At 43.3% G+C, this 57671-nt stretch carries 40 protein-coding genes and 5 pseudogenes (2 of these 45 cut by a window edge); 41 read left to right on the top strand and 4 right to left on the bottom strand.

Going from position 1 to position 57671, the window contains the following annotated elements:
* From FU659_RS06640 to FU659_RS06630, 3 genes are all read left to right on the top strand, one after another.
* Positions 1–1098, top strand: the 3' portion of a protein-coding gene (locus FU659_RS06640; protein ID WP_147946829.1) for an extracellular solute-binding protein. It extends 480 nt beyond the left edge of the window; the window shows 1098 of its 1578 coding nt (coding positions 481–1578); its start codon lies off the left edge, out of view; the stop codon is at positions 1096–1098.
* A gap of 165 nt (positions 1099–1263) precedes the next feature.
* Positions 1264–3135: a heparinase II/III domain-containing protein gene (locus FU659_RS06635; protein ID WP_187273954.1), complete on the top strand. Its 1872-nt coding sequence runs from the start codon at positions 1264–1266 to the stop codon at positions 3133–3135.
* Positions 3136–3137: 2 nt separating this feature from the next.
* Positions 3138–4487 (top strand): sulfatase-like hydrolase/transferase, encoded by a 1350-nt coding sequence (locus tag FU659_RS06630; protein ID WP_187273953.1) that lies wholly within the window; start codon positions 3138–3140, stop codon positions 4485–4487.
* On the opposite strand, the gene FU659_RS36255 is transcribed toward FU659_RS06630, so the two are convergent.
* Positions 4480–4641, bottom strand: a complete 162-nt coding sequence (locus tag FU659_RS36255) for a hypothetical protein (RefSeq protein ID WP_222708492.1) — start codon at positions 4639–4641, stop codon at positions 4480–4482. The two genes, FU659_RS06630 and FU659_RS36255, sit on opposite strands and share 8 nt — an antisense overlap.
* 299 nt (positions 4642–4940) lie before the next feature.
* On the opposite strand from FU659_RS36255, the gene FU659_RS06620 reads away from it, so the two are divergent.
* From FU659_RS06620 to FU659_RS06610, 3 genes are all read left to right on the top strand, one after another.
* Positions 4941–5708 carry a sugar phosphate isomerase/epimerase family protein gene (locus FU659_RS06620; RefSeq protein WP_147946826.1) on the top strand — a complete coding sequence of 256 codons (768 nt, stop codon included), beginning with the start codon at positions 4941–4943 and terminating at the stop codon, positions 5706–5708.
* An 824-nt stretch (positions 5709–6532) separates the two neighbouring features.
* Positions 6533–7672 carry a glycoside hydrolase family 88 protein gene (locus tag FU659_RS06615; RefSeq protein ID WP_147946825.1) on the top strand — a complete coding sequence of 380 codons (1140 nt, stop codon included), beginning with the start codon at positions 6533–6535 and terminating at the stop codon, positions 7670–7672.
* A gap of 83 nt (positions 7673–7755) precedes the next feature.
* Entirely contained in the window at positions 7756–9033 is a 1278-nt protein-coding gene (locus tag FU659_RS06610; protein WP_147946824.1) for a Gfo/Idh/MocA family protein, read from the top strand.
* 130 nt (positions 9034–9163) lie between these two features.
* On the opposite strand, the pseudogene FU659_RS06605 reads toward FU659_RS06610, so the two are convergent.
* Positions 9164–9640: pseudogene (locus tag FU659_RS06605) on the bottom strand (phytanoyl-CoA dioxygenase family protein); the annotation flags it as partial.
* Here FU659_RS06605 and FU659_RS35205 point away from each other — a divergent pair.
* The 30 genes and pseudogenes from FU659_RS35205 (at position 9536) to FU659_RS06465 (ending at position 52432) form a co-directional block, all read left to right on the top strand.
* Positions 9536–9787 carry a hypothetical protein gene (locus tag FU659_RS35205; protein WP_187273958.1) on the top strand — a complete coding sequence of 84 codons (252 nt, stop codon included), beginning with the start codon at positions 9536–9538 and terminating at the stop codon, positions 9785–9787. The pseudogene FU659_RS06605 and the gene FU659_RS35205 overlap by 105 nt on opposite strands.
* 777 nt (positions 9788–10564) lie before the next feature.
* On the top strand, positions 10565–10807 hold the full coding sequence (locus tag FU659_RS06600; protein WP_147946822.1) for a hypothetical protein: 243 nt from the start codon (positions 10565–10567) through the stop codon (positions 10805–10807).
* Positions 10808–10833: 26 nt separating this feature from the next.
* Complete coding sequence (locus tag FU659_RS35200; protein ID WP_187273952.1) at positions 10834–11031, top strand: hypothetical protein; 198 nt, start codon at positions 10834–10836, stop codon at positions 11029–11031.
* 298 nt (positions 11032–11329) lie between these two features.
* Positions 11330–13225 (top strand): exo-alpha-sialidase, encoded by a 1896-nt coding sequence (locus FU659_RS06595; protein ID WP_187273951.1) that lies wholly within the window; start codon positions 11330–11332, stop codon positions 13223–13225.
* Positions 13226–13261: 36 nt separating this feature from the next.
* Positions 13262–16042, top strand: coding sequence for an exo-alpha-sialidase (locus FU659_RS06590; RefSeq protein WP_187273950.1), 2781 nt, complete (start codon positions 13262–13264; stop codon positions 16040–16042).
* A gap of 387 nt (positions 16043–16429) precedes the next feature.
* The gene (locus FU659_RS06585) at positions 16430–18049 is read left to right on the top strand and encodes an extracellular solute-binding protein (protein ID WP_147946819.1); all 1620 of its coding nucleotides are present in this window, start codon (positions 16430–16432) and stop codon (positions 18047–18049) included.
* Between the two features lie 87 nt (positions 18050–18136).
* Positions 18137–19048, top strand: a complete 912-nt coding sequence (locus FU659_RS06580) for an ABC transporter permease (protein WP_261807653.1) — start codon at positions 18137–18139, stop codon at positions 19046–19048.
* A gap of 14 nt (positions 19049–19062) precedes the next feature.
* Entirely contained in the window at positions 19063–19938 is an 876-nt protein-coding gene (locus FU659_RS06575) for a carbohydrate ABC transporter permease (RefSeq protein ID WP_147946818.1), read from the top strand.
* A 37-nt stretch (positions 19939–19975) separates the two neighbouring features.
* A complete protein-coding gene (locus FU659_RS06570) occupies positions 19976–22507 on the top strand; it encodes an alpha-mannosidase (RefSeq protein WP_147946817.1) in 2532 nt (843 codons plus the stop codon).
* Positions 22497–23435, top strand: coding sequence for a dihydrodipicolinate synthase family protein (locus FU659_RS06565; protein ID WP_147946816.1), 939 nt, complete (start codon positions 22497–22499; stop codon positions 23433–23435). The genes FU659_RS06570 and FU659_RS06565 overlap by 11 nt, the downstream gene beginning before the upstream one ends.
* 488 nt (positions 23436–23923) lie before the next feature.
* Positions 23924–26182 carry a helix-turn-helix transcriptional regulator gene (locus FU659_RS06560; protein ID WP_222708491.1) on the top strand — a complete coding sequence of 753 codons (2259 nt, stop codon included), beginning with the start codon at positions 23924–23926 and terminating at the stop codon, positions 26180–26182.
* Between the two features lie 160 nt (positions 26183–26342).
* Complete coding sequence (locus FU659_RS06555) at positions 26343–27935, top strand: extracellular solute-binding protein (protein WP_147946814.1); 1593 nt, start codon at positions 26343–26345, stop codon at positions 27933–27935.
* Positions 27936–28201: 266 nt separating this feature from the next.
* Positions 28202–28837: a D-sedoheptulose-7-phosphate isomerase gene (locus FU659_RS06550; protein ID WP_147946813.1), complete on the top strand. Its 636-nt coding sequence runs from the start codon at positions 28202–28204 to the stop codon at positions 28835–28837.
* Positions 28834–29817: an ROK family protein gene (locus FU659_RS06545; RefSeq protein WP_147946812.1), complete on the top strand. Its 984-nt coding sequence runs from the start codon at positions 28834–28836 to the stop codon at positions 29815–29817. The genes FU659_RS06550 and FU659_RS06545 overlap by 4 nt, the downstream gene beginning before the upstream one ends.
* A 90-nt stretch (positions 29818–29907) precedes the next feature.
* The gene (locus FU659_RS35195) at positions 29908–30090 is read left to right on the top strand and encodes a hypothetical protein (protein WP_187273948.1); all 183 of its coding nucleotides are present in this window, start codon (positions 29908–29910) and stop codon (positions 30088–30090) included.
* A gap of 532 nt (positions 30091–30622) precedes the next feature.
* Positions 30623–36178 (top strand): GH116 family glycosyl-hydrolase, encoded by a 5556-nt coding sequence (locus tag FU659_RS06540; RefSeq protein WP_187273947.1) that lies wholly within the window; start codon positions 30623–30625, stop codon positions 36176–36178.
* Between the two features lie 206 nt (positions 36179–36384).
* Positions 36385–37908: a sugar ABC transporter ATP-binding protein gene (locus FU659_RS06535; RefSeq protein WP_147946810.1), complete on the top strand. Its 1524-nt coding sequence runs from the start codon at positions 36385–36387 to the stop codon at positions 37906–37908.
* Positions 37908–38936: an ABC transporter permease gene (locus FU659_RS06530; protein ID WP_261807652.1), complete on the top strand. Its 1029-nt coding sequence runs from the start codon at positions 37908–37910 to the stop codon at positions 38934–38936. Before FU659_RS06535 ends, FU659_RS06530 begins: the two co-directional genes overlap by 1 nt.
* Positions 38937–38959: 23 nt before the next feature.
* Complete coding sequence (locus FU659_RS06525; RefSeq protein WP_147946809.1) at positions 38960–40009, top strand: substrate-binding domain-containing protein; 1050 nt, start codon at positions 38960–38962, stop codon at positions 40007–40009.
* A gap of 82 nt (positions 40010–40091) precedes the next feature.
* Positions 40092–41870 (top strand): sensor histidine kinase, encoded by a 1779-nt coding sequence (locus FU659_RS06520; RefSeq protein ID WP_147946808.1) that lies wholly within the window; start codon positions 40092–40094, stop codon positions 41868–41870.
* 67 nt (positions 41871–41937) lie between these two features.
* On the top strand, positions 41938–43089 hold the full coding sequence (locus tag FU659_RS06515; protein WP_261807651.1) for a response regulator transcription factor: 1152 nt from the start codon (positions 41938–41940) through the stop codon (positions 43087–43089).
* Positions 43090–43111: 22 nt separating this feature from the next.
* On the top strand, positions 43112–44071 hold the full coding sequence (locus FU659_RS06510) for a substrate-binding domain-containing protein (RefSeq protein WP_261807650.1): 960 nt from the start codon (positions 43112–43114) through the stop codon (positions 44069–44071).
* A 320-nt stretch (positions 44072–44391) separates the two neighbouring features.
* Positions 44392–44806: pseudogene (locus FU659_RS06505) on the top strand (DDE-type integrase/transposase/recombinase).
* Between the two features lie 19 nt (positions 44807–44825).
* Complete coding sequence (locus tag FU659_RS06500; protein WP_147946806.1) at positions 44826–46589, top strand: sensor histidine kinase; 1764 nt, start codon at positions 44826–44828, stop codon at positions 46587–46589.
* On the top strand, positions 46586–48163 hold the full coding sequence (locus tag FU659_RS06495) for a response regulator transcription factor (RefSeq protein ID WP_147946805.1): 1578 nt from the start codon (positions 46586–46588) through the stop codon (positions 48161–48163). Before FU659_RS06500 ends, FU659_RS06495 begins: the two co-directional genes overlap by 4 nt.
* A gap of 103 nt (positions 48164–48266) precedes the next feature.
* The gene (locus FU659_RS06490) at positions 48267–49556 is read left to right on the top strand and encodes an ABC transporter substrate-binding protein (protein ID WP_147946804.1); all 1290 of its coding nucleotides are present in this window, start codon (positions 48267–48269) and stop codon (positions 49554–49556) included.
* Between the two features lie 117 nt (positions 49557–49673).
* Positions 49674–50516 (top strand): carbohydrate ABC transporter permease, encoded by an 843-nt coding sequence (locus FU659_RS06485; protein ID WP_261807657.1) that lies wholly within the window; start codon positions 49674–49676, stop codon positions 50514–50516.
* Complete coding sequence (locus FU659_RS06480; protein WP_147946802.1) at positions 50516–51346, top strand: carbohydrate ABC transporter permease; 831 nt, start codon at positions 50516–50518, stop codon at positions 51344–51346. Before FU659_RS06485 ends, FU659_RS06480 begins: the two co-directional genes overlap by 1 nt.
* Before the next feature lie 402 nt (positions 51347–51748).
* On the top strand, positions 51749–52099 hold the full coding sequence (locus FU659_RS06470) for a hypothetical protein (RefSeq protein WP_147946801.1): 351 nt from the start codon (positions 51749–51751) through the stop codon (positions 52097–52099).
* Between the two features lie 153 nt (positions 52100–52252).
* On the top strand, positions 52253–52432 hold the full coding sequence (locus tag FU659_RS06465; protein ID WP_147946800.1) for a hypothetical protein: 180 nt from the start codon (positions 52253–52255) through the stop codon (positions 52430–52432).
* Positions 52433–52760: 328 nt separating this feature from the next.
* On the opposite strand, the gene FU659_RS06460 is transcribed toward FU659_RS06465, so the two are convergent.
* Positions 52761–53120: a transposase gene (locus FU659_RS06460; protein WP_187273946.1), complete on the bottom strand. Its 360-nt coding sequence runs from the start codon at positions 53118–53120 to the stop codon at positions 52761–52763.
* Positions 53121–53374: 254 nt separating this feature from the next.
* Here FU659_RS06460 and FU659_RS06455 point away from each other — a divergent pair.
* The 4 genes and pseudogenes from FU659_RS06455 to FU659_RS35190 all read left to right on the top strand — a co-directional run.
* Positions 53375–54068: pseudogene (locus FU659_RS06455) on the top strand (phosphotransferase); the annotation flags it as partial.
* A gap of 40 nt (positions 54069–54108) precedes the next feature.
* The gene (locus tag FU659_RS06450; protein ID WP_147946798.1) at positions 54109–54564 is read left to right on the top strand and encodes a putative iron-sulfur cluster-binding metallochaperone; all 456 of its coding nucleotides are present in this window, start codon (positions 54109–54111) and stop codon (positions 54562–54564) included.
* A 281-nt stretch (positions 54565–54845) separates the two neighbouring features.
* The gene (locus FU659_RS06445) at positions 54846–55055 is read left to right on the top strand and encodes an alpha/beta-type small acid-soluble spore protein (RefSeq protein WP_147946845.1); all 210 of its coding nucleotides are present in this window, start codon (positions 54846–54848) and stop codon (positions 55053–55055) included.
* A gap of 114 nt (positions 55056–55169) precedes the next feature.
* Entirely contained in the window at positions 55170–55346 is a 177-nt protein-coding gene (locus FU659_RS35190; RefSeq protein ID WP_187273945.1) for a hypothetical protein, read from the top strand.
* A 507-nt stretch (positions 55347–55853) separates the two neighbouring features.
* Here FU659_RS35190 and FU659_RS39305 read toward each other — a convergent pair.
* Positions 55854–56127, bottom strand: a pseudogene (locus FU659_RS39305) (hypothetical protein); the annotation flags it as partial.
* Between the two features lie 383 nt (positions 56128–56510).
* On the opposite strand from FU659_RS39305, the pseudogene nirB reads away from it, so the two are divergent.
* Positions 56511–57671 (top strand): annotated as a pseudogene (gene nirB, locus FU659_RS06435) (nitrite reductase large subunit NirB); it runs 1280 nt beyond the window's last position.

Below are 57671 nucleotides of genomic sequence, written 5' to 3'. Positions count from 1 at the left end.
CGGGTTAGACCGCAGGATGGCCATGAATCGCTTATTATTCGCAAAGACTGGTTGGATAAACTGGGCTTACAGCCGCCGAAGACGACTGACGAATTGTATAAAGTTATGGAGGCTTTTACGAAAAACGATCCGGACGGAAACGGAAAGGCTGATACTTACGGATTTGCATCATTTGCTACGCCGTCGCCTCAAACATACCTTTTCTCAATGTTCGGCTCATCTTCTTCACAAAATGGAGCTCTTATGCAAGGCTGGGCAAAAGACAGCTCTGGTCAATTAACCCCGGCATTTGCTTCTCCGCAGATGAAGGCTGCGCTCACTTACTGGAGCAAAGCGTTCAAGGATGGCTTAGTCGTGCCAGATTATCCGGTTATGAAGGCCCAGCAGCTGAAAGATATGTTCATTCAAGGGAAAATCGGGATGTATGTCGGTAATATTGTAGACATTTACAATTCTCCGAATGTGATCAAAGAACTTCAAAAGGTGAATCCGAAAGCGGATGCAGTTGCTTATGAGCTGCCTGCAGCTCCGGACGGCAAGCGTTACTATGAAAAAAGTACAGGCTCTTTCGGTCAACTGATGATCAGCAAGAAAGTTTCGGAAGATAAAATGAAGAAGATTTTGGAAGTCATGGATTATGGCAATTCACTTGAGGGCTGGAAGCAGATCCAATATGGTGTGAAGGATAAAGACTATACGGATACCAGCATTCCGACAATCGTGGTACAGACAGATGCCGGCAAGGCGAATCAGTATACGAACCCCGGTCAATGGATACCTGGCTACTTTAACAAATATTCAAGAGCCGAACACGGAGACATGCCACAAGAAGTCATCAAGTATGACCACGATCTTGTTGATGCGATCAGCAAGAACTCCATATTGGATCCGTCCGCAGGTATCAATACATCAACGAATGGAGAAAAGGGCGCTGATTTCCTTAAGAAAATTAATGACAATGAAATCAATACCCTTGTAGGTAAAAACAGTGTAGACGATTGGGATAAGTTCGTTAAATCTATGATGGATGACGCCTCCTTCCAGAAGCTAGCTAAAGAAGTGAACGATGCCTATAAAGCTAAGACTGGCGGTAAATAACCAATTTCATCGAAACCGGCGAACCCGCAATCGACCATAGGTAAAATTGAGCTTGATACTTGATAGTAACAACTCAATAAGAGATCTAAGATATGTAGCGGCAGGTACGGCGATGTCCGTACCCGTCGTTTTTTTATTCATACATAAGTAGGAGAAGTGATGGACATGCTGATGGATCGCTATTTAAATGATATTTCTGGACTCATAACTCCGTATGAAAGCTATTATCCGTACCCAAATGTTGAAGAAAGGGCAACATGGGAATCCATTCCGGATACGATTCGAACATACTGGATTTCCAAGGGAGAAGGTTACCTTGGCTTTTCATGGCCGGCAATTACGGCTGTAGATTACATACAATATTCAAGAAATGGAAATGTTGTCCGATATCAGAACAAATACGAGGAACGCAGGAGTGTATTGGCTTCCTTAGTCCTTGCTGAATGTATGGAGGGAGATGGCCGCTTTATCGACCAGATTATGAATGGGATCTGGACTATTTGTGAAGAAACCTCCTGGGTGATTCCACCTCATATGGTCATTTCCAAAATAAGCTCCAATGACTGTATACCTAATATTTCCGACCAATACATTGATTTGTGTGCCGGGGAGACGGCAAGCTTAATGGCCACAACACATTACCTTTTGCAAAAACCGCTGGATGCAGTCAGTCCCAACATATGTGGTCGAATTCGTATGGAAATGAAGCGCCGGATTTTCGACCCGTATCTGGAACGTAACGATTTATGGTGGATGGGGCTGGAAACGAACCGTAAAATGAATAACTGGAATCCGTGGATCAACTCCAACTGTCTTTCTGCTTTCCTTTTGCTGGAGAGAAGCGATGAGCGTCGTTACCGAGGAATTGAAAAGGTCATGCGAACTCTGGACCGGTATATCAGCGATTGCAGTACGGACGGCGGATGCGATGAAGGTCCGGTTTACTGGGATCGTGCCGGCGGAGCATTGTTTGACTGTCTGGAACTGCTTTATGAAGCTTCACAAGGCAAGATGAACTTGTATAATGAGCCATTGATTAAAGAAATCGGACGCTTCTTATACAGAGTTCACATTGACGGTACCAACTTTGTCAACTTTGCTGATAGCAGCGCACAATTTGAAATAGCAGCTGATATCGTATACCGATACGGATCCCGGATTGGGGATCGGCAATTAGTGAGATTAGCGTCATCTGCGTACCAAACAAACAAACCGCCGCTCTCTAGATGGCTGACGCTGCATCGCATGATACCTTCCTTTTTTGTTGATGAAAAGATGAAGGAAATGGGAGAAACGCCCCCATTTGTTCGCGATGTATGGATGAACAGTATCGAAGTTATGACAGCAAGGGAACAAGAAGGCTCCAGCCGTGGTATGTATTTGGCCGTTAAAGGGGGCCATAACGATGAGAGCCATAATCATAATGATATCGGTCATTTCCTCGTATATTCGGACGGGAGCCCTTTTCTTATTGATATCGGTGTCGAAACGTATACCGCCAAGACGTTCAGTCCAGAGCGGTACGATATTTGGACGATGCAGTCAACGTACCATAATGTGCCTATGGTTAATGGAGTTCAACAGAAGGCCGGCATTGCGTATAAGGCAAGCGAGGTCAAGTATCAGGTCCATCATGAACAAGCGCAAATATCGATGAATCTCGCTTGCGCCTATCCGGAGGCAGCAGGTATCGTTTCGTGGAAACGAACTTATAGCCTTTATAGAAACAAAGAAGCTTTTATCGAGATCGTGGACGATTTTAAATTTCTTCAAGCGACTGACGATATTAAAATCCACATGATGACTCCTTGTATGCCTCAGATTGAGAGCAATGGAAGCATATTGCTGCAGAATGCCAGTGGCGAGAAGGTGAATATTCACTATGACGGAAGCACGCTTCTTGCGTTAAGCGAGGCAATCAAGCTAACGGATGAAAGACTGCGGGCAGTTTGGGGCGATTATTTGTATAGAATCACTTTAAAGGCTAAGCACGCTGTCTCCGCTTCTGTATGGACAATGCGTATTGGGAACGGATAAAAATGAACAAAAAACCGAATATTTTATTTCTTATGAGTGACGAACATCGCGCGGATACCACCGCCTTTGCAGGAAACCCCGTTATCCGTACTCCTAATCTGGATCGGCTCGCCGAAACCGGTGTCGTATTCACGAACGCCTACACCCCTTCGCCGATCTGTATCCCGGCTCGGCAAAGCATCATGTCCGGTCAACTGCCAGAGACGACGGGTTGCAAATCATACGGGCAAGATCTGGAGCCAGGCCATATGACCTTTGCCCGCCGTTTCGCACAATATGGTTACGCGACAGTTGCTTGCGGCAAGCTGCATCATATGGGGACCGACCAAATGCAAGGTTGGATGCAGCGGATCGGGAGCGAGATGCAGGTTGATCTTCCATTTCTCGAAGGCCGTGACGAAATAGCGTGCGGCAAGGCTGTAAAACCGGTTGGAGTAATGAAATGGGACCAGCCCAAGGAAGTGAAGCGTGCGGGAATCGGAAGGGCGCCACATACGGTTATGGATGCATACACGGTTCTCGGAGCGACTAATTTCATTGATGATTATTTTCTTAACCCTTATTATGATCGAGAATCGCCGGATCGTCCCCTGCTGCTGAAGGTAAGCCTTCTCCAGCCACACTATCCGTACATCGCGGACGGTGATAAATTTCGTTATTATTTGAACCGGGTGAAGCCCTTCGAGGATCAGGAAGTGTTCGACCATCCGTTTCTCAGCAGGCTTCAAGTACGGCCGGGCGTTGATGCATCGGAGCGGGAACTTCGGCGGGCGGTTGCCGCATACTACGCCATGATCGAAACGGTCGATGATCATTTTGGCACCATCCTGAAGGCTCTGGAGGCTGCCGGACAAAATCTGGACGATTGGATCATTATTTATACGAGCGATCATGGGGAAATGCTAGGTGAGCACGGTGTCTGGGAGAAGCAAAAATTTTTTGAGGGCAGCGTACGGGTACCGCTCATCTTTCGTTGGCCCAAAGGTTTTGATGGAGGCCGCATAGTTGCGGAGAATGTGAACCTGTGTGATCTGTTTGCAACGATGTGCGAGCTTAGTGATATCCCTGTCCCTCCAAGACTTGACAGCCGCAGCATGGTGCCGCTGCTTACGGGCAGCCAGCACGCATGGGACAATAGAACAATCTCCCAGTTCGGCCCGCATCACATTATGATTAAACAAGATCATTTGAAGTATCAATATTATGGTCCCGACATCCCGGAGGTTCTGTTCGATCTTAGCCGCAATCCGGAAGAAACGACGAACTTCAGCAGTGATCCCGACTATATGAGGGAGATGGAATCTTTTCGTAAGCAGCGGCGGGAATTTCGGCCAGAGGGAGCTATCAGCTGAATCTTTCCGGAATTAGATTGTCGGAGAACTGAGACTTGCGGAACATAGCAGGCGGAACGCCAATTTTATTGGTAAACACGCGTGTAAAATAATGAACGGAGTCGAAGCCTGTAACTTTTGCAATTTCTTTAATGGCAATTTCACTGTTTACCAATAAATTTGCGGACTTTTGAACTCTTCTTCCTGAATGTATTGGATGAAGGTTTGATCTAGATGACTTAAGAATAATCTGGACAAATGCCTCTCAGAGATATGTCTGGGAAGTGCCACAGGTAACGAATCATTAGTAGCGCCTACTAATTTTTTACTTCCAGTTTGAATAAAGGTTATTCTGCACACATTGGACAGAATCATTCTTAGCGCAATGGTAAGGGATTCCGTTATAGTATTGATGATTGAAGGGAATTTCTCATATTTATGTAGTTTTAATATTCTCGGAAAGCGAGTGATGAAATGAAAATAGCAGCACAGCTCTATACAATAAGGGATTTTTTAAAAACTCCCGAGGATGTCTCAATCAGTCTAAGAAAGGTTAAACAAATCGGTTATAATGCCATTCAAGTTTCAGGAATAGGTCCTATCAGTAATAATGAATTGAAAGAAATCGCAGATCGCGAGCAACTGACAATCTGTGCGACTCACATTCCATACTCGGAATTAACCAATAATCTGGATGCAGTTATTGAAAAGCATAAGATTTGGGATTGCAAATATGTGGGGTTAGGAGGTATGCCAGCGGAAAATCGCAGCAGCAAAGAAGGATATGTGACTTTCGCCAAAGAAGCATCGGAAATTGGAAAGAAATTAAAACAGGCAGGACTACAATTCTTTTATCATAACCATTCATTTGAGTTCGTAAAATTCGATGGGAAAACTGGATTGGATATTCTCATGGAGGAGACAGACCCAGAAGCCTTCGAATTCTTACTTGATCTCTACTGGGTTCAATCTGGAGGAGCAGATCCGATAGAATGGATAAATAAATTGAAAGGAAGAATGAAGCTTGTTCATTTGAAAGATTTTGCCGTGATGAGTGATATGGAACAGCGATTTGCCGAGATTGGTGAAGGTAATATGAATTACTCCCGAATTTTGGAGGCATGTCAAAGTGTTGGGGTAGAATGGGCTCCAGTTGAACAAGACGAATGTTATGGTCGAGATCCATTTGAGTGCTTGGCGACCAGCTTCAGTAACTTGAAGAACCTTGGTGTGGATGTTTAATTGATATCAACAAGGAGAAGAGATGGATATGCCGATGGATCGCTATTTGAATGATATTTCCAGACTAATAACTCTGTATGAAAACTATAATCCGTATCAAAGGTAGAAGAAAGGACAACATGGAACTTTTGCAATTTCTTTAATGGCCATTTCACTGTTTACCAGCAAATCTACGGACATTTGAACTCTTCTTTCCTGAGCTGCGGCTGACGATCTATTAAGAGCCTTGATTTCGCATTGGAGCCGGTATTGTAAATCTCATTCATGCCTATGACGCCGATATCGTCATCTTAAGCGGGGGCCTAATGAAATCAAAGAAAGACATTGTACCGCTGCTTCAGGAACACGTTCATCGTCACGCTTATACGCCATGGGGGAAGGTGCGGTTTGCTGTTGCGGAAGGTCCGGACACCTCGGTGCTCTTGGGGAGATTTTGTGCGGCAATCTTGTTGCTGCAAGGAAATGACCCCTGCGCAACAATTGCGTCTTGTAGGCTACAAGGCCTGAATCGTATATTGTAAGCATGAAATTTGCACTTGCAGCTACGAGTGGTGTGAACTATGACAGCAACTGAAGCGAAGCGCCAAACATTTTGGCGCTCGATTAAGAGGCTATACGTAATGAGGTATTCGGGAAAGCGGAAAAGCTGCTGGCTTTAAGCTCATAACAGATGGGAATGGCCTTATTTGTCCAAAAGCACAAAACGAAAAATAATGGATTTTCCCGGTGCTGCTTTATAATCCGTTATTGCGAGTAAAGTTTCGCCATTTCGTAAAATAGGGCCTTATACAATTTGCAGAATAAGACGTGAAGGAGCAATCAATATGAACCAATGGAGAGAGGCAATCGAGGACGCCTTGCAAAAAACGAAGCGAAATATCGTGAAATTCGGCGATTTGTTCCCACATGTCAGCACCGACGGTGACGGTGGCAAAACGTACACGCTGAATCCGAATGATGATTGGACCGACGGTTTCTGGTCGGGAATTCTTTGGCTTTGCTTTGAATACAGCAAAGATGAAACGTTTAAACTTGCGGCTGAACAAACAGTGGAAAGCTTCCGCAAACGGCTAGCGGATAACAGCGCCCTTGAACATCACGACATCGGCTTCCTGTACTCGCTCTCAGCAAAAGCGCAGTGGATAATCGAGAAGGATGTGAGGGCCAGACAACTCACTTTGCTGGCAGCCGATAAGCTGATGACTCGTTGGCGCGAGAAGGGGGAGTACATTCAGGCTTGGGGACCGATTGGCGACGAACATAATGGCGGCCGTATCATCATCGACTGCCTTATGAACCTGCCTCTGCTGTTCTGGGCTTACGAACAATCTGGCGATGAGCGCTATCGCGACGCAGCGGTCGCTCATGCCGACAAGAGCCGCCGTTACCTCGTTCGCGGCGACGATTCTTCGTACCATACGTTCCATTTTGACCAGGAGACGGCCGAGCCGATCGGTGGCACGACGCATCAAGGCTTCACTAACGGCTCGACGTGGACACGCGGACAGGCTTGGGGCATTTACGGCTTTGCTCTGTCGTATCGTTATACGAAAAATCCGCTCTACTTAGAAACTTCGCGGCGCCTTGCGCGTTTCTTCTTGCGGAATTTGCCAGAAGATCATGTGGCTTACTGGGATTTCAATGTACCAATCAACGAGAATACGTACCGTGATAGCTCCGCTTCAGCAATCGTGGCAGCGGGACTGCAAGAACTTATTTCCCAGCTGGACGCGGATGACGTGGAACGCGCTTACTTTGAAGACGGGTTACACCGTTCACTGAAGTCGCTTGTTGAAAACTATTCGACGATCAATGAGCCTAACGCTGAGGGTCTCATCAAGCGCGGCTCCTACCACGTGAGAGGTAATTCGTCGCCGGATGACTTTATGATTTGGGGCGATTATTACTATCTGGAAGCGCTCATGCGCCTGGAAAAAGGGATTAAAGGATACTGGTATGAATAACGCCCATATATTTAAGAGGTAAACAATGCGGATGGACTTTGAATATCAATTGCTTGAAGAGAAATAGGAGGATGGATTGGAAAATGAACCAACTAACCGCAGTATTGATCGGTGCTGGAGCCAGAGGAGCACATAGTTACGCGCCATACGCACTGGATAATCCGCATGAACTGAAATTTGTCGCCGTTGCCGAAGCAGATGATACCCGAAGAGAGAATTTCGCTAAGTTGCACAATATATCTTCCGATTGTTGCTTCGAGTCGTGGGAACAGTTGCTGGAGCGGCAGAAAATGGCCGATATTGCTGTTATCTGCACTCAAGACCATATGCATTTCGAGCCGACCATGCAAGCACTGGCGAAGAAGTATCATGTGCTGCTGGAAAAGCCGATGTCGCCAACTCCGAAGGAATGTATCGAGATGGAACGTACGGCAAAAGAAAACGACCGTCTCTTAACGATTTGCCACGTGCTTCGTTACACGCCGTTGTGGTCCGCAATAAAGCGAGTCATCTCTGAAGGGAAAATTGGTCAAGTCGTGTCGATTCAATTAAATGAAAATGTAGGATATTGGCATATCGCCCACAGCTTCGTACGTGGCAATTGGAACAACTCGGAGACGTCAAGCCCGATGATATTGGCCAAATCGTGTCACGATATGGACGCTTTATCCTGGCTGATGGAACAGCCTTGTGTACGCATCAGCTCATACGGATCGCTTATGCATTTCCACTCTGAGAACGCTCCAGAAGGTTCTGCCGATTACTGTATAAACGGATGCGCCGTCGAGTCTGCCTGTGTATATTCTGCACCTCGCTTTTATCTCGGAGAGGGTAAAAGCTGGGCGCGGCATTTTGTGGATGAGCTGACTAAGGAAAACATCGTGAGAGGTCTTCAAGATACAAACTATGGGCGTTGCGTCTATAAAAGCGATAATAATGTGGTTGATCATCAGGTGGTCAATATGGAGTTCGCGAATGGCGCTACTGCCATGTTCAGCATGTGCGGCTTCACGAGGCACCAGGAGCGGAGGATTCAAATCATGGGAACCAAAGGCGAAATTCGGGCTGAGGAAAGCAAAATCGTTGTGTACGATTTCTTGACCCATGAGGAAACCGTCATTGAAATTCCGAAGCAAACTAGCGGTCACGGCGGGGGAGACAGCAACATTATACGCAGCTTCCTTAAGGAGGTCCGCAGCTACACGGGCGAAGAAAGCCTCACCTCGGCTTCAGCTTCCGTAAGAAGCCATATGATGGCCTTTGCTGCAGAGTATTCGAGACTTCATAAAGGTAAGTCGATTGAGCTGAATGAATTTTACAACAGCATAAAGAATGCATCGGAATCGACTTCTAAAGGTTAAGTCTGAATTGAGGTTTGAGCTTGAAAAAGGACCTCTTGGTATGATCGGTTTGAATTAGAAGGTCGAAGTCCTTTGTTCAATTGCTTCAAATTTGCTGGGGGCGTAAGCCCGCAATGCCGACTGCCGCGCTTTACATGTGATCCCTGGGTCTCAGGCTATATTCATACTGCTGTCCGAAACGGAAGTACCCCGGGTTTTCTCCGCAAACCATAAGACCCATCCCCCAATCAAAATGGGTATCCGCCATAGGAAGGTCCATTGCATCCCTGTACTGGAACAGGACGTTGCGACGCGGTCTTCCGCTTCGGTTGACATTCGAACCGTGAATGGTCAGGTAGCTAAAGAACAGCACATCTCCTATTTTCGCCGGACACGGTGTACCCATGGAGATTGGAAATTCCCTGTGGTCCAGATAATACTTGCCCACATGCGGGAGCACCCCTGCTTTATGAGAGCCTGGGATGACCCGGAGGCAGCCGTTTTCGTCGTCCGCATCGTCCAAATGGACACTGGCCGCCAGCATCGTATGATGGCTGTGGGGAAAGTACGGCGCATCCTGGTGCATAGGGAAAGCGGCGCCTCTCTCCGGCGGCTTGACCAGCATTTTGTGTTGCAGAGCAGGCGAAGCAAATTATCAAGTTTAGAGATGGTAGATTGGTTTATTGAAATGAATAATTTTAGTAACAAAGATCGGCCTTACGAGATAAATCGTAGGGCTTTTACTTTCTTTGCGATGAAAAAGAAGCAACAATAATTCTATTAGACAATGGAAGTAATAATTTTTAGATACTTCACTGACAAATAGAATATTTTAGAAGAAACGAATTATTTGTTATCTCAGGGATGGAAGTAGTTAGTAAAAAATTCTTTGGGACGAGCGTTCAAGACTTGTGCGAATTTTGGCTTGCACGAAACCCGTGAATAAACGGGATCCATCCACCTCATTAAATACCATTACTAAAATAACTGTATTTCATTAGTGGCTCATTTCGGGAGCATTTGGGCAATTGATAAGGAGAGCCAATGTAAATCGTGGTTCTCCTTTTCTCTTACCAAATCATAGGAGATATATGAAACATCGATGCGGTTAAATGAAACAAGAATAAATATGAATCATTCTAACCGGTAATGTATCACGATTTATTTCGCTTCGTAATAAGTTAAGAGACCGGGGGTAGCGGTTATTTGATTTTTACGAGCCAGCCGGACAACCTTTCGTGTTTAAAAAACACGAGGGTGTCTCGCCTATGGATTACGAAAATGCACATGCTTCCTCTTTACACCGCAGTGTGGAAGAAAAATGAAACATACGCGGAAAAATGGAACATACCCTGGAGGAGCTAAAATGGTTCATGATATGGCAATTTGGTGATGTTCATCCCTTTCGCGAGGCGCTTATACTGAGGTTGCGCCGTCGAAACAATCCTTGAACAGGGAGGCGTACTTATATGATATCAATAAGGAGGCATGACCGCATGTTCCGTGCTTGTGCTAAGAAGAAAGCGGTATATTTTTCGAACTGACGTCTTATTTGGATAACATCGGGAATAATTTCCGCAGCTATAAAATCGAGGTGTTTCCTGCAGGTGTAAAGTACAGTCATGTCATGGAAGCGACGGGCGGCGGCCTGCATGTTGCCGGAGGATGGGCCGTGACACAGTTTCTTGAGGGCTTGGATTGTGGGATTCATGCCTTTATGCTAACTGGTATGCATGAAGTGTATACCCGCGATATACAGATTGTACACGGAGGGGGGAGAGAGCGGAGGCTGTAAGGTTATTTTATCGGCTACTGCCTGTTTTGGCGTTTGCGAACCAGCATCTGGACGTGTCGATCCACTTTTTCAAACGACTCTTATACAGGCAAGGGACTTACGATACCCCACGCGTGAGAGAGCCGATCTTAACATTTGACCAATGCCATGAGCGGATTGCGGATGAATTAATTGCCTATGTCTCTCAGTTGACAGCAGAGCTTGAAGAGGGAACAAAACCATGAGGAGGAACGGCTATTGAAGGCGGGAGCCGATCATATTGCAGGTGATTATTTAGATCTAAGTCAATGGTCGATATGGCTGAGATGGTGATCGAATCGGGATTAGAAGCAAACGGGTTGTAACCCCTTAAGCGAAAGGCGTGGAAATGACATTTTCTATTGTGGAGTCACGGCAATGTTTTGAAAGGGGTGATACAGAAGAGGTATTTGATGCTGCTCGATAGTTTGACCTTTGTTAAATAGAGTACAGCAACGGCGATTAACTTAATAAGTAAATTATCTCGGGAGGATGTGCAGCAAGTTGAAACAATTACAACGCTTCAACCTCATGTTATCTTTGATTTTAATGTTCAGCTTACTAGGTACTGCAACGGCAGGCGCAACGTCAAATGGTGACATTGGTGGGATCATTAGAACAGACATTTCACCTGATGACACTGTGAATCATAATCATGGTTCATCCATGGTCGAGCTTCATGATGGTACTTTGCTTGCGGTTTGGTTTAGCGGGGATGGCGAACGAGACGGCAACGTGACAAAGCTTGTAGGAGCACGCTCGAAGGACGGTGGTAATACTTGGACTCCGCCATTTACCGTTTACGATACATTGGATTTCCCCGATAATAATCCGGTCATTTATGTGGATAGTCAATACCGGCTGTGGCTGTTCTATAACGTGATTTACAATGGCCAATGGGTATCTGCACAACCTAAATTTATGTATGCCGATCTTGGAACCTATGAATACGATGCTAGAAGCGGAGGCAATCCGAAGTGGCATTTCCCACAGCCTATTTTTATGAATGTCGGGGACGGAATGGTAGGTAAAGGTACTTACTCTGGCGGGATATGGAAGTACGGTGTTAAGGGAGCCGAAATTAAGTACGTGACGCCATCGAGTGTTACTGCTAGCACCTACCTCGATTCTTCAAAATACGTAGAAGTAACGTCATGGTTTAACCCAACAGACAAACGTTATGTGACCGACAGTTTTGTTGTGAGCATGAAACGCAAATATGAGCAGTTTATTCAATATTTGGAGACAGACAAGCCTTATGACGATGTGTATAACGGAAGAACGCAAACCATTATTGATTCGCTGCAAAACGGTATTTATACTGTAACCGGTGCTACCTATTCGAAGTATGAGCCGCCAATTATTAAAAATTCTATTGAACGCGCTTCCGGTGCTGACAATGACTCGAATACATGGAATCCGATGTACCGGAGGCTTGGCTGGCAAACGAAAAACAAACCTATAGAGATTCAATACAACAACAAGACGAGATTGATTCTGCCTTTGTATTCCGATTCTCTGGCGGCTTCCATCTGCGTATACACGGATGATCATGGGGCTACCTGGAAAATGAGTGACCCGATCGTCGGTGCGGGCACGATTCAAGGCTCATTAATCCAGTTGACGAATGGTAACATTCGCGCATATTTCAGAAGCGGCAAATTGGATGGGAAAAATGGACGACTCGCATGGCATACAACGTACTCGGAATCTTCGGACGGCGGGCAAACTTGGAGTGTAAACAAGGTTGATCCGTATTTGAAAAATGATGGCGGTTTTGAGATATCCAAGCTTCCGAATGGCGATTGGCTTGCTGCGACCAACCAAGAAACAAAGCGTGGTGTAATAGATTCGCTACAAAGTGGTCATAGAAGGTCGTTTAGCTTGCTTCTGTCTAAAGACGAAGGGCTGACTTGGAAGTCGTTTATGATTATGAATGATCCTACATTTGCCAAAGAAACCTATGAATATCCGTCGGTTATTGTTGATCGGAATGGCAATGCTTTGATGAACTATTCGCATTTTATTGCAAGTGGCAGTTCGACAAACAAAAAAATGGGCTTTGTAAAAGTCGGTTCGTCTGACATTCAGCCTCTTTTTGACTCGGTCATTTCAGCTACTTACGGCAGTAATATGCCTGTGCCTGTAATCAATAATATGCCTGGGCTTTCCTTGTCGAAGAGTGATACGACACAATTGAGCTTTACTTTAAAAGTGGCCGGAAATACTCAAACGGATGGCAACCTCTATTGGAGCTCCGATAATGCCTCGGTTGCTACAATCGACAACACCACGGGGGTTATTTCTGCGATTAAAGCGGGTACAGCTCTGATTACGGTTGTAAGTCAGAAATACGGAACGATTTACAAATGTTTGGTCACTGTTACAGATGGCGTTTAACCATTACAAACAAGCGATTGCAAAGGAGTAATGAAGATGAAGAAAAGAAATAAGCTCTTGCTGACGCTAGCTGTGTGTTGTTCACTAACGATTTCGAGTATTCCGGCTTATGCGGCCAATTCAGGGATATTAAATGTCTCGGATACGGTTACGAGCATTTTCGATCCGGTTAAGGATAATGGAGATACTGGCGATCATACGCATGGCTCCAGCATTGTGGAATTACCCAACGGAGAGTTGATGTGCGTCTGGTTCCAAGGAAACGGAGAGCGTGACGGCACGACCACTCGAATTATGGGTGCAAGGTCAACGGATGGAGGTAAAACGTGGAAGACACCATTTGTCCTGGAAGATTCCCCGGATATAGCCGACATTAATCCGGTCGTCTATGTGGATTCCGGCGATAGACTTTGGTTATTCTGGTACCCTGTGTTGGCCGGCAGATGGTCTACTTCACAGCCTAGATATGCTTACGCCGAAAAGGGAAGTTATGAGTACGATCGAATCGGGAACAATAATCCGAACTGGACGTTTTCCGAGAACATCGGCATAAAGATTGGTAAAAATATTGGTGGTGTAGTCGATCCTGACAGCAAAGACGATTACATCAGCCAAGATTTTAATAACCCAGCACGTGCACCGCTGAACAGTGAAGGCTTTGTAAATACATTGAAAGCCAAGCTTGCGGAACAAAAAGTATATGCTTTCAAACCGATTGATCAAGGCGGAGCAGGCGTCAGCAGTAAAATTCACGGCGCTGAATTCGACGGATTGGTCAGCCAGGTCATGCAATTGTCAGGTGGTGACCCGACTAAATATCTTTTTACTCCGACAGTGGCCGATTCAATTTTTAATGCTCGATCAGGCTATCCCTTAGCGCGTCGTCTCGGCTGGCAAACAAAAGATAAGCCGTTTGCGGTTCAGCTCGGCGGAGGCAAGGTGCGATTGCTGCTGCCACTGTATTCCGACACGCTGGAAACCAGTATCATGGCTTTCACGGAGTACGATCCATCCAAGCGGCTTGAAGACAATTCCATCCGTTGGGAAATGAGCGAGCCGTTAGTCGGGATTGCGAACGTTCAACCATCGATGGCGCAAAGAAAAGACGGAACCATCGTAGCCTATATGCGCGACAATGGCAGCAGACCTTATCGCGTCTTATCTTCTGAGTCCAAAGACGGCGGACTCACTTGGAGCATTGCCAAAGACGTTCCCGAATTGCAAGATCCGGGAGTAGGACATGACCTGCTTCAGCTTAAGAATGGCGATTGGGCGTTTGCGCATGTAGACACGGAATCCAATCGGAACACCTTGGCAGTGGCTATTTCTGATAATGAAGGAAAAACACGGAAGTACAGAAGGCATCTTGTCGTAGATACAAGAGCCAACGTGGGCAGTTATCACTATCCAGCCATTTCAGAAGCAAAGAATGGCGATATTCTAGTCAGCTTCAGCCGGTTCTATTCAGCAGACGACAAGAATGCTTCGAACCAGTCGATGGCCAACTACAAGCATATTGTGTTTTCGAGGCTGACGGAGGATTGGGTCAAGCAAGGTGATTCGACTAAAGTGGTACGCGAATATGAAGTCATTGACCGTGAAATTGCTGTCCCTGCGTCGTTCAATATCGCTACAGCATCTGATAGTGCGATCAAAGCTCTGTTTCCGTCTACTATTAAGGCATATTTGACTTATCAGCAAGGCGCAAACAACGCGACGCTGCCTTCTGTTGACTTGCCTGTAAATTGGGATGTATCAACAATTAAATCCAATTTTCAGCTTAATACTCTTCTTATCAACAAGATCAGAGGCAGCATTGATGAGACCAGACTTCCAGCTGACATAACAACTGCCATGCTTCCTGCTTTTAATCCGCCCCTGCTCGTGTATCTTTATAATGATCCAGCAGCGATTGCCGCCACTAAAGTAGAGCTAGATTCAAAAAGTTTGACTTTAGCACCAGGCCAGTCTTCCTTGTTAAAGGCTACCGTATCACCAAGCAACACTAGCAATAAAACGGTGATCTGGAGTACAAGTAACGAGAGTATTGCAAAAGTAAATAACGGTCAAGTAACCGGCGTTAGTACAGGAAGTGCGATCATCACTGCAACAACACTTGATGGCGGCTTTGTGGCGACAGCTTCAGTAGAAGTCAAATCCTCCGGAAGCAGCGAGACTTCTACGATTGTAATTCCGGATAATAACCCGGCTGGGACGACTAAGCCTGATCAGCAACCTGCAACGACACCGAAGCAAGGAGAAAACCCAGTCTTTGTGGACGTAACCGACAATTATTTATGGGCTCGGAATGCTATCAATAAGCTTGCAGGCATGGGGGTTATACAAGGAACTTCCGATCATACTTTCTCACCTGAGAAAAATATTTCACGAGCCGATATTATGACGATGATCGTTCGAGCACTGAATCTGAAATCAACCTTTGACTCCAACTTTGAGGATGTTACTAAGGACGACTACTACTATGAGACGATTGGGGTCGCCAAGGCGCTAGGGATCGTAAACGGCATGGATGGAAACAAGTTTAGTCCGACTGAGGAGATCAGCAGACAAGATTTGATGGTACTTGTTTACAGAGCATTAAAATCGCAGGGTAAATTACAAGCTGTAGGAACGGTAGACGATTTGAAATCATTCGAAGATATGTCGAATATCTCCGACTATGCTGTCGACAGCGTAGCAGCGCTTGTTAAAGCAGGAATCATTGAGGGTAGTGATAATATGATCAATCCGAAGGGAAAAGCAACAAGAGCGGAAGTTGCAATGATCGTGTACCGTATTTTGAACCAACTGAAATAGGCACGAACGTAGCTACTAAGTAAGATGAGTTAGATGCACCCCCACCACCTGTAAAGCTTCGGCTGGGTTGGTGGAGGTTTGCTTTTCCGTCTCCTATAAGTCCTTCTAGGGACATTTACGAATTAATTGCTACCTAAAGCCGCAATGGCTTTGGGTTTTTCTTGATTTGTCCATAGAAGGGGTCACAGTTCATTATCTACTTTTGGGACAGCCACTTTAATTTTCTTATCGTCAGTATGACTTTTTGCATCATAGCGGAGAAATGAATCAAGGCCCCAATTGCGGAAAAACGGTTCTTTAAACGCCAATTTGGATATTCAAATGCTCAAAAATGGTGTGCTATGATCCTCGTGTAAGGCAATCCAATTACATGGGAGGATTTATTCGATGAAATCAAAAAAGGGGATTATGGCAGTAACTGGTTCATTACTAGTGCTATCAAGTGTGCTTAGCGGTTGTGGAAGCAGTTCAACGACTTCAACGAATAATTCGGCGACTCCGGCAACGACTGCTGGTGCGGCAAGCACGCCGGTGTCGGCCCAACCACTATCGCTGACTTGGATGAGGTACGAACACGCTTCGCAGGCTATCGTGGCAAATTCAAAAGCCGTCCAGGAAATTTCAAAGCGTAAAAATGTAAAACTAAATCTTCAAAGTGTCCCTCAAAGCAACTACGATGATAAAAAGAAAACGTTGATCGCAACGAATACCCTTCCTGATGTCATGCTTGTCAAACAGGATGATATTCAGAACTTTGCCGACACGGGAGCATTCCTTGATTTGACTCCCTATTTGGACAAAATGCCAAATCTGAAGAAAGTCATTTCCCAGCAGCCAGAGATAAACAAAAACAAAATTGACGGTAAGCTTTATGGCTTCCCTCTTGTAGCAAATTGGCAGGGTGTTGGCGGCCAACTTTCGATGATACGTATGGATGTGCTTGATAAGCTAGGTTTGAAAAAGCCGACTACTTATGATGAATTGTATCAAGTGATGAAGAAAATGAAAGAAGCGAATCCAGATTCATATCCTTTTACTGCTCGTGCTGCAAATGGACTTACAGGAACAGAAAATCTAATCAATCCAATTTCATTCGCATTTGGAAGCGGCTACACGACATTTAACGGAACGAAAGTATACTACGAACCGAAAGATAAACAATACAAATTCGGTCCGGCTATGCCAGAGTTTAAAACTGCTATCACATGGTTGAATAAACTCTACAAAGAAAAGCTTCTTGATCCGGATTATGCTACGGCTACATCGCAAATTTGGCAAGAAAAGCTAAACTCAGGTAAATCCTTCTATTTCCAAGATAATAATGGTTTCGCTAGCACGTTTAATATTAATCTACAGAAGAAGGATCCCAATGCTAAGTTTGATATGTTGGATACAATGACATCGCCGAGCGGTGCAAAGCGTAACCTTATCTATGCACTTGGCCACTTGTCGGAATCGTACGTAATCAATGCGAAAGTAAAGAGTCCTGAACAAGTTGTTCAATTCATGGACTGGTTCTACTCCCAAGAAGGAATTGAGGTTACAAACTTCGGTAATAAAAGCGAAGATTTCACTGGAGAAAATGGTGATTACAAATTGACTGAGGCTGTTGTCAATAAGTATAAGGACAGACAGCCAAGCGCAGTTTATGCGCTGCAATCTGAGTATGGCACGGGCTACCTGGGACTTGCTCTGGATAATGACGATCATGCTGGATTACCTTTTAACTCCAAGGAATGGGTAGAATGGAACACGAAAGCATCTAAAGCTTTGGCTGCAGGCGAAAATGTTCAATTCGTTAACGACCCTCCATTTACAAAAGAAGAGCGTGAGAAGCTGAAACAAATCCGTACACAGCTTGACGCTTACCTGACTCAAAACATGGATAAATTTATTGTGACAGACGGTGCACTGGGTGATTGGGATAACTTCGTTAAACAACTCAAAGCAAAAGGTTCAGATGATATCGTCAAAATCTACAACGATGCCTTAGCCCGCGTGAAGTAAAGGTCAAGGTTCATGCAGTGAGAGGGCAGGTTGCTAAGTCATACCGGGCAGCCTGTCCCTTTATTTTCAGGAAAGGAGTGGAGATATTTGACATCAGTTGTTGAGATTAAAAAAAATATCCGCAAGAGCATGCCACTGTATCTAATGTTTCTATTACCGTTTGCCTATTTTGTTATTTTTCACTATGCACCTATGGTTGGGAATTTGATGGCATTTGAAGATTATTCGATCGTCAAGGGTTTCTTCTATAGCCCGTGGGCAGGGACGAAGTATTTTCGCCAATTTCTGACGGATCCGTATTTTTGGCAAGTGGTTCGCAATACAGTGCTCATTAACCTGTATTCACTCATTTTTTATTTTCCATCTTCTCTCGTGTTCGCTTTATTGCTAAACGAGCTGCAATTAAAAATTTTTAAAAAGTTTATTCAAAGCGTCACGTATGTTCCGCACTTTCTGTCTACCGTTGTAGTCGTAGGTATGCTGGTTAACTTTCTCTCCATCGATGGTCTCATTAATGAAGTGATTAAGCTTTTTGGCGGAGAAACGAAAACATTCATGTCCATGCCGCAGTGGTTCCGAACCATTTATGTCGGCTCTGAAATCTGGCAAGGTATTGGTTGGAACTCCATTATTTATTTGGCGGCATTGACCTCAATCGACCCACAACTGTATGAGGCGGCGACGATGGATGGGGCAAATCGATGGCGCAAATTGCTTCATATTACACTGCCTGGGATTTCAACCGTCGTCACGATCATGCTGCTTTTGACTGTAGGTAAAATGCTTTCGGTCGGATTTGAGAAAATTTTATTATTGTACAGTGGTCCTACTTATGAAACCGCAGATGTTATCCAAACATTTGTTTATCGTCGAGGGTTGATTGACAGCGACTTTAGCTTCGCTGCGGCTGTAGGTATTTTCCAATCTTTACTGGCCTTTGCGCTCGTTATATCAGCGAATCAAATTGCCAAAAAAATAAATGGATCAAGATTGTTCTAGCGGAGGGGATTGAGATGCGAGGTCGTAACTTTTCTTATTTCGATACGATTAACATAATTTTTATGCTGGCTATGATCTTTATTACCCTGTATCCGCTTTATTATATGGGAATCATATCGATTAGCTCCGGGTCATCGGTTAGCAGCGGTGAAGTGTTTTGGCGACCTATAGATATTAATTTTAAAGCATATAGTGTTATTTTTAATGATCCTGCCATTGTGCGCTCCTACGGAAACACCTTTTTTTATACGGCCGCCGGTGTGCTGATTAATCTGGCGATGACAGCTCTTTGCGCATATCCTTTGTCTCGTAAGCATATGTATGGGCGCTCATTTTTTGCTTTGTTTGTTGTGTTCACCATGTTCTTCGACGGTGGTCTCATCCCGCGTTATATGGTGGTTCATGCGTTAGGAATGGTCAATACGATTTGGGCAATATTAATTCCGACTGCGATCAATGTTTTCAATATGATCCTTATGAGAACATTTTTTGAAGATATTCCTGAAGCACTTCACGAGTCTGCGATCATGGACGGCGCAGGAGAATTTCGAGTTTTCACAAAAATTGTACTGCCACTTTCATTGCCTGTCATGGCCACAATGTTTCTCTTTTACGCGGTGGCTCATTGGAACAGCTTCTTTCCTGCACTCATTTACTTAAATGAGAAGAATTTGTACCCGATGCAAATCATTTTGCGTAATATCGTCATTTCGGGAGATATGGCTACACAATCCGCACAGCTTGGCGCAGCAGAAGCGGGGCTGGCCGTCATGACGGAAAATATTAAATATGCATGTGTCTTCGTTGCCATCTTGCCCGTGCTTGTCATTTACCCGTTTGTACAAAAATATTTTGTGCAAGGAGCCATGTTGGGATCTGTAAAAGGTTAGAGGTTTCAAATTATCATAATGAGTGAAGGGGGATAACATGACTGTTGAAACGAAGCTTCATTTAATCGGAAATGCTCATTTGGATCCGGTTTGGTTATGGCGCTGGCAGGAGGGGTATGCGGAGATCAAAGCGACTTTTCGTTCTGCTTTGGATCGATTGAATGAGTTCCCTGACTTTGTATTTACATGTGCTTGCGCGGCTTATTACAAATGGGTTGAAGAGAATGCTCCCGAGATGTTTGCAGAAATTAAGCAGCGTGTTGCCGAGGGACGCTGGGTCATTACAGGCGGTTGGTGGATACAACCGGATTGCAATTTGCCCTCAGGCGAATCATTTGCTAGGCATAGCTTATATGGACAACGGTATTTTATGGAGAAATTCGGTGTAATGGCGCAGGTGGGCTACAATGTAGATTCTTTCGGTCACCACGGCATGATGCCACAGTTGTTGAAGCAAAGCGGAATGGACTACTACGTATTCATGCGCCCTGGGGCACATGAGAAAACATTGCCACACGATTTGTTCTGGTGGGAATCAGAAGATGGCAGCCGTGTTATGACATTTAGGCTTGCCGGCAGTTATGGCAATTGGGCCAGCATTGGAATGGAAGACAAGATAATAAGCCATAGAAATATGGCAGTTGCAAGCAGTCATGCCTTCATGTCTTTTTATGGCGTCGGTAATCATGGGGGGGGGCCGACAATTGAGAACCTCAAGCTTATCCATGAGATCCAACAGCGACCTGGACTGGACGACATTCAGTTGAGCTCTCCTAATCAATATTTTTCAGAAATGATGAAGATCGTTCCGGATATTCCTGTCATCAAGGATGAAATGCAGATGCATGCAGTCGGTTGTTACTCAACGCACTCGGAATCAAAGGCCACTAACCGCCGAGTGGAGCACCGGATGCTGACTGCCGAGAAATTTTCTACGCTTGCCAATTTGACGCTTAATTTGCCATATCCGTCAGAAGCACTTTATCGAGCTTGGGAAAATGTCATGTTCAATCATTTTCACGATATTATGGGCGGCTGCAGTATAAAAGAAGCCTACGCTGATGTTCAAGAATTTTACGGTGAAGCGTTAAGCATAGGAGCAAAAGCGATAAACGCTGCTCTTCAAAAGATTTCATGGTCGATTAATACGATGAAACCAGGTGTAAAATCATTAAACAAGGAAATGGACTGGCAGCTTTGGGAGCAAGATAATCTCGGTTCACCTCTTGTCGTCTTTAACCCGTTATCATGGGAAGTGGAGGCGCCTATTGGAATTAACAAGCAGCTTGCAGGAGTGGCCGATGCAGCAGGGAGGGCCCTACCGATTCAAACCATCAGGGCATCCCGGACAAATACCAGTGATAAATGGGATACTTTAATCACAGGTCGAATTCCGGCTTTTGGCTATCAGGTGTATTGGGTATACCGCGATAAACCATGCGATCCGATGGAGCCGAAAGGGGCCGCTCAGGCTGAGGGTTGCTTGTTAGAGAATAATAAGCTATTCGTTGAGCTCGATCCGGATACAGGATATATCAGACATGTCATTGACAAGCTTAATGGCTTTAGAGAAGTACTGGCCGGAGACGGAGCGGTGCCAATCGTCTTGGATGAGAGCCACAGCGATACATGGGGACACGGTCTGACACAGTATCGCGATGAATGGGGATGCTTTTGTAACGCAGAGTTGAAAGTGCTTGAAACAGGGCCTCTGCGAGCGACGATTAGGGTAATTAGTCATTTCGGAAATTCTGTCCTTCGTCAGGATATAAGCTTATTACATGACAGTTCCGACTTGCATGTAAAGGTAAGGCTTGATTGGAGAGAACAGCATAAGATGCTTAAGCTTGCCTTTCCTGTAAATGTCGAGCAGCCTCGTGCAGTGTTTGAAATTCCGTACGGCTTCATTGAACGTCCGGCCAATGGAAACGAAGTGCCTGGACAAATGTGGGTGAATGTATCGGGTAATGAACCTGGTACTACAGCTGAGGGAATTGAACCGTCAGTAGTGTTCGGACTTTCTCTGATCAACGATACAAAATACGCTTACGATGTTCTAGACAATGAATTAAGGATGACCGTAGTGCGAAGTCCGATTTATGCTGATCATTTTGGCGAACGTGATGAACAATCGGAATATATGGATCAGGGCGTACAGGAGTTTGTTTACATACTCTCTCCTCATGCAGGATCGTGGCAGGATAGCGGAGTTGTACATAAGGCATATGAATTGCAAACTCCGCTGCAGCAGGTATGGGAAACTTACCACGAAGGCAATTTACCGCAAGTTTCCGAGGGAATTGTGATTTCTTCCGAAAATGTTGTAGCTGTGGCATTTAAACCAGCTGAAGACGGGAACGGCTGGATTCTACGCTGTAATGAGACTTACGGAAGAGAAGTGGAGACAGATCTATTCATTCCAGTTTTAAAACGCAGTTGGCGAAGTACCTTTGGCAAGTGTGAAATTAAAACTTTTTTTATTCCTGCAATACAGCATGAGCCCATCAAGGAAGTGAATTTTTTGGAAATGATAAAAATCAAAGAGAGAGAGATGCCAAATGAAGATTAATAACCCTAACGGCGTATGGCCAACCATGATTACCTTATACAAGGAGTCTGGAGAAATTGATTTTGATGCGATGGGACGTATGGTTGAATGGTTTATTCAAAACAAGGTTGACGGATTATTTGCTGTATGCCAGTCTAGTGAAATGTTCTTCTTGAGCTTGGGAGAGCGTGTGAAGCTTGCAGCTTTTGTCGTGGAGAAGGCATCGGGAAGGGTTCCCGTCATAGCATCGGGGCACATTTCAGACTCGCTTGAAGACCAGGCTCAAGAATTGACTGCGATGTCAGAAACAGGAGTTGAAGCAGTTATCTTGATTTCGAACCGATTGGCAGGAGTGAATGAGTCCGATGACGTGTGGAAGGCTAACGCTCAGAAGCTAATGGAACAGTTGCCGGATCATATTGCGTTTGGTATCTATGAATGTCCATTTCCATATAAGCGTCTATTAACACCATCGGTATTGAAATGGTGTGCGGATACCGGAAGATTTTTCTTCTTAAAGGATACCTCTTGCGATGTGGAGATGATCAAAGAAAAGCTGGAAGCGATTAAAGGAACTTCATTAAAGCTTTATAATGCCAATACAGCTACCCTTTTGGAAACATTGAAGCTGGGAGTTGACGGTTACAGTGGAGTTATGGCCAACTTTCATCCAGACCTATATGCATGGCTTCTGCATAATTGGGAGAAGCAGCCTGAAGAAGCGCAGCGTTTGAGTGATTTACTGAGTGTAGCTTCATTTATTGAGAGGCAGTTGTATCCGATAAACGCTAAATATTATCAGATGAAGGAAGGAATCAGTTCGAATTATCGCTCGCGTGCGAGAAATCATGACGAGTTTACAGCCACGAATAAAATGGAAGTCGATCAGCTATACCGTCTTTCCAAGGAGTTATCCAAACAATTCCCAGTTGCTGCGACTATGAATTAACAGAGGAATGAGGAATATCCATGCTCCGTATGAGCTGAAAACGTTCCACATTCTTTTGGCCTAGTATATCAATTCAGTAAAAATCGAAAGAACTTGGCTATTCCTATAAACTGCTTGCTTCTAAAAAACTAAGGCCACATAGAATCGCTCTACGTAGTAGGCGATTTTATGTGGCCTTAGTTCGTGCTTGTCGGTTAACTGATCCATTGCAGTGATGCTTTAACAATGTTATAGAAAACATTAATTTATAGTGGGAGGATTTCATATAGAATGATTCGAATAATACATAGATAAATTAATGTTACAAAGTTCCTCATCCAATAAATTATTTGGTATTTATGGTGAATAGAGGTTATAAATTAATTTGAAGGTAAAGTTGTTACATCGTATCATAAATGGGGGGAGTAAACTTGAATTGGAAGCATCTGAAGCAATCGTTGAATAAAAACAGGCTATTCTTTAAGATTATGCTTTATTTCATATCCTTGTTGATTCCAATTGTCATTATAGGAATTATCGTTTATTTTAACGCAGATCAGTTAATTAAGAAGGATGCCTCTGAGAAGCTCACTGATAATCTGATTGCATCTTCCAAAACAATTGATATTTATTTAGGTATGGCACAGGCAACCAATAACAGCTTGCTCCTTAGTGAAACAATTCAACAATATTTAAGACCATATCCGTTACTTACGGATGAAGAGAAAATTAAAATGCCATCGATTGTGAAATCAATTGCGGGTAATCGCAATCCAATCAGCCATTTTGTAGATAATATCTTTATGTTTGTGGATGACCAACGCGTTTATTTAAGTGATGGTATCGTTGACTTTGACATTTTCTTTGACAAATTCTATAAAATTGATGGCTATAATAAAGATTTCTGGCGTCAACGATTACACCAAAGCAGCTTATTCGAATTACTGAACCCTACAAGAGTGGTCAACGCTAATATGAATTCTTACCGAGAGGTTATCCCGAGTATTACGACACAATATTTGAACGGGCATTTGGCAACTATGGTGACAACAATATCCATCCCTACGATCGTGGCTACGTTGCAAAATAACTCGATCTTCTCGGCTACCAAATATGTTGTGCTGGATAAAAATAATCAGATCATTTTACAAAGCAGCGGGTTAGATGAGAAAGCGAAGGAGGAAATCGTTGCTGGATTTTCTTTGGAGAAGCGAAGTAACGGGGCGATTGAGATTGGTCAAGAGCAGAACTGGATAGTTCAAACCACTTCCGAATATGGGTGGAAGTATTTTTCTATTACACCTGTGAACTCCTTTAATCAGGAGTCTTTAAGTATTTTTAATTTGATTATCTGGATATGCATCAGCTTAATCATCATTGGCGTAGCATTTTCTTTCATTTTTAGTTTTCGATTATATAATCCGATCAAAAATATAAGAGATATTTTACAAAACACTGAAAAAGTGGATGAATGGAACAATGATACAAACCACAGCGGAGAACTTCAAAGGATCGGAAATAGCGTCAATCAATTGATACAGCAGCATAGGGATGACAATATTAAAATCAACACATTTTCTGACGAAATTCTCGAGCAGTTTTTCACGAATTTAATTAAAGGATATCGAGGGGCACAGCCTTATGCCGTTAACCAAATACTAAATGAAATTGATTTTCACACAGGTAGCTATTTATGCTGCTGCTTCATGTTTCAGTTTAGGGATAGATTTTATCATGACATTTTGGAAGCAGACCGATTATTGATTTTTGAAAAGATGAAGAAAGTACTTTGGGGAATTATGAAGAAGTATGTGAATTGTTATTTGACGGAATATGAGCCTTATTTATATGTTTGCATGGTAAATTTAAAAAGTGAGGAAGACCGAGGGCAATTAGACCAGGCTTTAGAAATGATTAAACTGACCTTTGCCTATGACATGATTTATTGCGAATTAATTATTGGTTTAGGAAAAAAATACGATAAAATTGATGAATATTCGAAATCTTATAGTGATGCTATTACTGCCATAGATAAGCGGACGGACTCATCCAAGATGGTTATTTTAGATGCGACTCATTTTGTTATCGATCAGAATTACTATTATTCATTTCTAGATGAGAACAAAATAGTAAATGCTTTGAAATCAGGTGACATGGGTGGGTTGAAGGTAGAGCTTGAAGGAATCATTGGCTTGAATAAAGCAAGGGGGGTCTCTTATCACTTTCTCGGGGCTTTGCTTGTGGAGTTCTTTAATACGGGTAATCGCTATATTACGGAAAAGCGACTTAGTGTTTATGATTTTCTTGATGCTAGTGAACATGCTTTTTTGAGTCAAAAGGAGCTCTTACCAAGTGAGTTTGATGGAAGGTTGAAACTGATCTTTGAATTTTACGATAAAATTATCACAAAGACGTTATATAAGCCTGAAAGCAAATCGGGTGCGGTTGTATCATTCATAACCGATTATATTGAGAAACATTATGAAAAGGATTTATATCTCGAGGTGATTGCAAACGAAATAGGACTGTCCGCCAAGTATGTGTCAAGAATGTTTAAAGAGTCGACCGGGACGAATATTTCGGACTATATCAGTCTTATTCGGATTGCAAAAGCGAGAGAATTGTTAGCGCATACAGATTTGAAAATTAGTGAAATCGCAGATCAGATTGGCATATTCAGCCGTACAACCTTTCTACGTCTGTTCAAAAAGTATGAAGGCATTTCGCCGAATGAATATCGTAGTAGCCATGGAATTAAGCAGAAATAGGCTGTAAGTAGACTATTGAAACAAGAAGGAATACTGACTCATCCCGATTAATGTGGAATAACGGTTCATCGAATGCTGTTTTGGTTCTTTCAAAGAGAGCCTGTTAGCCTATAAAATAAAATTGCCAGAAATAAATCCCGATTTGTTAAGGAGGAACAACATGGTTATTAAAAAAAAAGATATGTTAACCGTCTGCTGTTCACTCGCCTTATTGGGAAGTTTATTGGCAGGTTGTAGTAGCCTAGTCAAGCCAAATGTTACAGCAAGTACATCAGTAGTTTCTGCCAAACTGATAACGCTTTCATGGATGAGATATGAGCATTCTTCGCAAGCGTTAGATGTAAATTCGATAATAGTTCAAGAAATTCAAAAAAGAAAAAATGTGAAGCTTGAATTACGAAGTGTTCCACAAAGTAATTATGAGGATAAGAAGAAAACCCTAATTGCTACAAACTCTATACCCGATGTGATTATGGTTAATCAAAATGATCTTTCGAACTACGCTGATTCGAGTATTTTCCTAGACCTCACACCCTATCTGGATAAAATGCCGAATTTCCAAAAACTTATTGGGCAGAAGCCTGAAATCAATAAGACAAAAGTCGATGGCAAGTTATATGGCTTTCCTCTCGTAACCAAATGGAGCACGCAGTCTGGTCAACTTCCGATGATTCGTACAGATCTGTTGACAAAGCTTAACTTAAAAACCCCAACGACCTATGATGAACTATATCAGGTACTCAAGAAACTTAAAGATGCTTATCCAGCCTCTTATCCTTTTACTAGCCGTGCAGCGAATGGTAAAACGGGAACAGAAAATTTGATCAATCCAATTGCTTTTGGTTTTGGTAGTGGATATACCAATATTACAGGTACTAAGATTTATTTTGAGCAAGCTACAAAGCAATATAAATTTGGTCCTTACTCACCTGAATTTAAAGATGCTATTACCTATCTTCATAAGCTCTATAAAGAAAAACTTCTTGATCCTGATTATTCCGTAGCAACTTCACAAACATGGGTGGAAAAATTAAGTACGGGAAAATCTTTCTTTTACCAAGATAACAATGGTTTCGGTGTAAACTTTAATAAAGCACTTCAGGCTAAAGAGCCAGATGCCAAGTTCGAATTATTACCTGTAATGGCCAGTGAAAAGGGGGTTAAACGCAACAACGTATATCAACTTGATCATCTTGGTGAAATGTACGTAATAAGCTCCAAGGTGAAGTATCCTGAAGAGGTTATCAAGATTATAGACTGGATGTATGGAGACGAGGGGACAAATCTGACAAGCTTTGGTATAGAGAACGTTGATTATACACTTGCTGGTGGCGAATATAAGATTTCTGAAGCGACGCAAGCGAAGTTTAAGGATAAACAAGATCCTTTCCGTGCGATGCAATCTGCGCTTGGAACCGGTTATCTTGGCTTAGCACTTTATTCTGACGACCATCCTCTTATTCCTTCTTCCGCACCGGAACTAATAAAGTGGTCTGAAAAGGCAATCAAGGATCTTGCTGATGGTATTAATTTCAGAGAAGTCAACGATCCTCCATTTAATAAAGAAGAACGAGAAAAGCTTAAACAGCTCCGCACACAATTAGATGCGTATTTAACTTTGAATATGGATAGATTCATTATCAATGATGGGGCATTGAATGATTGGGATAGTTTTATAAAACAATGTAAAGAAAAGGGCGCAACTGAAATTGAAACGATTTATAATACGGCACTCGCGAGAGTAAATAAATAGGACAGTTGCTGCAGGTACTGAACGTGGCGGTTATGCGAGTATTGTGGAAGCGGCTTCTCGTATGACCCGTGTTCGTCAAGAAAGCTATAGGCCAATCAATGAACATAGCCATGTTTATGATGAGTTATACCTTGAATATAACCGTCTACATGAGCTATTCGGCCGGGGTGGCTGTGATGTAATGAAGGGATTGAAGCGGGTTCAGTTAAGGCAAGACGTATAAACAAGGGCAGAGGTTATCTTTGTAAAAAAGGAGGCACTGTTGAATGAATGCTATTTTGCGTGTAATGACAACTCGCTATCCAGAGTTAAGAGATTGTTTGCCAGATATTGAATTGGGATATGAACTTTTATACAATTCCTTTAATCAAAATGGCAAGCTACTATTATGTGGGAATGGTGGAAGTGCGGCAGATTGCGAGCATGTTGTTGGAGAATTGATGAAGGGATTTATGTCCAATCGGCCACTGTCCGCATTGATCAAATCTCAATTTGAGAGTGAATTCCCGGGAGAGGGCATTGGTCTTGCGGAAAGGCTCCAAGGTGCGCTGCCGGCGATTTCACTCATTAGTCATACAGCTTTGATTAGCGCTTATGCAAATGACGTTGCTCCGGAAATGATTTTTGCTCAGCAAGTGTATGGTTATGGACGTCCAGGCGATGTATTAATTGCTTTTAGTACGTCGGGTAACTCTATTAATGTACTCCGGGCCTTGCAAGTTGCCAGGGTGCAAGGTATGAAAACCATTGGTTTCACTGGTTGTAGTGGAGTTAAAATGAAGTCGCTTTGCGATGTGGCCATATGTGTGCCTTGGGAAAAAACATCGGATATCCAAGAGAGGCATCTGCCGATCTATCATGCGTTATGCAGTATGCTTGAGGAGGCGTTTTTTCCTACATGACAATGTTGGCAGCGATCGATATTGGTGGAACAAAATGTGCAGTGAGTTTGGGTGCTATGGAACAAGATCGAGTAGTTATTTTGGAAAAAATATGCTTCACGACTCCATCTAAGCCGAAAGTGGCAATGGATGACATCACAGTAGCCCTGGAGACTGTAATATCTAGGCATTCTGAGCAGACACCTGCGGCGCTAGGCATCAGTTGCGGCGGTCCATTAAACAGCCAGGCTGGACTCATTCTCTCGCCTCCGAATCTTCCAGGCTGGGATAATATTGACGTGATCACTCCTTTTCGCGCGCGTTACGGTATTCCGGTCGGCTTACAGAATGATGCGAATGCTTGTGCATTAGCCGAGTGGCGTTTTGGTGCAGGGAAAGGCTGTAGAAACATGATTTTTCTTACTTTCGGTACGGGTATGGGGGCAGGGCTTATTCTTAACGGGCAGCTTTATAGGGGAACGAATGACATGGCCGGTGAAGTAGGGCATGTTCGTTTAGAAGCTGAAGGGCCATTAGGATATGGAAAGGAGGGTTCATTTGAAGGTTTCTGTAGCGGCGGAGGTATCGCGAAGCTCGCGCAAACTATGGTGATAAAAGCTATTCTAGAAGGTAAGGCTCCTTCCTTTTGTAATAATATGAACGATTTGGACGGTTTGTCTGCTGAAACGGTAGGAAAGGCTGCGCAAGAAGGGGATCCTTTAGCACGGCATGTTTTTAATCTGGTAGGTCGCCGGTTAGGACAGGGACTTGCTATGTTGGTAGATATACTCAATCCGGAAAGAATCGTTATTGGTAGTATCTATGGGCGGCAGCAAGAGCTACTTGAGCCAATTATCATGACCACATTGAGACAGGAAGCCTTATCTTTGTCCCTGGATGTATGTGAGATTGTGCCTGCTGGGTTGGGTGAGCAAGTTGGAGATTATGCAGGATTATCTGTTGCCATGGATATGTTTGAAAAAAGGGCAGGCGAAGGATGACAGACGGCCTTTCAGTTCGAAAAGTTGGATTTAGAGGCTTTTTTTGAAAAACAAACATAACCAAAATAATCGAATAAGTCTTGCAAAGGGATGAACTTCTATTTCAAAATCAACGTAGATTCACTGCCCCTTGTGGGTTCTCGTGGTGGTTTGGCAACGAGTATGAAAAAGGCTGTGGTCCATTTCACCGTGGGTGCAGCCTTTATTATCACTCGTTTTTTCTTTGTTCATCTTGTCCAAGTCGTCTCCAGAAAATGGGGTCATTCGGTTTAATCCACCGAGATTTCAGTTCGCGGAGTACGGAACCATAATCTGTTAAGGATGGTGTTGAAAATGAAATAGGTCTATATAGGTGAAGATTTGGAGAATCTCATATCGATTGATTAATTTTATTTCGATACTAAATGTATCTTGTCAAATGCTAAATGTGATTAGTTTGATAGTTAAGGAAAGCGTCCATGCAGTACTGGGAGAACAGGAATTAGATGACTGATTTAAGCGGGCTAGTGTGGAATATTGTAAATGAAGTACGTGTTTTTGTAAATACAAAAGACAAACGAAGCAATTACAATGTAATTGAGTTCTTAAATGAGAAAAGGGGGGAAGCCTCAATAAAACGATACTTTTTATAAGTCGTGATACAATATGTTTTGAAATTATGCGACAAATTAGTTAGCCGGATGTGAGATGTACATAGGAGATAAACCTTGGTTTCTAATAACGTCACGACAGAAAATGAAATCGCTTACAAAATTAGGGTATATTAGTTATGAAATGGAATTTTGAATCATTAGGAGGAGTTTCAGTGAAGATCAGTAGTAAGAATCTGGTTAGCTTATGTTTGTCTTGCTCCGTTTTATTTTCGATGATGAATGCAGTCGTCCTCCCCATAGGGGCCGTGCAAGTCGCATCTGCGGCAACTGCTTCCAGCCCAATTTTTAGCGATGACTTTAATACGGGAACGCTGACGAATTGGAATAGTGTCAGCGGGTCATGGACGAATACGGGTACTGCCGCACAGGGGGTTTCTACTGCTGATGGACTATTAGTAAGACAGAGTGCTGTAAGTAGTGACTTCACCTACGAAGCGGATATCAAACTGTTAACAGCTAAAGCAGCAGGGCATCTGTATTTTAGAAGTAGCAGTGATGGAAAGGATGCGTACGCAGTTACACTCGATTCAGGGGCCTCCACAAATGTCGTAAAATTATTTAAATTTACTAATAATGAGTATGCGCCAATAAAGACTGTAAATCAAACCCTTACGACGGATCAAACGTATCATCTGAAGGTCGTCACATCCGGAAGCAGCATTAAAATATATTTGGACGGGGCAACCACACCGATTATCGATGCAACCGATACCTCATTCGCATCCGGTCAATTCGGGCTGGGTTCTTATGGGGGGACAGTTCAATATGATAATGTAGTGGCCACGGATAATTCGGCGCCTGCAGCTGCGAGCGCGAATTTCAGTTTGAATGGAAATGATGCTCCGGTGAAAAGTGTTTCAACTGTCGTAACGGCGAGACTTGCCGATACTTCGACCTTGAAATATCAATGGACGAAAAACAGCACTTCACCAGACGGGGCTTGGACGTCCTTTGCAAATGGAGATATGCTCACTCAATCCGGCGTGGTTGGAGACTGGTACTTGTACGTCTCGCTTACAGATACTTCAGGCGCAGTAAAAACGTTTAAATCGAATGTCTTCCATTTGGACAACACATTAATCACGGCAGGGGCCCAGGCAGGGCTAAATGGCAGCCATTGGGGGTTTGAGAGCGGGACGCTTGAAGGCTGGAATGTGGTATCCAACCCATCGAATATACCGATTCTCGCAAGCAATGCCTTTTTTCATAATAATGCGACTACTCCGTATAACAAGGAAGGCAAGTATTTCTTGTCGACACTGGAGGGTGGAGGTACGACCTATGCCGATACCTATAATGCGGTGGTTGTTTCCCCGCAGGTCACGCTTACGCGTCCAACGGTCTCGATGCTAGTAGGCGGTGGGAACGGGACCAACACATACGTAGCGGCTTGTACGGTAGACACGTCGCAAGCTAACAGCTGCCGTGAAGTTGGCAAGATGCAAGGCGCTAACGCTGAGACTATGCAACTTCGCTCGCTGGATTTGTCGGCGTATCTCGGTCAAAAGATTTTCTTCAAGATGTTTGACAATTCCAACAGCAGTTGGGGTCACGTGACGTTAGACGACATATGGGTGAATATTCCGGCTATGCCAAAAGCTTTGAATATCACTGTTGGCGACACTTCAAATGATCTCACATGGCAGCCAGTCATAGAGTCACAGGTTGCTGGATACAACGTGTATAGATCAACCGATTCACAAAATGGTTTTATCAAACTGAATGACAACGTTTTAACGGCAACTTCTTATCATGACAGTACCGGTCAGGCTAACACAGCCTATTACTACCGAATAACGACCGTAGGAACCGACGGATCGGAATCTACACCAGCTTCGAATATCGCCTTCCATCGTCCGGCTCAAGATCTTTACGGACGAGGTTCTACAATCACGTACTCAGGAACGCAGTTGACCGCTATTCAATTCCCGGTTGGGCCGATTGGTGCTGGCGGCATCCGACACTTCGGTACGGGGGAGCGCAGCGAGGCGTGGATTTTCAACAGCGATGATACATTCCGCAATCGTACGACAGGCATCGTGCCGAACAGTTTCTTCGCAGTACGTGCTCAGTCGAAGGGAGGTCAACCTGTTGTAAAGGCACTCCAAACAACAGCCGTAGGGACATTTAATCCGATGAAATCGTTGACTTTCCAAGGTGAATATCCGTTAGGAAAGTACAATTTCCAAGATGATCAATTGCCTGTTCAAGTTAGCCAGGAAGTTTTCAATCCAATGATTCCTGGGAATATGAAGGATTCGGGAATCCCGACAGCGATCTATACAATGACTTTTACGAATCTATCAACAAGCACAGTGGACGTGTCACTGCTTGCATCGCAGCAAAATGCGGTTGGATTCAATGGAATCAGCTCGATCAGCGGGACGAACAAGCGCGACTTCAGCGGTTATGGCAGCAATAGCAATACGCTGCAAATCGGCAGCAATGCTTCGCATCTGCAGATGACTGGCACCAAAGGCAGCATGACATTGTCAGTCTTAGGACCACAAACAGCTGGAACAGCCTCATGGAATACACTGGACGCGCTGCAAACGGCATTTGCAAGCGGCAGTGTGACAGGGGCGAATAGTGCCTCCAGCCCGCAGACTGGAACTACAGTTGATGGCGCATTGACGTCCAGCCTAACGCTTGCGCCTGGCGAAACCAAGCAAGTGAAAGTCCTTCTGAGCTGGTACTTCCCAACGAACCCTGACAGAAACTTCGGCGGAGAGGGAATGCAGTACACGAATTGGTGGAATAACGCATCTGAAGTTGATCAGTATGTGACAAGCAACTTAACCAGCCTACAGGCTCAAACTGAGCTCTATCACAATACGCTGTACAGCTCGAATATACCGCAATATGTACTAGACCGACTTACTTCCGCTACGGCGTTGCTTCACACGCCTACAGTGTTCTGGGCGAAGAATGGTTTCTTCGGCGGATGGGAAGGTTACGGATGCTGTGTCAATATGCCAAACCACGTATGGCACTATGCTCAGGCTCATTCTCGTCTGTGGCCTCAACTCGGTCAGATGTTTGACCAACAATGGTTAAACGCTGAAACAGCGTCTGGGCTGCTGCCATTTCGTTACAATGAAAACACCTTCGCTTTCGATGGTCAGACCGGAGTCGTGCTTTCTGCTTATCGTGACTACCTTCAGTCATCAGATCCAAGCTGGTTGAACACGTATTGGACCAAGATTAAGGGTGCTATGGATTACGTCATCATCCATCATGATCCTAACGGAAACGGTATCCTGCAAGGTGGAGCTTTAACTACTCTCGATGCGGGCTCGCCAACAATGAATTCATGGCTCGGTTCCATGTATCTGGCTGCGGTAAACGCGTCTGCACATTTGGCTAAAGCAGCCGGTGACACAGTAGCTGAGGCCAAATACAACAGTATTTACAGCTTAGGAAGAACGAACCAGGAAACTATGCTGTGGAACGGCCAGTACTATGATGAAAAGTCACAAGGCGGAAGCGGCGCCACGAATTTTATCGGGAATGGCTCTGAAATCGACATGCTGCTTGGCCAGTGGTGGTCCACACAATTAGGTTTGGGCGACATTTATGATCCGGCGCATATGACTTTAGCGCTCAAAAACCTCTACAAGAATAACTTCTATGATAATTTCATCAATTATACGCACCAATATCGCACTTACGTCGAGCCTAATGACGCTGGACTGGTGATGGCAACATGGCCGGGCAACGATAGACCGTCCAACAGCATTATGTATTTCGACGAGGTTATGTCGGGCTTCGAGTATTCGGCTGCTGCAACAATGATTCAGCGCGGGCTGCTTGACGAGGGTCTTAATGTAGTGAATGCTGCGTCAAACCGTTACGACGGCCGACTCAGAAACCAACCTTACATGAGTTTCGGCGAATGTGGAATTGGCGACGGCACCGGAAACCCATTTGGCGATGACGAATGTGGACAATGGTACGGGCGTACGTTGTCGTCATGGTCACTGCTGCTTGCTCTGCAGGGCTTTAACTATGATGCTCCGCATCAAGCTATAGGCTTCGCACCGACTTGGCAGCCTAATGATCACAAATCGTTCTTTACAGCTGCGAACGGATACGGCACATTCAACCAGAAGAGGGATAACAATGGACAGAGTGACAGCATTAACGTCGCGTCTGGAACACTTGATCTGAAAACCTTCTCGGTTTCCGTACCTGCCGATACGTCTAACACAGGTTGGTCGGTAAGTGTAAACGGTCGAAACGTTGAAGGATCAGCAGTAGCGTTGGATGGAACGACACTCACTGCAACACTGCCGCAAACCGTGACCTTGTCTGCCGGCGATCAGATCACGCTGCAGTCGGGTATAGCTGCAACCAGGGTAACCGTGACTGGGGCGAACGGCATAACATCGATTACTCAAAAAGGAGGCACTTTGAAAATGTCAGCAGCGGTTGAACCTGCAAAAGCAACCGACAAGTCGGTAACTTGGGCAGTTTACGATGCCGATAACAAACAGACGGACTTGGCTACAATTAGTGCTGATGGTTTGTTGACGGCACAAAAAGACGGTACTGTCAAAGTTGTGGCAACGGCAAATGGCGCTAGCGGCGTTCAGGGAGAAGTTCAAATTACAATCAGTGGACAAACGGAGATTCCTACGGGCCCGGCGGCGGTATTAACTGGCACGAGTTCTGTACTGGCAGGACAATCATTTACCGATACCTATGGGTTAAGTGGCTTGACGCAGAGTGTATTTGCTCAGGATCTGACACTTACTTATGATCCAGATAAGCTGGAATATATCTCGGCCCATTCTGCGAAGGACGGTTTCCAGATTTTGAAAGAGTCTGATAAGCCGGGCCAAATCCGATTCATTGCGGCAATTACAGGAGCAAACGCTGCGAATCCTAACGGGGATTTGTTGACACTGCACTGGAAAGCTAAATCGGTGACTGCGTCAGCAACCACGGCGATTGTGTTGTCAAATGTTACTGTTGCAAATGGCGATGGTGTGGAGACACACTTATCCGGTAATTCCCACAATGTACTGATTAGTCTAATCCCTGTGGATAAAACGGCACTCGCAGGTAAAATTACTGACGCCCAAACGACGCTTGATGCGGCCGAGGAAGGCAACCAAGTCGGTCAGTATCCGGCAGGATCGAAAGCTACACTGCAAGCAGCTATCGATCAAGCTGCAGTTGTTGCGAATCATACAGCATCTACTCAACAGCAAGTGGATCAAGCAGCGGCTGATTTGACCGCAGCATTGCAAGTGTTCACAGCATCTGTGAATACCCAAGCTCCTGTTGTTAAAACGGCATTGAACACGTTGATTGCTGACGCTCAAACGAAGCATAATACGGCAACGGAAGGTACGCAAATCGGTCAATATCCTGTAGGCTCCAAAGCGACACTGCAAGCAGTTATTGACAGAGCTAGAGCGGTAGCGAACGATTCTGCAGCAACACAGCAGCAAGTGGATCAAGCTTTTGCTGAGTTGAATGCTGCTCTGCATGACTTTACGGTATCCGTCATTATCCCAATGTCTGGGGACATAAACGGTGACGGCAAAATTAGTATTGGCGATTTGGCTATGGTAGCTGCTAATTACGGTAAAACGAAAGACAGTGAGGATTGGGATTTAATCAAGTCAGCGGACGTAAATGGCGACTTCATCATTGATTTGGCTGACCTGGTGATGATTGCTTTGCAAATTTTACAGTAAACTGATGACGGGCAGGGGGCAGAGAGATGCTGATTCCTCTGCCCTGATTTTAATAACGAAAATTCACGTGGGGTTCGATATGAAGTGGATAAATTCTAGCGTTTTTCTTTTTAAGAAAAGTATAAATTTTAGCGGTTTTTTCTAAATACACCAATAATAGGAGATGGTATATTTTTATTAGAGAAAAGTTTAGAGGTGAGAACAGGATGCAGAGAGAAACCATTTTGCAAATGAATCAAATCAGCAAATCATTTGGAACGGTACATGCTTTAAGTAAGGTGGACGTAGAACTCTATCAAGGTGAAATCATGGCTCTTTTGGGGGAAAATGGTGCCGGTAAATCTACATTAATGGACATTTTAAGCGGGGCGATCCCTTCTTATGATGGAGAAATCAGGATTAAGAATCAATATGTTAACATTCACACACCTAATGACGCACGGAAGCAGGGCGTCGTGAAAATTCATCAGGAGCTTCAGCTTATTCCTGAATTGACTGTGGCGGAGAACATTTTTCTAGGCAGGGAGAAGCGAACGAGTCTCGGCTTCATTGATTACAAATTAATGAATGCGCGCGCAACGCAATATTTGAACATTTTAGGTGTTCACGTGGAGCCTAATCAGCTAGTAAAGCAATTGCGGATCGGCGAACAGCAGTTGGTGGAAATAGCTAAGGCACTTTCGCTGGATGCAAAAATATTAATTATGGACGAACCAACAACAGCCTTAAGCAAGAATGAAACCGAGAAGCTATTTCAGGTGGTTCAACAGTTGTCCATGGAAGGTGTCTCGATTATTTACATCACACACAGGATGGAAGAGATCTTCAAGCTTTCGAAGAGAGTCGTAGTACTGAGAGACGGCATGCTGGTTGGTTCGGTGAAAACCTCAGAAACTAGCCACGATGAACTAGTCAAAATGATGGTGGGCAGAACGTTCAACGAGCTTTTCCCTTACCGGGATAAACAGACGAGTAAGGAGGTGCTTCGCGTAGAAAATCTGTGGTACGCCCCTTCTGAGACCCTCGGCAAAAGAAAGCTGAAGGAGGTGTCGTTTTCCCTTCATGAAGGAGAGATATTAGGCATTTCAGGGCTCTTGGGATCAGGGAGATCGGAACTCCTTGAGTGTCTCTATGGGGTTCACCAAGGGAATCACACTGGCCATATTTATATACGAAATCAACTTGTGGAGATCCATCATCCCAAAGAAGCGATCGAATGTGGCATTGGTTTCGTGACTGAGGATCGTAAAGCACAGGGCCTCGTTCTTACGAGATCAATCGGTGAGAATATGTCACTACCTCTGCTTAACAAATTCAGCACATTATTCTTTATGCGAAAGAAGGTTGAGAAGAGACATTGGAATGAGCAAATTCAGACCTTGAAAATAAAAGCCCCCAGTTATGCAACGCTCACACAGAATTTAAGTGGCGGGAATCAGCAAAAAGTCATTATTGGGAAATGGCTGCTTTCCAATCCTGCAATCTTATTACTGGATGAACCGACCCGTGGCATTGATGTCAATGCAAAAGCGGAAATCTATCAGGTGATTCATCAATTGGCCATGAGTGGATTAGGGATTCTCCTAGTCTCATCCGATATGCCCGAAATACTGGGTTTGTCCGATCGTATTTTAACGATTTGTGAAGGTCGGATCACGGGTGAATTTTTGAAACACGAAGCGACAGAAGAGAAGTTGCTGAAAGCGGCAACAGATAGTGAGGCGGAATAATGATGGCAGTATTGAAATCACTTTCAAAAATAGATGTAGGAAAGTCAAAACAACGGTTGAAGAAAATACGAATTCTTAGCACTATTATTCGATTTCAAAGCTTATTTGGTCTTGCTCTGGTCTTTGCTGTAGCGTCTATCATTTGTACACGCGACGGTGAAAATTTGTTTCTAGCGCCGACGAATCTTGCAAATGTTGTTCGATCCATATCCGAAAATGGCATCATGGCCATTGGTATGACGTTGGTTATTTTGATTGGCGGTATCGATTTATCTGTTGGAGCGATTCTCGGTTTAACCGCAACAGCGGCAGCGGATTTGATGATGAATCATTCGATGGGGATGTTGGAGACGATCATGATTGTACTTGCGCTGGGGGCGGCATTCGGTGCTTTTAATGGGATCGTGAGTACAAAGCTAGGTATTCAAGCATTTATTGTTACACTAGCATCCATGAGTATCGCTCGCGGACTTGCCCGGTTTTGGTCAGGGGGCATCGGAATTCCGATTGCTTATGGCACAGGAGAAGGTTCTGCACCGAATTCCTTTAGCATATTCGGGGAACGTGTTGGCGGTATTCCGGTTCCAGCTCTATGTTTTCTTATCTTGGGTGTCATTTTTATCATTATGCTGAAGTTTACCAAATTCGGTCGGCATGTGTATGCAATAGGCGGTAATGCAACTGCAGCGCATCTTTCCGGCATTAATATCAATCGTATCAAGATTATGATATATGTGATTGCAGGTGTTCTATCTGCCATTGCGGGTACTGTTCATGCCGCACAGGTGAGCCAAGGGAGTCCGAACGATGGGATCGGGTATGAGTTAAATGCAATCGCAGCTGTAGCCATTGGCGGCACAAGTCTTGCAGGTGGCAAAGGAACAGTCATAGGCACTATTATCGGCGCATTAATCCTTGGCGTCCTTGATAATATGCTAGGTCTCAAGAACGTGAATACGAATCTCCAATTAGTCGTTAAAGGGCTTATCATCATTATTGCAATGGTTTTACAGAAACAAAAATCATAAAATTAAACAAAGAGGGAAGGTAAATGAAAATGAAAAAATTTCAAACTTTGGTACTAACTACATTTCTATTGGTTCCAACTCTATTAACAGCTTGCAGCAGTTCTACTACGACTACTTCAAAGGATGGGGCAGTATCTGTCGCTCCAGCTGCGACTGCGAAGGTGGAAGCAACTGCCACTAATGCACCGAAACCGAAGAAGAGCAGCTTTCTGATTGGTATGTCACAGGCGAACCTTGGAGAGCCTTGGCGTGTGACGATGAATGCGCAAATCGCAGAAGCTGCCAAGAAATATCCGGATTTTAAAGTCGTTTTTGCCGATGCGGCACAAGATAATAGTAAGCAAATCGCAGACGTTGAAAACTTTATTCAACAGAAAGTGGATTTATTAATTATTTCTCCGAACGAAGCTAAGCCTTTAACAGCTGTGGTGAAAAAAGCCTACGACTCTGGAATTCCTGTTATCACATTGGACCGCCGTGTTGAAGGAGATGCTTTTACTCAACATATTGGCGCTGACAATGTGGTGATTGGTAAAGGGATTGGGACATGGGTGGCGAAAACATTAGGAGATAAAGGCGGTAACGTTGTCGAGATCAAGGGGTTGGAAGGTACATCGGGGCAAAAAGAAAGACATGATGGGTTCATGGAAGGCATCAAAAGCAACCCGAATATCAAGGTTATCGCCGCACAAAATGCCGACTGGTTAAGAGACAAGGCCATTAGTGTGATGGAGGGTATTTTGCAGGCAAATAAGAAGATTGATATCGTTTTTGGACACAACGATCCTATGGCTGAAGGCGCTTACACAGCTGTTAAGAATGCAGGCCGAGATAAAGAGATGTTATTCATTGGCGCCGATGGGCTTCCAACGCCCGATGGCAGCATTAAAAGTATTATCGCAGGCAGGCTGAATGCTACGTACGTGTATCCTACTGGCGGTCAAGAGGCGATTGACAACGCACACAAGCTGCTCGTGGATGGAGTTAAATTAGAGAAGCAAATCGTACTGGGGACAGAAGAAATCAACAAAGATAATGCTGAGGCTATGTTGAAAAAGTATGGCGGCCAATAAACAATTGCATAATTTTTAGACACATAATCCTAACGGTAATCTTGCCGTTGGGATCATGTGCTTTTGAAAGCAGGTGCTTGGATTGGTTTCGTGGCTTAGTGCTTTCCAACGCAAGGGTATTCGCTTCAAATTATTGATCTATTTTCTATCGCTTATTTTACTGCCTTTTCTGACTATTGGCTTACTGAGCGATTTTATCTACACCGGTTCTATCGAACGGGAAACCAATCTTCATGCTCAAGAAATCATTGAGCAAATTCAGAAAAATGTAGAGTTCTATATGAGCGATATGGATCACATCACACATTATATTTCCGAAGATCCAAGTATTCATCAATTTTTTCAAATTCGAACTACGCTTGACTCCAATCGCGTCAGCACTGAAACGGATGTAAGAAGATTGCTAAGAACGTACACGGACGTTCATCCGGAAATAGCGGGCATTCTCGTTGTAAATAAGAATGATCTGTATATTAGCAACGAGCAATACAGGATCTCTCGTGATCCGTTGACTCAAGAAGAATGGTATAAGCGAGCTGTTTCTCACGACGGTAACTTGCTTCTCATCAGCAGGCCAATTGGTAGAAATATTTCCTCAGGTCATGATGTCAGCGCAGATGAAGTATTATCTGTACTTAAAGCAATAAAGGATACGAAAACCAATGAACTCTTGGGTGTCATTGCAATTGATTTCAAACTGGATACGATCGAAAAAATGATTCAAAAAATAACACTAGGTAAAACAGGCTTTATCGCGATCATGGACGAAGCTGGCGAAATTGTGTATTCGCCGGATAATCCTGTTGTATACCGAATCAACGCGAAATGGTTGGAAGACAGTTTAAACACTCAAATGGTCCAGCGGATTAATAACAATCTCTATCAAATTATGTATACGAAATCAGACTTTACAAAGTGGAAAGTTATTGGGGTGTTTTCGGTCAATGAGATTTTTAAGGAAGCAACGAGCATACGTATTTACACATTATTAATTGCGTGTGTGACCATGATAATTGCTGTGATCGTGGCTATCTTCTATACCTCATCCATTGCCAGTCCAATGAATAAATTAAAAAATATAATGAAAAAAGTGGAAAGTGGAGATTTGAATGTCCATTTTGATCATACATATTATGATGAAATCGGCCAAGTTGGAAATGGCTTCAATAATATGCTGAAAGAAATTCGAAACTTGATCGAATTGGTATATAAAGAACAACAAGGGAAAAGAGAAGCGGAAATCAAGATTTTGCAAGCCCAGATTAAGCCTCATTTTTTATATAATACATTGGATGCCATACAATGGATGGCGCATGAACGCGGTGCTAAGGATTTAGTTGAGATGATCGATGCTTTAACGAATTTCTTTCGAATCGGTCTTAGTAAAGGGAAAGAAACACTTTCGGTTCGTGACGAAATTGAGCATGTGAGAAGTTATTTAATTATCCAGAAGATTCGGTACGAAGATAAGTTAGAGTTTGAAATTGATTGTGACGAAGGTTTAGATCAATACTTGGTGCTGAAATTAACCCTGCAGCCATTAGTTGAAAATGCCATTTATCATGGTATTAAAGCAAGACGAGGTGTCGGAAAGGTGACCGTTCGTGCTAAAAAAATTAACGATATGTTGGTATTTAGCGTTGCAGACAATGGCATTGGGCTGTTATCCGAGAAGCTGCAGGAACTTAGCGGAATGTTGGGAAATACCGAAAAAGGCTCAAATGAGTTAAAAGGTTTTGGCCTTTATAATGTGAATGAAAGAATTAAGCTGAATTATGGAAGCGGTTACGGTCTTGCAATTCAAAGCGAATATCAGATAGGAACTATAGTCGAGGTAAGGCATCCACTTTTGGAAAAGTAGGTGGTCTGGGAATGATTAAGATTTTAATAGTTGACGATGAACCCAAAATTCGCGGAAAATCCGCCATTTGCTCGATTGGGAAGCGCTACATATGGAGATTGTAGGTGAAGCAGAGGACGGGGAAATGGCTCTCGAATTGGTACAAGAGCTTCTACCCGATCTTCTTTTCATCGATATATGTATTCCAATCATGACGGGTTTAGAAGTTGCTGAGAAAGTAAGCAGGATGTATCCCAATTGCATCATGATTCTCATTACGGGTCACGATGAGTTTACTTTTGCGCAGCAAGCCTTGAAACTAAATGTTTTCGATTATCTGTTAAAACCGGTCAACCAGGAAGACTTAGGTGCGGTTGTGAGGCGGGCTAAAAAGCAATTGGATCAATTCAGTTTACAAAGTAAATATATGAATTGGGCGAATAACCATCTAAAGAAAAACTTCACTTCTATTCGAGATCGATTCCTGAACGAATGGATAAACGGACAGCTTTCTGAAATCGAAGTGGAGGAACAGCTAAATTTTTTTGAAATAGATTTGTCAAATCAGGTCGGCATTTTGATGATAAAAGTTACCGATCGATTATCGATTGCTCAAGGATATAGAGAATGGAACCGTCAATTACTGTTGTTTGCCGTGCAAAATGTAACGGAAGAGAGTGTGCAAGCTGGCAATCAAGCCTTCTTATTTCGAGACGCTAATGACTATCTAATTGGCATCCTGCCGATAAATAATAGCGTTCAATTTGAGGAACTGGCTCAGCAGGTGATTAAGGATATAGATCACTATTTAAAGTGTGTGGTGCATGTAGTTCAGCAAAGAGTGAAAGGATCTCTTTTGGATGTTCCAAGCATCTATCAAGAGCTCTTACAGGAGATCATGAGGGAGGAACATTGGTCTCCCATTGTAGCTTTAAGTAAAAAATTCATTGATTCTCATTACCAGATTGAAACCTTTTCCTTACAAGTTCTTGCAGAGCAATTTCAGATTAGTCCAGCCTATCTCAGTCGACTTTTAAGACAGGAGCTTGGCGCTTCGTTTATTGATTATTTGACGAGAGTAAGGATCAATAGAGCTATACAATTGATGAGTGATCCTGCTTGCAAAATGTATGAAGTTGCCGAAAAAGTGGGGTACTCGACTCAGCACTATTTCAGTACAGCTTTCAAGAAAATCATGGGTGTTTCTCCGACGGAATACCGCAAAGGGGGCGTTAGTTAAATTGTCTTTCCTCCCACTAAAAATGAGATGGCTGTTAGCGATCTGCTATGTAGTTCTTGGAACAGTATTGACAAGCTGTTCAAGTCATTCACAGCATGTTCCTGGGCCAACCAAGTTTTTGATAGGTATGTCACAAGCCAATTTGGTTGAGCCATGGAGAATTGAAATGAATCGGGAAATAAAGGCTGAAATTCAAAATTATAAAGATGTTAAAGTCATTTTTGCTGATGCAGCACAGAATAGTGAGAAGCAGGTGAAAGACGTAGAGCGACTCATGAAACAAGGGATTGATCTACTCATCATTTCACCCAATGAGGTGAAGTTATTGGCACCTATCGTCAATAAGGCATTCAAATCGATACCAGTCATTGTGTTGGATCGCGATGATCCGGATTTCAATCATACCTTGTACATTGGACCGGATAATGAAATGATCGGCAAACAAGCAGGGGATTTTGTCGTCGATTTACTCGGAGGAAAAAAGGGGAATGTCGTTGAAGTTCAAGGGCTGTCAGATTCCCCTCCGGTTATTGGAAGAAGCAGAGGCTTTCTCCAAGTTATTTCCCAACACCCGAATATACACCTGATCGATACAATAGTTGCTGATTGGTTAAGAGATAAATCAGAGGATCAATTAAAGCAGCGATTTGTTACTTATCCTCAAATTGATGTTATATTCGCGCATAATGATGATATGGCTTTAGGAGCTTACCTTGCTGCAACCAAGTTGAGAATAAAGCATATACAATTCGTTGGAATCGATGGTTTACCAGGGGCGGAGGGGGGCATTCAATTGGTGAATAACGGTATCTTAGCAGGAACGTTTACATATCCAACAGGGGGAAAAGATGCCATCAAATATGCGATGAAGATTTTGAATAAGGAAGTCAATATTCCAAAAAGAGTTACGCTGCAAAGCAGTAAGATTACGCCGCGGCTTTCAATCCATTCTATTTCATCATTAATAAATATGATGAAATAGAATGGAATGTCCAAATTCCATATGGCACACAGTTTCATAAGAGAAATTAAGAATAATTCGAACCGCTTATCGCCGATCTACAAGGGAAGATGCATGGGTGGGAAATATTTGTTCATTCTCAAAAACTATCGCTAACATAATTATTCAATAATAAAGTGGATTGAGGGGGAGGTGCACAAGCTGCGCTCCCTCTTATCTTTTTGCTCTCGTGGGATTAAGTAACGCCGTAAAGGGCAGGCGGAGATACTGGAGGGCTGTGGTGCAAAACAATTCCCATGGTATTATTGGCTGTACTGAAAAATAGGTAGTGGCAAATTAAAATGGAATCGATAATGAACTTGTTCAAATGGAAACATTACGGAGATGAACTTATCTTGTTAACTGTTAGATGGTATTTGACAATATCTTCGCCTCATAGTAAATCACCGCTCGTAATTACAGTTGATAAGAACCCTGCGTATCCAACCTCGTTACAGCAATTAACGAATGAAAAATCCCTATCAAAAGAAACCTTAATCCGAAAGACTAAGTATCTTAACAACATTGTGGAGCAAGATCACCGATTAATAAAGAAAATTACAAATCCTGCTTGGTTTCAAATCGTTTCTGACTGCTGATAAGACGTTGAAGGGAATCGCGTGCATGCATATGATTAGGAAAGGACAGGCCGAATGCAATCATTCGTCTGTCCTTTCAACGGTTGAACTGTATAATCGGCAAAAAGCACAATTATGATTAAAGGGGAATTATTCGTATGTGGCTAAAAAGAAATTTGCTGGCGAAACTTCTACTCGGGTTACTGTTGGCTGTCGTTCTTCCTTTTTCCTTGTCAAACCTTATTACATACCAATCGACATCTCGCTCCGTTGAAGCGCAATTTATTGAACTGAACCAAAAAACGATGGACATCGCAATGAGCAATGTAAAACGTTACTTCGATGAATTGAACAGGCTTTCCGTTTCCTTTTATTTTGATGCGACTCTAATGGGTTACCTCAGGTCAAAGGAATCGACACCGAGCGAAATGTTGTACATTACTGACCAAGTGGCTAACCTATACCACAATCGAACGGACTTTCGTGCCGTTCAGTTTATCAGTGTCTTTACGGGGCAAACATTCACCCATTTTGACAATACTCAGTTAGGCAACGCGTTTCCTTATGTTGGGGCAGCGACACCACTTTTGCGGGAAACGATAGATGAAAGAAGCTACGAGGTTATTGCCACGGAACGAGAACATCTGCTTGTCATGCATAAACAGATAGTTGATTACCCGAGAGAAGATGTGTTGGGGTTTGTTTCACTTTATATTGGACAAAAAGAACTGGAAAAGTTGATTAAACCTTTATCCGATTCATCGAATGGGGAAGCAGTATTTTTGTACCTGCACAACGATTCGAAGCTGCTCTATACATCCATGGAAGCAGGAAAAACCAGTAGGGAAGGCGCTTCTGTTATCCCGCGTTCCGATGGGATTCATGCGACCACAGGATCGATGAACGGACAAGCAGGCGTATACATTTCCGTTAAAGACCAATATCTAAATCTGCCTTTAACTTTAGTTAAATTTGTTCCGGACACAGTCATTAATGAATCGGCGAATCGAACGCTACAATTCTCATTGTGGGTTCAGGTCACCTCCCTCGGTATTGTCGCCTTGGTTGCCTCTGTCTTGGCGGTGCGTGCGATTAATCCGCTCAAGCGGCTAATTCGCAATATGGCACAAGTAGAATCAGGAAATTTCCATTTAGCTCGAAAGGTTACTGGACGAATGGATGAAATCGGCGTTTTGGAAATGCGGTTTGGTCATATGGTGGGAAAGTTGGACGAGTTGATTAACAAGGAGTACCGTAATCGTCTTGAGTTATCGACAGCCAAATTGAAAATGCTTCAAGCCCAGATAAATCCACATTTTTTGTATAATGCGCTGCAATCGATCGGAACGCTGGCTCTTCGGCATCGTGTGCCGGAAATTAGTGAAAAAATAGCAGCTCTAGGGGCTATTCTTCGTTATAGCATGGATTTTAAAACGGAGGTCGTTCCGCTGTATAAAGAGATCGGACATATTGAACATTATTTATCTTTACAAACCGGAAGATTTAAAAATAAACTATCGTACATGCTTTCTTGTACGGATAGTAGCCTCGATATCCCCGTTCCGAAGATGATGCTGCAGCCTCTTGTAGAGAATAGCATTGTTCATGGTATTGAGAATGGAAATGGCTCCGGTACCATTCACATTAGCATTGAACTGAAAACCGAACTTATTATCAGAGTTATGGATACAGGAAAAGGGATGGACGAAGAAACGTTATCCGCTATTCGCTTGGAATATGAAAGTCGGAATGTTAACGGACTGGAGCAAGGCGGTATAGGGCTTCTTAACGTATTAAACCGGATGCAATTATATTACGGGTCAGGATTTCACTGGGAAATGAACAGTACTCCCTATAAGGCTACCATTATTGCGTTATATATCCCCATAGAGGGAAACATTACGGAGGGTAAACAAGTATGAAAGCTTTGATCGTCGACGATGAAGAGCACGTAAGAGAAGGTATAGAGCTGACGATAGAATGGGAGCAATTCGGTATTACTGAGCTTCTGCAGGCAGAGGATGGACATGAGGCGCTTGAGATCATTCGCCGTCATAAGCCCGTCGTTATCTTTTGCGATATGAAAATGCCCGGAATGAACGGAATTGAATTGTTAGGCCACATTCGCGAATGGAATAAGGAAACGCAAATTATTGTCATCAGCGGGCATGACGATTTTCAGTATACCCGCGCAGCCATCAAAGCCAATGGTGTGGACTATATTCTTAAACCGTTTGCCAAACGCGATGTGGAACAAGCTCTTAAGCGGGCTATGGCGGCTTGGACTGAGCGGGAGGAGAATCGGTGTGAACAGCGGGAAACGAATTTCCGTCTTAGCCGTGCGGATGCCCTAATCGACGAGCAGAAATTGGCAGACTATATAAAAGGGGAAATAACCTATCATGAAGGGCTGAATGAGCTTTTCAACAGAATCGGCCTGCCGGATCACCGGCTACTTTTGGCGTTAGTGCTTCCAAGAAATCGGAAGGAGCTCTTGAACCGTCGTTTTCAAGGAGATGCTGAGTTGTTCATTTTTGCAGTAAATAATATTGCCCATGAAATGATTAAGCCATACGGATCCTATTATCTATGCCGAGTCGATGATTATCAATGGCTACTCATCACAGCATTGCCTGAGCCGCTCCAGACAGTACGCGAACATCGTTTGTTAATGGACAAAGTGGCAGCAGCTTGGCGGGAAACATTGGGAATTCATGTGTTGGTCGGCGTCAGTGATCATCCGGCAAGCATTGAGAAGCTAACAACTTCGATAGGTGAGGCAGCGGCATCCTTGCTTCAGTGCAGTATCTATCCGTCTGATGGTAGCAAGGAACAGCATCCTTCTTCGATTTCCGTTGAACTGCCAAGACTCAAGGAGCAGGAGTTTCTTCTACAAATGGCCTTGCGGGGTGGCAACATCTTCTATGCGGAAGACATTATTCGCTCCTTTACACAAAAGCTGCGCGAGCGGGGAACCTTGCGTCTTAAGGATTTGCAGGCATGCACAGTAGAGGCTAATTTACTACTGGAGCGGGCGAACAGGGAGCGATCCGGCAAAGAGGCTGCAGATATGCTCATGCCGCTTTGGATCAGCGATCTGGATGAATGGCAGACTGCGCTAATTGCAAGGTGGCAGAATATTGTTAGGGGTGAGCAAGGCAATCATGTTGGAAATATTGGGATTGAAGCGATTCGGGATTATATCGAAGAGCATTTTGATAAGGATCTATCGTTATCCAGTCTGGCTGAGCGCTTTAATTTCAGCCCCCAATATATGAATAAGAAATTTAAGGATACTTATGGCAATACATTGATGAGCTATTTGACACAATTGCGGATGGACAAGGCTAAATCACTGCTGAAGCATACGAATAAACAGATCTCTGTAATTGCTGAAGACATTGGATATGTAGATGAAAACTACTTCAGCAAGGTATTTAGAAAAAAAATAGGTACATCACCTCTGCAATTCCGGAAACAAAGTAGAGATTCATAAACTCCCCTTTTTAGTTTCTTTGTTCCCTGCCCTAGGAGCAATTTCTCCTATAAAATGAGCATAGCAACACGAATACTTCAAAATAAAGGGGGACTATCACAACATGAAAAAATTGTTTTCGATGATGACTTGTGCCGCACTAATCACCACGACTTTGGCAGGCTGCGCCGGCGGAACGGAAGCACCCAAATCGCAAAGCGCGACCGGAGGGGGATCCGGCTCAGGGGCCGACGGAAAAAAGGTGACCTTGAAGCTGATGCAGTTTAAGGCAGAAATCACTGATAGTGTAATGGCTATGGCTACTGATTACATGAAGGAAAATCCTAACGTAAATGTTGAAGCTGTGGTTACGCGCGATTATGAAACATTGATCAAGACTCGCTTTGCATCAGGAAACGAGCCGGATATTTTTGCAACCAAAGCATTTACGGATACGGCAGATTGGTCCGATAGGCTGGTCGATTTATCAAACGAACCTTGGATGAGCCAAGTATCCCCTTCGGCTGTTCCAGGTATGACGGTGAATGGGAAGAAACTTGGTTTCCCGTTTGCGTTTGAAGGCTATGGATTTATTTACAACAAAGATTTGTTTACCAAAGCTGGTATCGATAAAGTGCCGGTTACCCTTTCTGAGCTAAAACAGGTCAATGAAAAGCTCAAGGCAGCCGGCATTACGTCCTATTCCGAAGGTTATAAGGAATGGTGGGTACTTGGGCAGCATCTGTTGAATCTGCCTTTCGGCTATGAGAAAGATTCAATAGCCAATATCGAGAAGATCAATAAAGGTGAAGCTAAGGTGAGCGATCTTGCGAACATGAACGGGTTCTTCGATGTCCTCGACATGACAGTGAAGTACGGCAAGGGCCCGCAATCCATTGGCGTAAGTTACGACAACCAAGTTTCCGAGTTTGCTTCCGGCAAAACGGCCATGATGCAGCAGGGCGTATGGACGATTGACTCAATCCTTAAGATCAATAAAGACATCAAAATGGGCATGTTCGCTATTCCATTGAACGACAATGCGGCTGACACGAGGTTGCCTGTTGGCGTTCCGGGCTACTATGTCATCAATAAAAACTCAAAAAATGTGGAAGAAGCGAAAAAGTTTCTGACTTGGCTTCACAAAAACGGCCAGAAATATTTGGTGAATTCCTTTAAATTCATACCGGCATTCACAGATCTGAAAACATCTCCGGAACTCGGACCTCTTGCGACCGACCTTAGCGCCTATGTCGAGAAAAACAATACGATTCCATGGGCCCACACCCTGTGGCCGTCCGGCTCAAATCAGGAATTCGCTAAACCACTGCAAGCATATGTCGGCGGGCAGATGAAAAAGGATCAAGCCATTGCTGAAATCCAAAAAATTTGGAACGATCGATTGAAAAAATAAAAATGACATACAAGGATGCACGAACCCCGAGGTCGGGGATCGTGATCTATCATTGTTGTTTATTATCGAGAAAGGGTTGCATTCATGTCAACGACTGCGCGAAAAACTTTGACTTACATGATTTTTGTAGCTCCAGCGATCCTGTTCTTCGTATTAATTGTACTGGTTCCTTTCCTACGAGCCATTCTATTTTCGTTTCAGGATTGGAACGGGATCAGCAGCAACATAAAATGGGTTGGTTGGAGAAATTACGGTAACATCCTGCACGATATGGCGTTTTTTCAATCATTTCTCTATACGATTAAATACGTTCTGATTTCAACTGTTTTGCTTAATGTACTCGGTTTTCTGCTCGCATTCGTGCTGAACATGTCTTTAAAAACACGAAATTTGCTGAGAACGGCATTTTTTCTTCCGTATGTAATCGGCCCGGTCATTATTGGTTTTATATGGCAGTTTATTATCTCTCAATTGTTACCCGAGATCGGGAAAGCACTGGGATGGCCGCTACTGGAACAAAACTGGCTTAGTCTGCCAACTCATGCTTTTTGGTCCTTGATCATTGTAACTGTATGGCATTCCGTGGGTTATTTTATGATCATCTATTTAGCGGCGCTTCAAGGCGTGCCTTCAGATATTTTGGAAGCTGCGGAAATCGACGGAGCCGGGCGCTTGGAGCGTCTCTGGCATGTGGTGCTTCCCCTCATCCGGCCTGCGATGACGATCAACTTGTTTCTTGCTATCTCTAACGGATTCAAGGCGTTTGACCTCAATTTTGCATTGACTCGCGGCGGCCCTTTTGGTTCGACGGAATCGCTCGCGCTTCATATTTATTTGGATGCCTTTTCGAAAAATTTGTTTACTTACGCTTCAGCGAAAGCCGTTATATTTTTCTTGCTGCTGGCTGGCGTGACAATGGTACAGGTAGCGATCATGAAGCGCAGGGAGGTGGAGATGTAATGAAGACTCGTTATCAAGCGGGAAAACATACGCTCGAACTGCTCTTGATCTTGCTGGCGTTATTGTTCATATATCCGATATACATGACCATTATTAACGGTCTCAAAACGTATCAAGAGGTCGCAACATCAACCTCTGCCCTGCCCGGTAAGTTCCAATTCATCAACTTTGCTGTTGTTTGGAATCAGATCAACTTTTCTGGTGTATTTATCAACTCCCTTATTGTTACGGTAGCCGGTGTCGGAGGGATTCTGCTGATTAGTTCCACAGCAGCATACCAATTGGTTCGAAGGCCGGGATGGGTTAGCAACGCCATATTTTTAGCAATCTTGTCTTCTCTAGTCATTCCGTTTCAAACGATGATGGTGCCGCTTGTCAAGGTGGCCAAAGATTTCCATCTTATGGACTCGCTATATGGCATTATCGTGATGTATTGGGGATTTGGCATTCCTCTTGCCTTATTTTTGTATCACGGGTTTATCAAAGGCATTCCACGCGAGTTGGAGGAAGCGGCTCATATCGACGGCAGTGGAACGTTCGGTGTTTTTTTTCGAATTTTGATGCCGCTCTTAAAACCGATTACAACGACAATTTCAATCCTGCATTCACTTTGGATATGGAATGACTTTCTGCTGCCTTTAATAACGCTGAGTTCCCCGAAAAACAAAACCATTCCGCTCGCGGCTTCTGTCTATTTCGGGCAATATACGAATGAGTGGCACTTGGCGATGGCAGCCTTGACTATGGCGATCGTGCCGGTTATTATATTTTTCTTATTCATGCAGCGATATATTATTCAGGGGATTACAGCTGGAGCAGTTAAAGGATGAGAGCTGGGACCTTGATTACATTAGTACTGCAATTTGCCGAGCGGCTCGTCATTGGCCGGTTTTGAGTAAGAAAACATCCCAAGTCGAAAATAATCGAATACTTAGCTTCAATTTTCCTTAACATGTACAGTCCGGACGTTCTGCGCGAAGATACTTTGCCAGCTCCCGGGCTTTCTTTTTTGCGGATAAGCGTTTTTCAATCATGCCAGTTCACCTTCCAATGGAATTCTTTCCTTCATGTTCAATCGGAATGTGCCATATAGATTAATGGCGCTACCGCACGTAAATCTTTGGGAGTCATTAGATCAAACCATTTCTTCTCCATAAATCATTCTGGAACATGATGATATTCATGTAGACTAAGTAATTTTGCAGCAAATGAAGAGATAAAACGGCCATTTCTTGATAGACGATGATAAAGAATATTGTGATGAAATTGAAAAATTCATAAGTGGAAACCAAGATATCCACTATCATTACATATACCCAAGTGATTCAGAAGATGTTTCTCGCCAAGTTTCTCATTATGCTCCTACGAATATAGATGGCTATAGACCAGTTTATATTGATATGTGGACAAAATTATCTAAATCGTGGGACATTGATGGGATTAAGAAAAGTGTGAGAATACTTGCAAATGATTTTTTAGATTTGAATATAAAAGTGTTGAGATGTTTGATGTTCCAACGTATGAAGAAACAAAATTATCGTATGAACAAGATTATAAGCCTTTCATACAGGAAAGTTGATTAAGTTACGCAGAACAAGAGCTCATCAAACGTTGCCAACATAGGTCATCCTCGGTCCATCTGTACGGGGGACTTTGCTTCCTTGAATTCCTGAATAAAAAGTAAATATAAGGCGAATAATTGCCTAGTAATGAAATCCACCTTAAGGAGGCTTACAATGACTGAAAACAACCAGTTTGATGAAGTCGAAGACTTCGTGAGCTTTGGAGCTATGTCGGCTATGACTGCTGCTGAGATACCAGATGAAAGCGAAAACCCTGATGATCATGATCCGAAGAAAGAAAATCAATTCTTATATCCGCCGATTAATCCGCATCCCCGAAATGACTTAGAATAGTGTCATCTGTCAATGTACCCCGACAAATAAGTATCCGATGAAGTTTGGTTCTCGTCAGAGGGAACGATAGCTCGATTGAGGCTGCTGATACAGATGCAGCCTTTTTTCTGACCTAAACAGCATTCTCATGGGGTATACAGCTTACTTTCCCGCCGATCACAGCAATACAGGGTGATGAAATCCTGCAAATGACTGAGTTTACGTGAGGTTAACCCTTAAAACCGAGGGACGGGCAGTTATGTTTGAACCCAAGGGAGCAGGCCGCCGCGGCAAATGCTCCCTTTTTCGTTACGCTAAACATGCTGTTAGGGCTAAGAAATAGCCTTTGTCAAAAAAGGAGCACCTCTTTGAGGCCCTGAAGTTCTTCTTTCTGCTTTTCCTTCAGATTGGTTTCATTTTTCAACCAAAGATATTTGGCTCGCTTTAGCTGCGGTGCCTCTTTCTGCTCGGCTTTACGCACATCATTAACAGCTTCATTCACCATCATCATGACATGGAACTTATCAAAAGTTACTTCTGCTTTGGGGAATTGCTCCGCTATGCCTGAAATAAATGCAGCAGACATATCGCAGCAGAATTCTTTTATTTGCGCCGTTTCAACGCCTTTATCGTGTATATGTTGTTTGAAACGCGTAAGGGTATCTTTGCCTTTTCCTTCTGTAGCGAACAGTACCGTCTTCGTGTCCACATCCACAAATCAATAAAGAGCCTCGTTCAAAATCGATAAATAGATGCCAAGCTTCATCTTTCTCGTCGTATTCAATATGTGTTAATTTCCACGGTTCTTCAAGTTCTAATGCTACTTTAAACATCTCCGCAATTAAATTGTCGCTACTGCTCATTGAGCTCAAAATTGTCAATTACCACCCTATTAATCATTTTATCTAGTAGTATTGACGGTTTCTCTATTGAACAGAAATCAGACTTTCACTCTGGCGAAGAAGCCCCAAAATTCATAAGCTATTAAAGCATTTGGAGAACAAAGGTTTCAGTTATGCACCAAAATTTTTAGGTATTGATGAAAAAGGAAGAGAGATATATCATTTATTGAAGGAGAAGCTGGTAATTATCCTTTAAAAGAATACGTGTGGTCTGATGATGTCTTAATAGAAATAGCGAAAATACTCCGTCTTTATCATGATTCTGTGAGTGATTTTTCATTTGATGATAGCTGGCAATGGATAGATAACACCCCCCAACAATTTGAGGTACTATGCCATAATGATTTTGCAATATACAACATTATTCTTAATCATGAAAGACCATCAGGTATTATTGATTTTGATGTTGCTGGACCTGGTCCAAGACTTTGGGACATAGCTTATACTCTTTATACTTGCGTCCCCTTAAGTAGATTTTATCTTTCTGAAACAGGTGAGAAAGTTTACTATAATTCATTACAGCATGCTAACCGTATAAAACAAAGAGTTAGATTGTTTTTTGAATCTTATGGTGAGGGAATAGAAGAAGAGTATTCGGAATGGTATTGCTACGATTAGAAGGGTTATGCAAAACAATTACAAGAAAAGCCAGTGAAGGTGACATTGCTTTTCAAAAGATGATAGATGATGGACATCTTGAACATTATCAAAGCGATATTAAATTCATTCGTGAACATGGAAAAGAGTGGTTTTAAGTACAAATAATTAATTCATAGACATAGGGAGTGATTTCAAATGGATTGCTGTGCACCAGCAAATAATACAGAAGCTGTGAAAACGGAGTGTCCTTCCTGCGGTGAAAAGGGTAAGAACGTGCAACTCTTAACGCTCAAGTCCCTGCTTAAAGCGTCGGCATTAGAAACCATTGAACCCGAGAACTCTTACGTTTTTTGTTCTAACCCTGCTTGCTCTATCGTCTACTTCAGCGGGAACCATTCGCAAAAGTTTGTGAAGAACGACCTAAAGGTGCCAGTGTACCAAAAAAACCAGGGCGCAGAAGTGCCTGTGTGTTACTGCTTTGATTGGACGAGAGAGCGGCTTCTTCAAGCCGTTGGCACCGACCAAAAACCTGCTGACCAAATCAAAGCTCATGTTCAGATGGGGCGATGTGGGTGTGAAGTAAACAACCCCCAAGGGGCTTGTTGCTTAGGTAATGTGAACGCTTTTGTACGGGGTCTCAAAGAGGTGTAAGCAGAAAGTCATATGACACACGCATTATCGCAGATGTACAAGAAACCGATCGAGTTAACTTTATATGAAGAATTTAAGACTCGCTCAATTACCAGTATCGTAGCGCGTAGCAAACATGGAGAATTTCGATTAGGACATAAAAACGAAAAAAAGGACCATTCAGCCGAAGGCGCGATCAGTGAGGTCCCCCTTTGAGTGTTGTAAATTCAGGATATGAATGCATAAGAATTCCTTTCACTCCACATGATACTAATACACCAAGAAAAGGAGTGATTTTTTCCATGGCAAACAATAATACATTAGTTGTTCCTCAAGCAAAAGCTGCTTTGAATCAAATGAAATTTGAAGTCGCTCAACAATTAGGAATACCTTTACAACCAGAGGGCTACAATGGAAATCTCGCCACACGCGATGCAGGCTCTATTGGTGGAAACATAACAAAGCGATTAGTACAAATGGCTGAACAACAACTTCAAGGTTTTCAACGTTAGTCCTTTGATGTAGGAGCAAGCTCAAAAAAGACTCCAATCACCTTTCCTCCTTGGGTGAATGCAGTCTTTTTATTTTGATAACTACATACGACAAAGAGTAGGAGGTGATACAAAATGACTCAAAGGGGCAACCAAAAATCTATAGGTGTAACAAATGACCTTAATCAGAATATACCAAGATCAACAGCAACAGATGTTTTAAATACAACTGATGAAGTTAAAAACAATAATGACCGAATAAAGGTAGATACAACACCCGAGACATGTCGTGCAAGTTTAGATGGGAATTAATTAGTCTATTAACCACCTAGATAATGGTGTTTTTTATATAAATCTTGCATTTTATTTGCAAACCGCAGATTGGGGAAAGCATCCAGTTTTTGAGTTTTATAATTTTTTTGAAACGAAAAAAGCGCGGGGATGTACCGATGTAACGGGCACATTTGTTAATGCCGTTAGGTAGTCCTATCTTCTGGCAAAGGTTTGAAATAGCATTTTTACCAACAATTTTGCTTTTTCAATTAGGCAGTTTAATGCTAAACAATCAAAGAGGGAATAATAACCACATAAAAATGTGGAGGAGTCAAAGTGAAGAAAATTATTGCGGCTATAATAACTTCGGGTAGTGCCCTGGTTAGTCCTGAAAACGGAGAAGCTAACGTATCCTTGCCGTGCAGCTCAGTCCTAGAACCAGTTAATACGTTATGCAACGCTCTCATTATGTCCAGGTACTAGCGCTGCCGATGAACAGTCATCATTACCGGAGTCACCAGCGGCATCGGGCTGGCCGCCGCAAACTTTTTGAATTCGATTATGCTGTCTGGCACGTTCTTCAATGATGCTTCGGCGATAACGAACTAATTCACGTAACTCTCGTTCAATTCGGTTTGGCTACTTGGGTACACTCATGCTTTTTAATTCAGTCAATTAACTGTAGGAGAAATACTGTTTTAGTAGAAAACGTTTGAATCTCCTTTCCTTCGGGTGTCATCATACATGCAGTAATGGTGTCCTTATGAAGTAAGCCGCGTAGGGAAGCGAGCAAGATAAGATCGGGGGTGCCTGCGGGCATCCCCTTTTGCACAAAAAAATTGTGAGTTTGAATGGCGATATCTTCTGGGTAAAATAACGCTTGTTCCATCGTGGAATGAGCGTTTATTTGTATTGCGCATGTGCTAGAGTCTGTTCAACTACCATGAATATTATAAAGGTGGCAGTCGATGAAAAAGAACAGCACTAAATAAGACACCTCATTCATTTTTTAAAAATATGCAGCGCCTAGGATATTTGTGATTCGTAAATCAGGAGACTTCGGAAATGCATGCAAGTCAAGACTAAAGAATACATCATCTTCCTCCTCCTGTTCAAAAACAATGTGATGTTAATCACATATAAATATGTTCTAAGATGCTACTCTTATTTTATTAAGCAAGGTAGAGAAGGAGGCATTCTAACATGCAAGAACAAAAAAAAGAGAAACTATTGGTGATTGGTAATGGTATGGCTGGGATAAGTACAGTTGAACAAATTCTGAAACTAAGTGATTCATTTAATATTACGGTATTCGGTAGTGAACCCTATCCTAACTATAATCGTATTATGCTCTCTTATGTTCTGGAAGGTAGCAAGACGGTCGATGATATTGTTTTGAACGACTGGAACTGGTATAAAGACAATCGAATTACGCTGCATACGACAACGACGGTGACACATATTGATGCGGGAAGTAAGCAAGTGACTACTGACAAGGGTATGACGGAATGTTACGATAAGATCATTATTGCTACAGGATCTAACCCGTTTATTCTACCGATTCCTGGTAGCGACAAAAAAGGTGTAGTAGGTTTTAGAGATATTAGCGACTGTAACCAAATGATTGATGCTGCTAAGAAAAATAATAAGGCTGCGATCATTGGTGGTGGACTGTTAGGGTTAGAAGCTGCCAAAGGACTCGTGAATTTGGGCATGGATGTAACGGTGGTCCATTTGATGGAAGATATTATGGAACGCCAACTGGATCACAGCGCTTCGTCCATGTTACAAGCGGAATTGGAACGTCAAGGCATTAAATTCGCTATGGGAAAACAAACCTCTGAACTTATTGGGGGGGAGAGGGTAAGTGGATTACGTTTCAGCGACGGTAGTGTATTAGATGCGGAGCTTGTTGTGATGGCGGTGGGTATTAAACCAAACATAGCGCTTGCCAAGGCTAGTGGTATGGAAGTAGGAAAAGGCATTGTTGTAGATGATTATATGCGTACTTCATTTGAAGGTGTATATTCTGTCGGTGAGTGTACGCAACATCGGGGAGTATGTTACGGGCTCGTAGCCCCGTTATTTGAACAAGGTCATGTGTTGGCTAAGCATATTTGCGGAGTAGACACTCTACCATATGAAGGTTCTATTGTAGCAACAAAACTTAAAATTTCTGGTGTCGACGTATTCTCAGCAGGTGAGTTTGTTGAAGGACCGGAACACACCGTGATTACTGCTAAAGATGAGTGGAAAAGAACCTATAAGAAAATTCTTCTTCATGACAATATCATTGTCGGAGCTGTCTTATTCGGAGATGTAACAGAATCTTCTAATCTGCAAAGTTGATTAAGCAACAATCCG

Origin of the sequence: Paenibacillus sp. N3.4, from assembly GCF_008017805.1 — a bacterium.
In the GTDB taxonomy this organism is placed as follows: domain Bacteria; phylum Bacillota; class Bacilli; order Paenibacillales; family NBRC-103111; genus Paenibacillus_E.
Note: the sequence above shows the minus strand (reverse complement) of the source record. Positions and strands in the feature narration are given on the sequence as shown.

Coding starts and splice junctions, on each gene's coding strand:
- FU659_RS06555 (WP_147946814.1), top strand. CDS start 26,343: ATGGTTATTAAAAAAAAAGATATGTTAACCGTCTGCTGTTCACTCGCC.
- FU659_RS06535 (WP_147946810.1), top strand. CDS start 36,385: ATGCAGAGAGAAACCATTTTGCAAATGAATCAAATCAGCAAATCATTT.
- FU659_RS06490 (WP_147946804.1), top strand. CDS start 48,267: ATGAAAAAATTGTTTTCGATGATGACTTGTGCCGCACTAATCACCACG.
- FU659_RS06450 (WP_147946798.1), top strand. CDS start 54,109: ATGGATTGCTGTGCACCAGCAAATAATACAGAAGCTGTGAAAACGGAG.
- FU659_RS06620 (WP_147946826.1), top strand. CDS start 4,941: ATGAAAATAGCAGCACAGCTCTATACAATAAGGGATTTTTTAAAAACT.
- FU659_RS35190 (WP_187273945.1), top strand. CDS start 55,170: ATGACTCAAAGGGGCAACCAAAAATCTATAGGTGTAACAAATGACCTT.
- FU659_RS06500 (WP_147946806.1), top strand. CDS start 44,826: ATGTGGCTAAAAAGAAATTTGCTGGCGAAACTTCTACTCGGGTTACTG.
- FU659_RS06495 (WP_147946805.1), top strand. CDS start 46,586: ATGAAAGCTTTGATCGTCGACGATGAAGAGCACGTAAGAGAAGGTATA.
- FU659_RS06465 (WP_147946800.1), top strand. CDS start 52,253: ATGACTGAAAACAACCAGTTTGATGAAGTCGAAGACTTCGTGAGCTTT.
- FU659_RS06525 (WP_147946809.1), top strand. CDS start 38,960: ATGAAAATGAAAAAATTTCAAACTTTGGTACTAACTACATTTCTATTG.
- FU659_RS06570 (WP_147946817.1), top strand. CDS start 19,976: ATGACTGTTGAAACGAAGCTTCATTTAATCGGAAATGCTCATTTGGAT.
- FU659_RS06615 (WP_147946825.1), top strand. CDS start 6,533: ATGAACCAATGGAGAGAGGCAATCGAGGACGCCTTGCAAAAAACGAAG.
- FU659_RS06545 (WP_147946812.1), top strand. CDS start 28,834: ATGACAATGTTGGCAGCGATCGATATTGGTGGAACAAAATGTGCAGTG.
- FU659_RS35195 (WP_187273948.1), top strand. CDS start 29,908: ATGAACTTCTATTTCAAAATCAACGTAGATTCACTGCCCCTTGTGGGT.
- FU659_RS06630 (WP_187273953.1), top strand. CDS start 3,138: ATGAACAAAAAACCGAATATTTTATTTCTTATGAGTGACGAACATCGC.
- FU659_RS06510 (WP_261807650.1), top strand. CDS start 43,112: ATGAGATGGCTGTTAGCGATCTGCTATGTAGTTCTTGGAACAGTATTG.
- FU659_RS06585 (WP_147946819.1), top strand. CDS start 16,430: ATGAAATCAAAAAAGGGGATTATGGCAGTAACTGGTTCATTACTAGTG.
- FU659_RS06480 (WP_147946802.1), top strand. CDS start 50,516: ATGAAGACTCGTTATCAAGCGGGAAAACATACGCTCGAACTGCTCTTG.
- FU659_RS06530 (WP_261807652.1), top strand. CDS start 37,908: ATGATGGCAGTATTGAAATCACTTTCAAAAATAGATGTAGGAAAGTCA.
- FU659_RS06565 (WP_147946816.1), top strand. CDS start 22,497: ATGAAGATTAATAACCCTAACGGCGTATGGCCAACCATGATTACCTTA.
- FU659_RS35205 (WP_187273958.1), top strand. CDS start 9,536: ATGGACACTGGCCGCCAGCATCGTATGATGGCTGTGGGGAAAGTACGG.
- FU659_RS06445 (WP_147946845.1), top strand. CDS start 54,846: ATGGCAAACAATAATACATTAGTTGTTCCTCAAGCAAAAGCTGCTTTG.
- FU659_RS06635 (WP_187273954.1), top strand. CDS start 1,264: ATGCTGATGGATCGCTATTTAAATGATATTTCTGGACTCATAACTCCG.
- FU659_RS06575 (WP_147946818.1), top strand. CDS start 19,063: ATGCGAGGTCGTAACTTTTCTTATTTCGATACGATTAACATAATTTTT.
- FU659_RS06610 (WP_147946824.1), top strand. CDS start 7,756: ATGAACCAACTAACCGCAGTATTGATCGGTGCTGGAGCCAGAGGAGCA.
- FU659_RS06590 (WP_187273950.1), top strand. CDS start 13,262: ATGAAGAAAAGAAATAAGCTCTTGCTGACGCTAGCTGTGTGTTGTTCA.
- FU659_RS06550 (WP_147946813.1), top strand. CDS start 28,202: ATGAATGCTATTTTGCGTGTAATGACAACTCGCTATCCAGAGTTAAGA.
- FU659_RS06485 (WP_261807657.1), top strand. CDS start 49,674: ATGATTTTTGTAGCTCCAGCGATCCTGTTCTTCGTATTAATTGTACTG.